Below are 57,316 nucleotides of genomic sequence, written 5' to 3'. Positions count from 1 at the left end.
TCCATGGCCATCGCCACCACGGCGGTATCATCCACATCCGGGTAATGGGGATTGGCGAACTGGAATGCCCAGCCGCCGGGGCGCACGTTAGGGCGACGCGAGATCCAGTCGCCCCGCACGTCCAGAATCTGCAACGGGATGAGCCACTCCAGCCCCTTGCCCGCCATTTCGATGGCGCGCTTATCCCCCGTCTCGAGCAATGCGTGGGCGGACAGCGCGGTATCCCACACGGGCGACAGGCAGGGCTGCACATACGTTTCGTGGTCGGCCGGCGTGACCAGCTTTTCGACCGACTTGCGGGCAATGGCGCGGCTCGGATGATCTTCCGGGTAGCCGAGCACGTCGTACATCATGACCGCATTGGCCATGGCCGGATAAATCGCGCCGAGCCCGTCTTCGCCGTTGAGCCGCTCCTCCACGAACGCCACCGCGCGATCGATCGACTTCTGGCGCAGCCGCTTCGGAAAGAACGGGTCGAGCGCGCGCAGCACGTGATCGACGCCCGAGAAGAACGTGAACCAGAAGCGGCTCTGATGCGGGGCCCGCTTGGGCGGGCCCACCTCTTTCGGGTTGCCGATGAACAGCTCATCGATCTGCACGCCTTTCGGGTTGCGCGCAAGCGGACGCCGGGCCTGGAGCACCAGCAGCGGCACGATCACCGTGCGCGCCCAGTAAGACACCTTCGACAGGTGAAACGGGAACCACTTCGGCAGCAGCATGATTTCGACCGGCATCATCGGCACCGCCTTCCAATCGAGCACGCCGTACAGCGCGAGGAGGATGCGCGTGAAGACGTTCGAATTCTGGGCGCCGCCACGCGACAGAATCGCCTCGCGGGCGCGCACCATGTGCGGCGCGTCGATCGGCTCGCCGATCATCTTCAGCGCGAAGTACGCCTTCACGCTCGCGCTCATGTCGAACTTGCCGTCGTGGAACAGCGGCCAGCCGCCATGTTCGCCCTGGATGCGACGCAGATAGGCGGCGATCTTGCCTTCGAGTTCAGCGTCGACCTTCTCGCCCAGGTGATGGCGCAGCAGCACATATTCGGCCGGGATCGTCGAGTCGGCCTCCAGTTCGAAAAGCCAGTGCCCGTCGTCCTGTTGCAGGTCGAGTAGCGCGGCGATCGAGCGTTCGATGCCCGACTCCAGCGTCTGCGTGGCCATTGCCGTGCTCACCTTCTGCGCGAGCTCGGTATGCAGCTTGAGGTCCACGGCCGTGGCGGTGGCCGTTCGTCGCGCTTCCTTCTCGGAAGCATCGCGTATCGTATCCATGGCGTTCTTGCCTGTTCAAAGGCGTATCGACGGCGCGCCGGGCGCGCCGGTTAAACATTCACACTTGCGTTGGCAGCCGTTTCCGTAAACGGTTCGGGCGAGAGACGTTACCGACGTTTGCGCTTCGCTAGTGCTTCATTTGCGCTTCATTTTGGCCGTGTCGACCGATGGCTCACGCCGGCCGAAGCAGATCGGCGGCGCGGTTGCCGCTGCGCAGCGCCCCTTCGATGGTGGCGGGCAGCCCGGTGGCCGTCCAGTCTCCGGCTAGCACGAGGTTGCGCCAGCGCGTGCGCGCGCCGGGACGGCGCTTGTCCTGCGCCGGCGTTGCCGCGAACGTGGCGCGCTTCTCACGCACCAGTTGCCACACCGGCATCGGCGTCGACGGCACCTTGCACGCGCGCGCCACCTCCTCCCAGATGCGAAGCGCAAGCGACTCCCGCGATTCGTCGAGCAGATGGTCCGCCCCGCTGATCGTGACCGACAGACGACCGTCGAAAGCGAATATCCAGTCACTCACGCCGTTCACCACGCCGATCATCGGCGGGCAGCCGGGCGGCGGCGCGATCTGATAGTGCGCATTGACGATGGCGCGATATTCGTCGGGTGTCGTCAGGTCCGGCACCAGTCCGGCTGCGACATTCGGCGGCACGGCCAGCACGACGGCATCGTCCTCGGCGAGCGCCTGCGGCCCGTCGCCGAAATCGATCACGTCGACACGGCTACCGTCCTCGGCAAAACCCAGCGCACGCACCCGGTGCTGCATCATCACGCGAGCGCCGTTCGCTTCCAGGAACGCGAGCGCCGGCGTGACGAACGACACATCGAGACCTTCGCTGGCAATAAGCGGATGGCAAGCCTTGCCGCCCGCGGCGAGCGTCTCGCGAATGACGGCGGCGGCCATCTGCGCCGAACCCTCGGCGGGGTCGGCATTGAGCACGGCCAGGAACAGCGGGTGAATCAGCCGCTTGTACAGCGCTGGCGGACAACGCATGGCGTCGGTCATCGTCGCGTCGGGCCCGGCGCGCAGCAATGGCGCCAGCGACAGATAGTCGGACCACTTCGTGCCGGGCACGCGCGCGTGCCTGTCGAAAATCCACCACGGCAGGCGTCCTTCCGAGAGGCGCACAGTCCAGCGTTCATCACTGTCGAGATCCACGAAGGCGAACTCCGCGCGGCCCGGGCCGGTCAGCGTGTGCGCCGATCCGATCGTGCGCGTGAACTCATGCATCGTGGCGTTGCCGGAGAGCACCAGATGGTTGCCGTTGTCGATGATGGCGTTCAGTTGACGATCGAAATACGAACGGCAACGCCCGCCCGCCTGTGGCGCCGCTTCGTGCAGCACGACCGACTCGCCCCGGGCGGCAAGCCTGACCGCGGCAGCCAGGCCCGCAAGACCGGCGCCGATGACGTGAACCGTGCCCGCCATCAGAGGATCATCTGCCGCAGCAGCATCAGGATCAGACGCCAGCGCGGTACACGCACGCGCTCGCGGGGCACGGCGAAGCCGCGCGCAATCAATTTATCGAGGATGGCGCCGTATGCCTTGGCCATGACGGCGGGCGCGACGACCACGCGGCGCGGGTGACGCGCCATGATCGCGCGCGCCTTGGCGTAATGCGCATGGGCCTCGGCGACCAGCGGCGCACAGGCGCGATCGAGGTTGGCGGCGACCACCGACGCCGGCGTCGGGTCGACGACCCCGGCGTCCGCCAGCGTTTCGCGCGGCAGATAGACGCGACCGATGCCGGCATCTTCGTCGATGTCGCGCAGAATGTTCGTCAACTGGAGCGCGCGGCCGAGGTGGTGCGACAAGTCGATACCGTCCTGCTCGGGCATGCCGAAAACCTTGACGGACAGCCGGCCCACGGCACTTGCCACGCGATCGCAATACAGATCGAGCGTGGGCAGATCAGGCGCGACGATCGGGCCGCACGCGTCCATTTCCATGCCGTCGATGACCGCGAGAAAGTCGTCGTGCTTCAGGCCGAACTGCTTGACCACACGGGCAAGGTTGGCGAGCGACGGCGTCGGGCGTCCGTCGTAAAGATCGGCCAGATCGCGTCGCCAGCTTGCCAGGCGCGCCATGCGGCTCGCCGGGGAATCGTCGCCATCGTCGGCAATGTCGTCCACGGCGCGGCAAAACGCGTAGATCTCGAACATGCCTTCGCGCTGCGCGGGCGGCAGGATGCGCATGGCGGCGTAAAAGCTGCTGCCGGAGGCCACGCGGGCATTGCTCTGCTCAGGCGAAATTTCGATCGGTTCGGCGACGCTCACGAGGCTCCTCGTCGTGCAGGGGAACAGGGTGACACCACGAAAAAAACTCTGGGGGATTCTTGCAAGGAAGGAAGTATACCGGGGATTGGCGTGACTTTCCCGCCAGAATTCGGAACGATAGCATAGAATCTCGGGGGTTCCGGATTGTCCCGGTTTCTGCTATCGCAGCCCTTCCCGCACCGGGCGCACCGCCCGGCCGGCGAACGGCAATGCCCCTTTTGCCGCCCCAGTCGATGACTTCCGACGCCAAGATCGAGCACTACGAGAACTTCCCGGTCGCCAGCCTCCTGTTGCCGCCCGAAATGCGCGCACCGGTGGGCGTGATCTACAACTTCGCCCGCACGGCCGACGACATCGCCGACGAAGGCGACGCCACCAATGCCGAGCGTCACGCCGGCCTCGCCGCCTATCAGGCAGAACTCGACAAGATCGCCGCAGGTCTGCCCACGTCGCCCGACAAGCCGCTGTTCGCGGCGCTCGCGCGCGTGATCGTGCAACACCGGCTCAGCGTCCAGCCCTTTTCGGACCTGCTCAGCGCGTTCGACCAGGACATCGAGACCAAACGCTACGCCACGTTCGCCGACCTGCGCGACTACACGCGGCGCTCGGCCGATCCGGTCGGACGCATCATGCTCGCGCTGTTCAAGCTCGACACGCCCGAGAACATCGCCTGTTCCGACGACATCTGCTCCGCGCTGCAACTCATCAATTTCTGGCAGGACGTGGAAGTCGACTGGCGCAAGGCGCGCGTCTACCTGCCGCAGGAGGACATGGCCCGCTTTGGCGTGAGCGATGCCGACATCGGGGCGCGGACCTTCGACGACCGTTGGCGCGCACTCATGCGCTACGAGGTCGATTTCGCGCGTCGCATGATGTTGCGCGGCGCCCCGCTTGCCAACCGCGTGCCGGGCCGCTTCGGCCTCGAGTTGTGCTGCGTGGTGCATGGCGGCCTGCGCATTCTCGACATGATCGAGGCGGCCGATTACGACGTCTTCCGTCACCGTCCGCAATTGGGCAAGGCCGACGGCTTGCGAGTGTTCCTGCGCGGCCTGTGCATGAAGATGCGCGGCAGGCCGCCCCGGGATCGCGCGGCGTAACGACCCACCCACCGGCGTGGCACCACCGATTGCGTCGCCTTTGGCGCTTCTCGGCGAACCACGATTCCCTTACCGTGATGGCAAGGCGCGTTCCGCCCGAACGCCCTGGCCGCCACCCGAGGGAGTCCGCGCGTGAATCTGCCTGCCAGCCTGCAACGCCTTGCATCGAAGCGCGCCCCGTTGCGCTCGCATGCCGGCGCGCTCTTCGCCATCGTGATCGTGGCCTGGGGCGTGAACTGGCCGGTCAGCAAGGCCTTGCTCGCGCATGTATCACCGTGGTGGAGCGCGGCGTTGCGCTCAGCCGTCGGCATGACCACCCTCTTCGTGATTTGCGCGCTCACGCGGCGTCTCGTGCTGCCGCGACGGGGTGATCTGCCGGTGATCCTGAGCGTGGGGTTGTTGCACATGACGGTGTTCTCCCTGCTCGTCGCGCTCAGCCTCCAATACGTGAGCGCCGGGCGCTCGGCCGTGCTTGCCTACACCACTCCGCTCTGGGTGATGCCTGCCGCGCGCCTCTGGCTCGGCGAGGCGCTCACGCCGCGGCGGCTGGCGGGGCTGGCCTGCGGCCTGATCGGATTGGGCGTGATGTTCAATCCACTCGCGTTCGACTGGCACGATCGCCAGGCGATCCTGGGTAATGGGCTGGTGCTGGTGGCGGCTTTCGTGTGGGCCGTGGCCATTGTCCACATGCGTGCCCATCGTTGGGTCAATGGCCCGTTCGAGCTCAGTCCCTGGCAGTTACTGCTCGCGACTGTCGTAATGACGGCGATTGCCTGCATTGCCGACGGCGCGCCGCGCGTGCTCGGATGGGCGCGCTTTACGGGGTTGATGGCATATGGCGGTGTGGTGGGCGGCGGCATTGCCTATTGGCTCGCGGGCGTGGTCACGCGGCGCCTGCCGGCCGGCGTTACCTCGCTGGGCTTGCTCGGCGTGCCGGTCGTGGGCACGCTCGCATCGGCGCTCATCCTGCGCGAGTCTCTGGGATGGGATGTCTGGCTCGCCCTCGCACTGATCGTTGGCGGCATCGCGCTCGGCACCGTCCCGGGCGGGCAGCCAACCGCTGCGACGCCATGCCGCACCAACCGCGCGCCCTGAGCCGCGTCACGCTTGACCCATCGCAACATTCGTTCGCCGCGCCGATGACAGACTGCCATCTCGCGGATGCGGACCCTCGCACCGCGCGCGCAATCCTCGACGAACGGAACTGACATGAACGAGCAATGGTTGACGCTGGCTGGCCGCCGGCTGGTGCCGGTGGTGCAAGGCGGCATGGGAATCGGTATCTCGGCGCACCGGCTGGCGGGCACGGTGGCGCGGCACAACGCCATGGGCACGATCGCGAGCATCGATCTGCGCCATCATCATCCGGACCTGCTCGCCCGCGTCGAAGGCACACGCGACAAAGCCGCGATAGAGGCGGTCAACCTGATCGCGCTCGATCGGGAAATCCGTGCAGCCAAGGCCATTGCCGACGGCAACGGGCTCGTGGCGGTCAACGTCATGAAAGCGGTAAGCGCGCACGCCGCGCTCGTGCGTCAGGCGTGCGAGAGCGGCGCGGACGCCATCGTCATGGGCGCCGGCCTGCCGCTCGACCTGCCCGAGCTCACGGCGTCGCACCCTCACGTCGCGCTCATCCCGATTCTGTCCGATTCGCGCGGCGTGAGCCTCGTGTTGCGCAAGTGGATGAAGAAGGGGCGCCTGCCCGACGCCATCGTGATCGAGCATCCCGCACGTGCAGGCGGCCACCTCGGGGCGTCGCGCATCGAGGATCTCGGCGACGCCCGGTTCTCGTTCGAGCGCGTGCTCGGCGAGTGCCGCGAGATCTATGCCACGCTGGGCATCGAGTGGCATCGCGTGCCGCTGATCCTTGCCGGCGGCATCCACCGCCATGAACAGGTCCGGCACTGGCTCGCCCAGGGCGCGGCCGGCGTGCAGTTGGGCACGGCATTCGCCGTGACCGAGGAATCGGATGCGCATCCGGCATTCAAGGCGGTGCTCGCAAGTGCCCGGCCGCAGGACATTGCCGAATTCACCAGCGTGGCCGGACTCCCTGCGCGCGCCGTGCTCACGCCATGGCTCAGAAAATATCTGTCGCGCGAAACCGCGTTGCAGGCCAAGGCGAAAGTGCGCCAGTGCCTTGAGGGATTCGATTGCCTTCAGGCATGCGGCCTTCGTGACGGCGTGGCACGCATCGGGCAGTTCTGCATCGATCTGAAGCTGGCGCAGGCCGTGCGGGGCGACGTGGCGCGCGGGCTGTTCTTCCGCGGCCGCGACCCGCTGCCGTTCGGCGAACGCATTCGCCCCGTGGCCGACCTCATGCGCTATCTGCTCACCGGCGAGCGGCCGGACGATATCGACGCCGCGCGCGCGGCGGCGTTGGCCTGACGCTTTCCGGTACCGTCTCCCCGGGCGCTCATCTCGCCACCGGCCCACTCGTCGCAGCGGGCGGGCCCGCCGCGTCGCCGGCCGCGCTCGCGGCATTGGCGGCGCCCGAGCCGCCGTCGACCGCCCCGCGCGCCGCACCACGCGCCGCACCACGCGCAGCAATTCGCCGGTCGAAAAACGCGGCAAGCGCCGGGTCGTTCACCTTGAGATCGAACTGAAGATCATCCACCGCGGAGAAATAGCCGTCGCAAAGGTCCGCCTTCGCGGACTCGGTCGGCTGGTCGTCGATGCTGCGCGAGTACACCACGAACTGGCGCTCCACGAGCATCGGCAACTGCGTGCGCAGCAACTCGTCGAAGTGCTCGCGCGCCTGGGAATCCGTGTAGGTCGCCTGCAATTCGGCACGTACGCGTCGACCTTCGGCCAGATAGTCGCGATGCCGCGCCTGCCATGCGCGCAGTGCCGAATTGCCATGGGCACGTGTCGAAGCGCCATACAACCCGCACTTCTGCACCAGTCGCGCCAACACTTCGCCCACGCCCTCGGGCGACGCGATCGCGGCGCCCATCAGCTCCGCGTCGTTCTTGTACTGCGGCGGCTGGGCCAGCGCGGCCGTCGTGTCGAGCACCATCCAGAGGCACGCCGCGCCTGCGAATGCGCAGGCTGGCAGGCGTCGCAAAATCTTGCCACGTAGTTTCATTGCCGGATCGTCGCAATGGCGGGCTCGAACGGCCTCGCTCTCGGAGATATCGCATCGGCCACGACGTCGATGCGTGCATCTTATCCGATGTCATCGGGCAGAGGGCCGCACCGCAATGCCGCCCCGGCCAATCCAGCCCTCAGGCGGACGACAGCGCAAGCCCGCGAGGCTCTGGACGCGCAGGCACGGCGACCGGCGTGCCCGTCGGCGCAACCGTGGCGTCAGGACCGAGTCTGGCCACCATATAGCGCACGAAGTCTTCCAGCTTCGACGACACGTAACGTCCTGCCCGATGCACGAGCTGCATCGGCTCGCTCAGTCGGGCATCCGCTTCCAGCACTCGCACGAGCCGCCCACCATCGACCTCCGGCGCTAGCAGATACTCGGGCAGGAGGGCAATGCCCATCCCGCACACGGCCGCCTGCAGTTGCGCCATCGGGTTGTGTGCAATGAGCCGCGCGTCGCGCCCGGCCTCGGCGACGTGCCACCGGCCCAGGACCTCGTCGTACCGGAAGCCCAGACAGTCGTGCCCCACCAGATCCGCCGGCCCACGAGGCACGCCGCGCCGCGCGAGATAAGCGGGCGACGCGCACGCCACGTGCGACACGCCACGCAGCGGATGGGCAACCAGCCCCGGTTCGGTATTCCCTCCCGCCTGGAAGGCCGCGTGAATGCCCTCCTCCTCGAGATCGACCGCGCGATCCTTGAGCGCGAGATCGAGCGCCACGTCCGGATGTGTCTGCAAATATTCCGCGAAGATCGGCATGAGCAGATGCGCGCCCACGGTGGTGGGCGCGCTCACGCGAATCTGCCCGACGTGACGCGACAACGCGCCCGACACCGACGCGCGGCGCCCCCCAACTGTGCCCACGTCTGCGAGCGCCTCGGCGTCGGCCACGCGTGCAAGCACCTCGGTGCATTCGACGAAATAGCGCTCACCCAGCGCCGACGGCGCGTGACGCCGTCCGACGCGCCGCAACAATGGCTGTCCGAGCCGCGCTTCGAGCGCCTGCACGTGGCGCGCGGCCGTGACCGTCGTCATGCCGCACGCCGCCGCGCCCGCCGAGAGGCTGCCGGCGCGCACGACCTGCACGAATACTTCCATGCATTTGAGGCGATCCATGATCAGTCGCGCAGCTTGGCCCGCTCGATGGACATGTGCGTGGGCATCATGTTCGTGTTGGCGTTATGCATCACCCAGAGCGAGCCCGCCACGATGATCGCGATCAGCCCCGCGGTACACAGAAAGATAGCCGAATTCTGCCGCTGACTCCGCTTCGCACCGATATGCAGGAAGTACACCAGTTGCACGACCAGCTGCGCCACGCACAGCAGGACGATCGACGTCAGTCCCAGGCCGGCGGGCACCACGCCCAGCATGACCACGCCGAACGACGCGAACGTAAGCAGCAACGACAGGAAGAACCCCACCACGTAGTCGCGCAGGTGACTTTGCGAGGCATAGGCGCCGTGGTCATGGACTTGAGCGCTCGTCATACGAACTCCCGCAGGTAGACAAAGGTGAAGACGCAGATCCAGACCAGGTCCAGGAAGTGCCAGAACAGGCTCAGACATTGCAGCCGGCGTCGCACCACCGGATCGAAGCCGAAGCGGCCGATCTGATGAATCATCACCACCAGCCAAAGCAGGCCGCAAGTCACATGCAGACCGTGCGTGCCCACCAGGGTGAAGAATGCCGAAAGGAACGCACTGCGCCCGGGGCCCGCGCCTTCGTGGAGCAATGCCGTGAACTCGTGGACTTCCATCGAGACGAACGCCGCGCCCAGCGCGAACGTGATCCACAACCAGCGCTGCACGACCGCCTCGTTGCCCGGGCGCATCGACAACGAGGCCAGCCCGAACGTGAAACTCGAGAGCAGCAGCAGCACGGTTTCCCCGAGCACGAACGGCAGCTCGAAGAGCTCGCGCCCGGTTGGCCCGCCGGCGGTGCTCTGCGCCAGCACGCCGAACGTGGCGAACAGCACGCAGAAGATGAGACAGTCGCTCATCAGGTAGATCCAGAAGCCGAGCGTCGTGGTGGCGCCGCTGTCGTGGTGCGCGTGATCGGCGTGGTCGTTGGCCGGCGCCTTCGCGCCGCGACCGGAATTGGAGTGAAGGGTTGCCGAGGACATCAGGCCGCCTTTTGCAGGGATTGACGCGCGGGAAGCGCAGCACGCAGGCCGGCGAAGCGGGCGCTTTCGATACGCTCCACTTCCGCCGCCGGCACGTAGTAATCGACGTCACGGTCGTAGGCGCGCCACAGGAAAATGGCGATCGAGGCGACGAGGCTTGCGCCCGCCAGCCACCAGATGTGCCACACGAGCGCGAAGCACATCACGCCGCTGGCGACTGACACGAGGAATCCCGTTCCGGTGTTGCGCGGCATGTGGATGTCGTCGTACCGCGCCGGCTCGCGCCATGCCAGGCCCCGCGCCTTGTCGTCCCAATGCTGCTCGAGCGAGTCGATGTGCGGCACGTGAGCAAAGTTGTAGAACGGCGCGGGCGACGACGTGGCCCATTCGAGGCTGCGCGCGTCCCACGGATCGCCGGTCAGGTCGCGATTGGCGTTGCGATCGCGAATACTCACGACCAATTGCACGCCGAACGCCAGAATGCCGAGCCCGATGAGCGCCGCGCCGATCATCGCGACGACGAGATACGGCTGCCAGTCGGGTTGCACGTAGTGGTTCATGCGGCGCGTCATGCCCTTGAAACCGAGCACGTAGAGCGGCATGAAGGCCAGGTAGAAGCCGACCAGCCAGCACGCGAACGAGATCTTGCCCCAGCGCTCGTTGAGCGTGAAGCCGAAGACCTTGGGGAACCAGAACGTGATGCCTGCGAGGCACCCGAACACCACGCCGCCAATGATCACGTTATGGAAGTGCGCCACGAGGAACAGCGAGTTGTGCAGCACGAAGTCGGCGCCCGGCACGGCCAGCAGCACGCCCGTCATGCCGCCGATGGCGAACGTCACCATGAAGCCGATGGTCCAGAGGGTGGCGGAGTGATAGCGGATACGCCCCTGGTACATCGTGAACAGCCAGTTGAACAGCTTCACGCCGGTCGGAATCGAAATGATCGTGGTCATGATGCCGAAAAAGGCGTTGACGTTCGCCCCCGAGCCCATCGTGAAGAAATGGTGCAACCACACGAAGAACGACAGGATACCGATCGACGAGGTGGCGTAGACCATCGATTTGTAGCCGAACAGCGGCTTGCGCGAGAACGTGGCGATGATCTCGGAGAACGCGCCGAACGCGGGCAGGATCAGGATGTAGACCTCCGGGTGCCCCCAGATCCAGATCAGGTTCACGTACATCATGGCGTTACCGCCCAGTTCGTTCGTGAAGAAGTGCATGCCCAGATAGCGATCGGCGGTGAGCAGCGCGAGCGTGGCGGTCAGCACGGGGAATACGGCGACGATCAGGATGTTGGTGATCAGCGCGGTCCACGTGAACACCGGCATCTTCATGAGATTCATGCCGGGTGCGCGCATGCGCAAGATCGTCACGATGAAGTTGATGCCCGTGAGCGTGGTGCCAAGCCCCGATATCTGCAGCGACCAGATGTAGTAATCCACCCCGACGGTCGGGCTGTACCCGAGTTCGGACAGCGGCGGATAGGCGACCCAGCCGGTGGCGGCGAAATCGCCCACGAACATCGACATCATCACCAGCACGGCGCCCATCGCCGAAAGCCAGAACGAGAGCGAGTTCACGAACGGAAATGCCACGTCGCGCGCGCCGATCTGCAGCGGCACGATCACGTTCATCAGGCCGAGCACCAGCGGTGTGGCCACGAAGAAGATCATGATCACGCCGTGAGCAGTGAAGATCTGGTCGTAGTGATGCGGCGGCAGGTAGCCCGCCTCGCCGCCCGCGGCGATGGCCTGCTGCGCGCGCATCATGATCGCGTCGGCAAAGCCCCGCAACAGCATCACGAGCGCGAGCACGATGTACATCACGCCAATGCGCTTGTGGTCCACGGACGTGATCCACTCCGTCCAGAGATAGCCCCACTTCCGATAATACGTAATGGCGCCGAGCAGCGCCGCGCCGCCCAGCAGCACCACGGCGAGCGTGCCCATGATGATGGGTTCGTGCAGTGGGATGGCGTCGAGATCGAGTTTTCCGAACATGAATTACTCCGTGAGCGCACGCGGTGCGGCAGGCACCGACGGGGTGCCGGCCGCGCGCTCGGCACGCTGCGCGAGCAAGGCGCGGCGGTCCAGTTGGCCGTCCGCGCGGCAATTCGCGGCGGCGATGATGTCGTCGATGGCATTGCCCGAGACCCGCAACCCCTGCGAGCCCCCTTCCATCGGTCCCATGTACTTGCCCACGATCGCGTCGAACAAGCCCGGCATGACGTTGGCATAGACAGCCACCGGCGCGCCGGTGCCCGGTTGTTCGAGCTTCACGTAGGCCGGTGCGTCGAGTGTGTCGGGCACGGCCTGCGCCGCCTTCACCCAGCGATCGAAATCGGCGCGCGACGTCACATGCGCCTTGAAGTGCATGTCGGAGAAACCCGGGCCACTGTATGCCGAGGACATGCCTGCATAGGTGCCGGTCTCGTTGGCGATCAGGTGCAGCTTCGTCTGCATGCCCGACATCGCGTAGACCATGCTGCCCAGTTGCGGAATGAAGAACGCGTTCATCAGCGACTCGGCCGTGAGCTTGAACTCGACGGGCGTATCGACCGGCAGCACCAGCTTGTTGACGGTGGCCACGCGATAGTCCGGGTAGATGAACAGCCACTTCCAGTTCAGCGCCACGACTTCGACGCGCACCGGTGGCGTGCCCGAAGCCACCGGCTCGATGGGACGATAGGGGTCGAGCTTGTGGGTCGTCTCCCAGATCATGACGGCGAGCGACACGACGATGATCACGGGAATGGTCCATACGACCACTTCGATCTTTGTCGAATGCGCCCAGCGCGGCGAATACGTGGCAGCCGTGTTCGTCTCGCGGTATCGCCAGAAGAACACCAGCGTGAGCACGATCACCGGGATCACCACGAGCAGCATGACGCCCAATGCAATCAGGATCAGATGCTTCTCCTGCTCGCCAACGCTGCCCTTCGGGTCGAGCAATTCGAGCGTGCAACCGCTCATGGGCACTGTTGCCATCAGCGCCGCGGCGCGGGCGCACAACGTGTGCCAGCGCGTGCCGCGCGATGTGTCCGCCCTGCGCCGCATCGGCGGGGAGACGTTATGCATGGACATTTACAGCCTCGATGTATGTATAAGGAATTTGCGTTTCGAATGCTACGCATACACATATTCCATACATCGCGACATAATGACGCACTCGCGAACCGGTGCTTCCCGCGCTTCTCATCGTCTGCAAGGCGGCGACGGAAACAAAAAAACGCCCGAGGTATCTCGTCCCTCGGGCGTTTTACACGTAATGACCGGTCAGGCGTGCGCTCGCCTGTGGCCTGCCGACATCAGAAGCGCCAGGTCGCAGACACCGATCCGGCAACATCCGCATTGCCGGCCTTGTAGAAGTTGCTCGACACCGCGGCGCCGAACACGATGCGCTTGGCCATGCGGTACGACACACCGGCCTGCAAGCCGAGGCTGTCGCGACCGACGACTTCGCTGCGTGTCGTGAACGACGCCCCCGGATAGCCGGCGAAGCTGGCGCTCTGCGTCACCGCGCCGCTCGTCAGTTCGTGGTTCCAGGTCGCTTGCAGGTTGGCCGTGAGCGCATTGCCGGAGATCATCGGCAGATCGAAGCGCAACTCACCGCCCAGACGAGTGCGCAGCGAGTTGAACGTCTTGCCGTCGAGGTGCAGGCGCGCGCCGTCGGCATTGTCTTCGGTCAGGCTCGGGCGATACAACGCGGTGTAATCGAGCGCCGCCAGGGGACCGGCACTCACCGTGCTACCCAGCTGCCAGCGCCATCCGCCGCCGACCGTCGCCGACGCGGTGGCACCGGTCCACGTGCCGCGCGGCGACGCGCGATAACCGTTCACGGCGATAGAGCGATCCATGCGGCCGTCCTCGACCCCCACGCGCGCCAACGCGAACGCATGCGGGCCCGCGTTCGGGTCCGGCGCGAAGCGCGCCTGTACACCGAGATCGAACGCCGTGGTCTTGCCCGAGCCCGGCGTCTGGCCGTCCAGGCGGGTCGACTGGCCGCTGATCGCCCCATGCACACCAAACGTCCAGTCTCGCCCCTCGCCCGCCACGCGTTCGGCGCCGAACACCACGCCGTAGGTATTGCCGCTGGCCCCGGCCATGTCACCGTTGCGACCGCGCCAGTAACCGCTGCCGAACGGCATGGCGAATCCACGCCAGTTGCCCGTGAGCGCGCCCTCGCCTGCGCCCTTGGTACCGTCCGCGCCGACAGCGGCGGCCACCATGTCGGTGATCTGGCGCTCGCGCAGCAATGCGCCGGTGAACATCGCACCGTAGGCCGCTGGTGTGAGTTGCGGCAATGCCCTGGCGATATCGCTGCCGTTCGCCGCCGAGAAGTCGAGCGCCGTGACGAGCGGTTGCAAGTCGGCCCCCACGCTGCCCGCGATCTGGTCCAGTGCCGCTCCCACCCGACGGCTGTTGCCGTCCGCGCCATATTGGGAGTAGGCGTTCGCGGCCCGCGCGAGCTGAACACGGTAGGTGTTGTTGCCCAGCGACGACGCGGTGGCAAGCAGCGTCGGCGACGACAGCAGCGTGGTGACGCTGGCGAAAGCGCCGTTGACGCTCGACGCGCCCAGCCACTGGTTCGAGGTGACGGTGAAACCGTTCGCGTACCAGCTGCGCTGCGGCGCAATCGCGAGCGTGCCGTCCAGTGTCGCAGTGCCCGACACGATCAGCTTGCTGAACGTGCCGTCTCCCGACAGCGAGGACACGAGGCGGCCGGTACTCGTTTGCGTGTAGTCGCCCGCGATGCTGATGAAGCCGCCCGCGAGCAGCGGCGCGACGGTGCCCGCGTTGACGAAACCGGCCGTGGGATCGAGCGTGTAACGGCTGTTACCGGTCAGCGTGGCGCCGCTGGAGACGGTAACGTCATGCACCGTGTGATCGCCATTGATCTGCGTGGTGCCGCCGATCAGGGCGAGCGACAGGTTGCCGCCGACGATATTGCCGTCGTAGCGCAGGTTGAACGTGGGGTCGGCCTGTGTCGTTGCGACACCGTTCGCATCGGGGGTCAGACCGAAGCTCAGTCGCGTCAGGCGCAACGCGCCACTCGCGTCACGCTGGGCGTACTTCGAGATGATGTCGCCGTAGAGCGCTGCGCCGCGCATGATGTTGATCTGCCCCACATAGCCGTTCTCCGACATATACAGCGACGCATAGCTCCCCGCGAGGCGGCCGGTAATGTCGGCGCGCGTGACGAGCGGGCCGTCGAGCTCGTCGAGCAGATCCAGCGGTTGTCGTTGCGGGCCGTACTTCACGAAGATGTACGAGCCGCGATAGTCGCCGCTGTAACCGTCGTCGCCGTAATCGCCCAGCGCGTTGTGTCCGAAGTCGAAGCTCGCGGCGATGCCGTTCGCGCCCAGCGCCTGAACGTCGCCGCGCTGCACGAAGGTATGATTCTTGCCGTACGTGAACATCACGCCACGGCCATTGCTGCCGTCCGCGTAGATGCGCGTACCGGGAAGCACCGTCACGTTGTTGCCCACACCGTCCACGCGAATGCCCGCGCCGCCCGCGCCGATCGTGAGCAGGTCGGCGCGTTGAGACACGGTATTGCCGCTGCCGTAGATGTGTAGCCCCAGGCCTTGCGTCGCCGTGTTGTAGGTGTTCGGCACGTAGTCCGTGCCGTCCGCGTTGCGGCCGAAGTACGGGTTGTCGTTCACGACGCTCAGGCCATCGTTGTAGATCGACCTGCCGAAGAAATTGCGTCGGTCGATGTTGTAGCCGATGTCTTGCAGCATCGCCAGCTCCGCCTCCATGAACCCCGTGTAATTGCGGTAGGTCTGATGGCTCATCAGGCTGTTCTTGAGCTCGATGTGCGAGAGAATCGGCGAATCATAGGTCGTCTGCTCGAACATCGCCTTCACCGGGATATGACCGTTCATGGCGCCCGCGAGGACCTCCTGCACATGCTCGCCGGTGAAATAGCCGTTGTCCTTGCGAATGTCGAACACGGACGGGTCGTACATGCTCGCGTTTTCCGGCGAGATGATCACCTGGCCCGGCCTGGCCGGATTCCCGTTGTCGTCATACAGATGCGCGGACCAGTCGTCGAGCACGGTGGCGAACTGGGCGTAAGGCAAGCCGTTCGCCGTATAAGTCCCGACGAACATGTTGGTCCCCACCCCCAGTGCGTGCGCGACTTCGTGTGCCATGACGGCCGTCATGTCGGCTTTCTCGGTCAATGGAATTTGCGAAGCGGCATACGGCGCCGTCGAGAAGTCCATCTTGCCCAGTGTGATCTCGCCATGTGCCCCGAAGTAGGTCGGGCCGCCCAGATTGCTGTTCTGCAATGCCGCCTGCACGAGCGTCGGGTTCTGGTTGCCGACCGCGCGCTGATCCGTCGCTGCGTACACATACGGACTTTGCGCGTGCGCTCCCCCGTCGGTACTCATGCCGACATTGATGATCGCCGGCGACCGCCCAGGCGGCACCTTGATGATCTCCGCCCAATAGTCCAGCGCCGCTCGCACCTGGTCGGTCTGCAGCGGCGAAAGCGTGCCCGTCGATCTCACTGGCGTCACACCGTCGTTGCCCAAGGTGTAGGGGTCGTCCGTCGGCGAGAACAGTCGCGCCTGTATGAACGGCGTGCCGTTTCGGTCGTTGATGTCGATCGTCGTCACCGCCATCGCGGACGACATCATGGTGCAGAGCGCCGCAAATGCAACGCTCGTCATGCGAATGGTCCTCATTCAGTACTCCGTATCCATTGATGGCTTCTGTAAGGCTTTGTAATGTGAAGCGAATGGTACGGAGCGCCCCCGAACGCGTCACTGCGATTTATACGGGGTTTTGCGAAGAATGCCCGTAACCCACCGTGGAATAAGGACTTTTTCGTGGCCGACGGTCTCGATTCGGGCGCTTTCTTCCCGGCTTGTATTAATCACAGTTTCGCCGCCGGGGGGCGACGACGATACTTCACTCAACGGCTGGCACGACACCACGGCAGCCCGAAACCGAAACCACGACGCATCGACACAAGGAGAAACACCATGCCCGCACTCATCGCTTACGGCTTCGCCTCGGTCCTCGGCCTCGTCGGCGTTATCGCCCCGATTTTCGGCTGACCCCTGCCCCCCGCCCAACGCCCCACGGAGACCCCCCATGACCCATCTCATCGACCTCATCGACAGCCTGCTCGGCAACGACGTGTGCGTGGAAGCCGGCATGCAATGCGCCGTTCACGTCGGACACGTCTTCGGCTTCTGATGCGCTCGCCGGAATGCCGCCCACGGCGCATCGCCGGAAGACGGCGGAAAGCCTTCGGAAGGGACCGCCTGCGCGGTCCCTTTTTCCTTGCGCCGCCCGCCTGCGGCGCCGCCTCTCGTGCCGGCCTGCGCGGGGACTGACGGCGGAAATTTCGCCGTCCGGTGATTTTTTAGTAGGATTTCACCATTCCACATAAAAAACCGGGGCCAGCGGGATGTCATCTCCCACCAAAGTTTTCTGTATCGAAGACGACCACGACTCAGCCGATCTGATCCGGGAAGATCTGACCGATCGGGGCTATACCGTCAAGGTGGCGCACGACTTCTCGAGCGCGCTGGCAACGCTCGCGTCATTCATGCCCGACGTGATCCTGTGCGATGTGAACGTGCCGGGTATGACCGGCTTCGAGTTCCTCGAAAGCGCGCGCGGCATCATCCAGGGCGAGCGCAAGATTCCGTTCATCTTCCTCACGGGCAACGCCGACAAGGCGTCGATCATGCGCGGGCATAGCACCGGCGCCGACGAGTACATGCTCAAGCCAGTCGATTTCGACGTGCTCGACACCGTCATCCGCAAATACACGGACCACGACGAGCCGGAAGACGGCGCGCCCCTGCCGTTCGGCCTGACCAAGCGCGAAGTGGAAGTGCTGCAGTGGTCTGCACGCGGCAAGACCTCGGCCGAGATTTCCATCATTCTGGATCTCGGCAAGCGCACCGTGGATTTCCACATCGACAATGCCCGCGAAAAGCTCAACGTCGCCACGCGCACCGAGGCCGTGGTGCGGGCCGCCCTGCTCAACATCATTCAGCTTTGATCGCGCGCCGTCGCGCTGGAACGTTTTCGCATGGCTAAAGCTTCGTCTTCCCCCCGCAAGCCGCTCCCCATCCGGGGCCGCATGTACCTCCTGCTTGCCCTCTGCCTCGCGGCCATGATCGCCGTGGGCGTGATGGTGCACCGCGAAGTCGACGCCTCGCAGCAGCGCGCGATCGCCGCCGAGCGCACGCAGATCGAGCACCTGAGCGTGCTCGAGGAGCTCAACGACTACATCTCCGACTTCCGCACGGTCGAATCCGAAGCGCTCGCCCCGATGTCGCCCAAGGCGCTCGCCGACATCCGCGCCGCGGCCGACGAATTCGACATCAAGATCCAGGCCGCGTCGCAGCGCTACCAGAAGGTGCTGGTGCACGACGAGTTCCGACTCGCATTCGGCAAGTTTCAGTCTCAGTGGGCACAGTACCGCCGCGCGTCGAACCAGGTGTTTCAACTCGCGCAGGCCGGTAAGCTGGGCGAAGCCGCAAAGCTCTATCGCGGCGAGTCGAACAATAAGTACACGCAGGCGAACAGCACGTTCGGCGCACTGGTGTTTCGCAGCACGGAAGCGCTGATCAAAGACGTCGAGGCGAAAAACGCGGCTGCCCGCCATCGCCTGCTGCAAATCGACGCGCTGATCGCCGCCATGATCGTCGTCACGATGTTATGTCTGATCTACGTCGACGCCGTCATTCTCAAGCCGCTCACCCGGCTGATCCGCATGTCGGGCAACGCCGTGACCGGCAAGGCCAAGTTGCGTCTGCCGTGGTTGCAACGTGGGGATGAAATCGGCACGTTGTCGCGCTCGCTGGCCAAATTCCAGGAAAGCACATCGTCGCTCGTTCGCAACCAGAAGCTCGCCACGGCGAAGAACACCATCCTGCAGCGCGCCCTGGCCAATGAGGAACGGCTAAACAACTTCCAGAAAACGTTCCGGTCCATGGCCACGCACGAATTCCGCACGTTGCTCAGCGTGATCGACGGACATGCGCAGCGGTTGTTGAATCCGCGCAACGAAGAGACCGATTCGCGGCCGCGCTATACCAAGATTCGGGAGGCCGTCGCCAAGCTCAACCATCTGATCCAGAACTGGCTCGACGCCGCGCAAAGCGCCTCGCTCGAAGACCCGAAGTTCGGCAAGCGCGCGGAGCTCTCGCTCGTGGCCCTGCTCGAGGAGGTGCGTGGCGTTGGCACCGACATGTTCCCGACCGCCACCATCACGGTGCAGGCCGCGCCGGAGCTCGACAGCCGCATGATGGGCGACAGCAACGTGCTGTTCCATGCGTTCATCAATCTGGTGAGCAACGCCACCAAGTACACGATGGCGACGCCGGTCATCGACATCGGCATAAGCGACGCGGGCGAGGCGTTGCGCGTGGTGCTGCGCGACAACGGCACGGGCATTCCGGAGGACGAGCTCAAGGCAATCTTTCAGATGTCGTTCCGCTCGCGCAGCAACGCGGTGCTCGAAGACGGCTCGGGCGTGGGGCTCGCCGTGGTCTATGCGGCCATCGAATTCCACAAGGGCACCATCGATGTCGCCAGCCAGGTCGGCGTGGGTACCACGTTTACCGTGACGCTGCCCAAGTCGCCGCAATGGTCGCAGACCTCGGAATCCGGCGAAGCCGCCGCCTGAGATTCGCGCTGGGCGTCACCAACGAGAAAAGGCCGGCATTGCCGGCCTTTTTGTCGTTTTCGCCATCGGGTCACGCCGGCGGGCTGGCGTCCGCCGAATTGCCCGCGCCGCCGAGCGCCTTGTAAAGCGCCATGCGGTTATTGAGACGATTCAGGCGAACCTGGGCCTCGGCCGCCTGCGAATCACGCAACGACTTTTGCTGCTGCAGCCAGGGCTGAATGTCGATCGCGCCGGCGAGGTAGCGCGAGCGCAGCAGCGACTCGGCCCGCTGCGCCTGTGCCAGCGACAGGACACGCTGCTCGCTTTCCCTGGTCAGTTGGTCGCGCGCTGAGAGCGCATTCTCGACCTCGCTCAGCGCCGTGTACAAACTCTTGCGGAAGTTGACAACATTCTCCTCGTATTGCGTTTGCGACACCTTGATCTGCAACTGCATGGTGTTCCACTGAACGAACGGCAGGGTCAGTCCCGCACCCAGGGCCGCGATCGGGTTGCTCAGCACGCGCTCGAGCGTGCTGCTCGAGGTGCCGAGCGAGCCCGTGAGGGAGAACGTCGGGTAAAAGCCGGTGCGCGTGACGTCGACATTGGCCAGCGATTCGCGCAGACGCCACTCCGCCGCGCGCAGGTCGGGGCGCCGTCCGAGCAGCTCGGCGGGCAAACCGGCCGGCACGTCAGGCAACGCCTGCGTCGGCAGGGTCGGCGGCTCTGCCGACATCTGCTCGGGCGGGCGATCGAACAGGATCGCCAGCGCATTGCGGTTCTCCGCGCGCTGCTGCAATTGCTGCGTGAGCGTCGCCCGCTGGTCGGCGAGCGATTGTTCGGCCTGCGCCACGTCGAGCGCAGAGACCGCGCCGGCGGCGTATCGCGAACGCGCCAGTGCCACCACGCGCTCGGCATAGGCAATATTGCTCTGCGAGTAAGCGATGATCTGGTTCAGATACCCGAGGGTCCAGTAATACTGGGCTGTCTGGCTGATGATGGACAAGCGCGCCGCGTCGCGATCGGCCTGCGTGGCCTCGTACTCCCAGCGGGCAGCATCGCGCTGCGCGGCGAGCTTGCCCCACAGGTCGACTTCGTACTGCGCCGTCGCGTTCAGGCTGCTGCTGCGCGCCATGGTTTGCGTGTCGAGCGTGCGCGACACCCCGCCCTTGCCGTTCAGGCTGACCGAAGGCGTGAGATTGGTGTCAGCCAAACCCGACTGCAACTGCGCCCGGTAAGCGCGAATGCCGGCCGCCGCGAGATCGGTGTTGACGGCCAGCACCTCGGCGATCAGGCGGTCGAGTACGGGGTCACCGAACGCGCGCCAGAATTCGGGCGCGGTCACGGCGGCCGATGCACTCGATGGGCTCGATGGGCTCACGGCGGTCGCGCCGGCGTTCGGACCTGACATGCCCGGCGAGTTCGCCGAGGCAACGGGCGCCGCGGCCCACTGCGCGGGTACCGGCACGACCGGCAGCGGATCGTGGCGCACGCCGGCACAGCCGGCAAGCAGCACTGCGGCGCTGGCGAGCGCGAGCCACGTGCGCGCCGGCTTCTCGAGGCGCCTTGCGGCATTCTTGGGAATCGTTCGGATCATTTGGCCGTACCTCAATCGCGTGCCAGCGCTTCCACGGGGTCCAGCCGTGCGGCGTTGCGCGCCGGCATGAAACCGAATACCACCCCGATGAGCGTCGAGCACAGAAACGCCGTGACGATCGAGCCCATCGAGAACACCATCTTCCATTTCGCGACGAACAGCGCGAAGACGAAGCTCGCGCCGAACGACAACGCAATGCCGATCGCACCGCCCATCAGACACACCATCACCGCCTCGACCAGGAACTGCTGCATGATGTCGCTCTGACGCGCCCCGACGGCCATGCGAATACCGATTTCCCGCGTGCGTTCGGTCACCGACACGATCATGATGTTCATCACGCCGATGCCGCCTACCACCAGCGAAATCACGGCGATCAGCGAGAGCAGCAGCGTGAGCGACTGGCTCGTCTTCTCGACCGTCTTCACGATGCTGTCCATGTTGTAGGTGAAGAAATCCTTGCGCCCGTGGCGCTGCGTCATGAGTGTCTCGAGGCTCTTTTCGGCGGCCTTGCTCGGCTGGCCGTCGCGTACCCGCACGGTGATGCTGTCGACGTTGCGCTGGCCGAACAGGCGTCCTGCGGCGGTAGTGTATGGCACCCAGATGTTCAGGCTTTTCATGTCCCCGAACGCGCTCTTCTTCTCGGCGGTCACGCCGATCACCACGCAAGGCAGGTTGCCCACGAAGATCACTTCGCCCAGCGGATTCGGATTCGCGCCGAAGAGCTTGCGACGCGTGTTCTGATCGATCACGGCGACCTGCGCCTGTCGCCGCACTTCGTCGGCACCGAACGCAATGCCCTGTGCGATGTTCAGCCCGCGCACCTGGAAGTAGTGCTCGCCCACGCCGGTCACCATCGCGCTCGCGTCGATGTTGCGATAGCGCAGCAGCAGGCTGCGCGCCGTCTCCGGCGTGGCGCTGTCGACATAGACCTGCTCGGCCAGGGCCAGCACGTCTTCGGGTACCAGCGTCTGGATCGTCGTGGCGCGGTTGTCTCCCCAGTCCTTGCCGGGATAGATGTTGATCGTGTTCGTGCCGATGCTTCCGATTTCAGCCAGCATGTAGCGTTTGGCTCCCTCGCCGATGGCCACGATCGAAACCACCGACGTAATGCCGATGATGATGCCCAGCATCGTCAGGAACGTGCGCAGACGATGCGAGACCAGCGCGATCCACGCCATGCGAAACGCCTCGGCGAACCGGTCGATGCCGCCTGTCCAGCGACGCGGCGCGGCCACCGGGCCCGGGGCGTCTGCGTGACCGTCCCGCGGCGCCGCCGGGACAGGCCGGCGCGCCGCGGCCGGTTCGCCGGGACCCTCCTCGACCTCGTCGCCCGATCTCTCGTCAGGCGGCTCGATCACGGGAGTGTTCGCCCGGTCGGCCACGATCTCGCCGTCGCGAATCTCGATGATGCGACGGGCATGCGCGGCCACGCTTTCGTCGTGAGTCACGATGATGACCGTGTGCCCCTGCGCGTTGAGCTCCTTCAGAATGCGGATGACTTCCTTGCCGCTGCGGGAATCGAGCGCGCCTGTCGGTTCGTCGGCGAGAATGACTTCACCGCCGTTCATCAACGCGCGCGCGATACTCACGCGCTGCTGTTGACCGCCCGAGAGCTGGCTCGGACGATGATGCATGCGGTCGGCGAGTCCAAGGCGGGCGAGCAGCATCTCCGAACGCGCGCGACGCGACGCATGCGCGGCGCCGGTGTAGACAGCCGGCATCTCCACGTTCGACGCGGCGTCCAGGTGGGGCAGCAGGTGATAGCGCTGGAAGATGAATCCGAAATGCTCCCGCCGCAGCTGCGCGAGCGCGTCGGCGTCGAGATCGCGGGTCTCGCGCCCGGCCACCCGGTAGCTGCCCTCGCTCGGATGATCGAGGCAACCGAGGAGGTTCATCAGAGTGGACTTGCCCGAACCGGACGCCCCCATGATGGCGACGATCTCGCCGGACTCGATGGTGAGGTTGACATCGTGCAGCACGACGACATCGCGCTCCCCTGCCGGAAAGCGGCGGGTAATGCCCGAGAGCGACAGCATCGGGGCCGACCCGGAATCGACGGTGGGCGGGGCGGAGGTGCTCGACATGCGCGGCGTCCCTTCCCTTTACTGTGCCTGGCCGGCGTTGGACGACGTATCGACAGGCGCGGACTCGCCCGCCTCACCGATCACGACGCGCTCGCCGGCCGAGAGGCCTTCGCGCACTTCGACCCGGACGTTGTTGTTCAGGCCGGTCACGATCTGGCGCGTGACGGCCTTGCCGTCGTCGCCGAGCACGCGCACTTCGTAGCGATTCGGCCCGACACGTTTGCCGAGCGCCGCCACCGGCACGTTCAGCGCCTGCCTGGCCGTGCCGAGCAGCACGTTGACCTGCGCGGTCATGGAGATGCGCAGGCGATGGTCGTCGTTGGGCACGTCGAACAGCGCGTTGTAGAACACGGCCGTATTGTTGCGGGTGGCGCCGCCGCCCAGCGTGCTCTGCGTGTCGAGGTAATTCTGCGGTGCGGGCTCGATGGCGCGCAGCTTGCCGTAATAGCGCTTGTCGGGGTCGCCAAGGATCGTGAAGTACGCCGTTTGTCCCGGCTGGATGCGGATCACGTCGGCTTCCGAGACCTGCGCCTTGACGGTGATGGTGCTCACGTCGGCGAGTTTCAGGATCACCGGCGCCTGCTGCTGGGCGACCACGGTCTGGCCTTCCTGGGTAACGATGGCGACGACCTCGCCGTCCATGGGGGCCTCGATGCGCGTGTAGCCGACACTGGCCCGCGCCGATTCGATCTGCACACGGGCCTTGCGGATCTGCGCGTCGAGCCCGAGCAGCGTGGCGCGCTGGGTATCGAGCGCGGCCTGGGCCGCCTCGTAGTCCTGACGCGACGTCGCCTCGTCGGGCAGCATCTGGCGCTGGCGCGCGAAGGCGAGCTCGGCCTGGCGCAGTTGCGCCTGCGCGGTGCGCTTTTGCGCCTGAAGATTTTGCTCGTCCGCCTCGGCCGAGCGCAGGCCGTTCTGTGCGAGCACCGGATCGATCTGCGCGAGCCATTGTCCCTTCTTCACCTTGTCGCCAAGCTTGACCTTGAGCGACTTCAACTGACCGGTGACCTGCGCGCCCACATCGACCTGCTGCACGGCGCCCAGCGTGCCCGTCGCCAGCACCGTATTCTCGAGATCGCTGCGCTCGACCCTGGCGCTGATGTACTGCGGCGGCTTCGGGGTCGCGAGACTGCGCAGCCCGAGCACCACGAGCAGGACGAGCACGACGAGGCTGGCGACGAGGTAGCGTCGGCGGCGAATGAACTGGATCATGGAGCGAAATGAACGATCAAAAAGGCCCGTCGGAAAAAACGCTGCGCGATTGCGCTGCCGCTGACCGGCCGGCCGATCCGCCGGTGTGGCGGACCTGCCCGATCATCGCCGCCCGGCACGCTTCGGAGCACAAAAAGATGAGAGTTTAAGCCGTTTGACGCCTCTACAGACCATCCGTCGGCACGACCGCAGCAAAGAAATCCCGCCGACGACGATCACGAAGACGCTGTGAACCTGAAAGAGCGTGCGCATTACAGAGGCCGGATGCGCAGGAAACTGGCGATCAGGCCCGCGATCGCTTTGGGGAACAAGCCGGGAACGTAGCGCATAGGTGACTCCTTGGCGTTGTGGTGACACGGCGAGCCCGATGGCCCGTGCCTGTGTCGTGTCGTTTCGTTGCAAGCAGTGTCTCATCGGCCCCACCTCCGGGAAACTTGTACAAATCACAGTGCGGGCGCGGCCCGATCGCGGCCGGATCGTGCAGGTGATATATTTCCCCGGCATTCGAAGGGACATTATGAAAACGGAAATCTTCTACGCGCTGTACCTGATCGCCATCGTGACCGAGGCGATGTCGGGCGCGATCATGGGGATGCAGCGCGGCATGGACCGCTTCGGCCTCGCCTTCGTGGGCATGGTGACGGCGCTGGGCGGCGGCACCATCCGCGACGTCCTGTTCGGCCGCCATCCGCTCGTCTGGATCGCCCATCCGGAGTACTTGCTGCTCACGCTGGGGGCCGCCACGCTGGCGTCCATCGTGGCACGTCACATTCACCGGCTGCGCATGACGTTCATCACCGTGGACGCCATCGGACTGGCCGCGTTCACCATTCTCGGCTGCGATATCGGCATGACGGTGAGCACGAGTCCGGTCATCGTCGTGCTGGCCGGCGTGCTCACGGGGATCGGCGGGGGCATGCTGCGCGACCTGCTTTGCGGACAGGTGCCGCTGGTGCTGCGCCGCGAGATGTACGCGAGCGTGGCGTGCATTGCCGGTGCACTGTACGTGGCGATGCTGCATTGGGGGGTGTCGAACGGCGTGGCGACGACCATTGGTTGTCTGGCAGGCTTCGTGATCCGAATGCTGGCGGTGTGGTTCGGCTGGCGTTTCCGGACCTTCGAGAACGAAACGCCAACGGAACCGATGCACTAGCCGCCGGGGGTACGGGGCCGGCATCGCGCTAGCGCGACGCCGGCGTCTCGAAAGCCTCGGCCGACACCGGCCCGCCAAACCCGTACTTCGCTCGCGGACGCAACATGAACGCTTGCGTGCGCTGCTCCATGACATGCGCCACCCAGCCTGCCGAACGGCCGACGATCCACATCGCGGTGGACACGCCGTCGGGCAATTGCAGCGCGCGCGCGAGCGTGACCAACCCCGTTGACAGTCCGGGATGCGCGTTCAACTCGACGCGCATGCGCTCGAGAAACGCCAGCGTCAGTCGGGTGTTCTCGCGCGATGCGGCACCCATCGCGCCTTTTCCCGTTGCCGCCATGAGATCCGCCGCGCATTGCATCATGAGATCGGCACGCGCGTCGCCCCCCGGATACAGCGGATGGTTGAACCCGAACAGGCTCGCGCCGTATTCGCGTACGCGATCGACCCGCGAGTCGAGCGCGTCGTAAGGCTCGCACAGCAGCAGCGTTTCGATCTTCTCGGTGCTGGTGCCCGTCGTGAAGCCGATATGCGAGCCGATAGCCGCCGCCACGCAACCGAACAGATCGGCGTTGGTCGACGCCGCCACGCGCGCCGAAAACGTCGCCGGGGCCAGTTCGTTATCGGCCAGCACCACCAACGCGGCATTCATCGCACGCAGCCGCATCGGCGTGAGCGCAATGCCCGCCGCGCGCAGCATGTGCGTGGCGATGTTCTCGCCCTTGGCGCGCGCCACGTAGCGACGCCCGGGGCCAAGAAAGCCGACGCAACCGGCCATGCAATGCAGCATCATGCGCGCGGCCTGAACGGCGGCGCCGTCGGCAAGCTCGCGCGCACCGCGCTCGTGCATGGCGAGCGCGAACGGCACCATGCCCAGCAGATTGCCGATGTCCGCGCTCGCGACCTCGCCGTCGTACGTCGCGAGAAAGCGCAGAACGTCGGGCGGCGTGTCCTGCATTGGCCACTCGGCGATGCTGTCCTGCCAGATCCCGGTCATGAGCAGATGCACCACCGACTCGAACGACGCGCCCCCCGCCGCCAGGTCGATCGCCAGGCGATTGCGATAGCGGGGCCCGTGCGGCGTGATCTGCGTGATCGCGGAATGCAGCACCGGGTCGCCGAAACGCATCGTGGATTCCGCCACCGCGCCAGTCGGCGCCCGCCCGCGTTTGCGCGTCGCCAGTCGCTCCACGTCGCGTCGCAGGTATAGGCTCTTGCGTCCGTCCTCATGCGGCCTCGCGCGGATCAAGCCCCGGCTCACATAGGCGTAAAGCGTGGCGGGCTTGATGTCGAGCATGCTCAGGACTTCCTCGCGCGACATCAGGTCGGTCGGTTGCGTCATCGTCTGTCTCGTCGGTCACTTGCACGTCAAGCGTTGCAGCGGGCGTTGATTCGTGCGGATTTTGCGCCGTTCGGCTGAATTCGCGACACATGATGCCATAGGTATATTGACTTTAAAAATCAATATTGATAAACAAAAAACCGCCCAGTAAAGTCGACTCCGGATTTCACGACAAAGACACTGCGGCGCCAGGATGCTGGCTTCCGACAGGTCGCCCCTTCGGAGACACGGCATGGCCCACGACATCGCGCAGACGCCGCCGGAACGCATCGACGTTCGCGAGACGCTGCAATCCGCGCCACTGGGCGCGTTTCACTATCGGCTAGGCACGCTGCTGGCGCTGATCCTCCTGTTCGACGGCTTCGATCTCTATAACGCCGCCTACATCGTGCACGACGTCACCTCGCTCTGGCACCTCTCGCCCAGTCAGATCGGCGTGCTGCTGTCCTGCGGGCTGGCCGGCTTCGCCGCGGGCTCGGCCGTCTCGGGGCCATTCAGCGATCGGATCGGGCGGCGCCGGGTACTGCTCACCGGCATCTGGCTCTCGGGCCTGATGAGTCTGGCGATCGCCGTCTTCGCGCACGACCTCACGTCATTCATCGGCCTGCGTTTCGTGATGGGTATCTCGCTGGGGCTGTTGATGCCGGTGGCCGTCACGTACATCAACGAAATCGCGCCCAAGCGCAGCGCGAACGTCTTCACCATCGTGTTCTTCACCTGTGGATGGATCGGCGGCGCCACGGCCTCGGGCTTCGTCGCCGCCTGGCTGATCCCGCAGCACGGCTGGCAAAGCATGTACTTCGTCGGTGGCCTGTCGGTCGTGCTCGCGCTCGCCTTGCAGTTCGCGTTGCCCGAGTCGGTCTCTTTTCTCGCCAGTCGCGGGCGTCAGGACGCGGTACGCGCGCAACTCGCGCGTCTGTGGCCCGCGCGCGCGCCGGAATTCGAAAAGGCGACGTTCACCTCACCGGATGCCGGCGTCAGGGCGGGCTCCGTGGCAGCGTTGTTCTCGACCGGCTTCCGCCGTCAGACGATCTGCTTTTGGGCCATGGGTGCCTTGTCGTTGTTCTCGTCCTACGGACTGTCCGGGTGGTTGCCGACGATCATGCTCAAGCGCGGCGAGAACCTGTCGACGAGCTTCGCCTATGGTTCGCTGCTGGTCTTCGCGTCCGCGTTCGGCAGTCTGATCTGCGGGGTGGTCGCCGACCGGATCGGCAACCGCCGACTGGCAATGTCGCTCGCGTGGCTGTGCGGTGCGGGCGCCATTGCCTTGCTCGCGTTCGCCTCTGGCGGCTCGGTGACGTTCGTGGGCATCGTGGTGGCCGGCATGTTCGTCATCGGCACGCAGACCGTGCTCAACAACCTGGTTGCCGTGAGCTATCCCACGGAGATTCGCAGCACCGCGGTCGGGCTTTACCTCGGTATCGCCCGCGTGGGCGCCATGTGCGGCCCGGCCATCGCCGGCGTGCTGCAACAACTCACCGGCGGGGCCGGCACGATGTTCTTCGTGCTCGGCGCCGCGCTCGTCACAGCCGCGATACTGGTGTTTCTCGTGGCGCGTCCAGAGCGCCTGCCCGAGGCCCCCGCCTTCGGTCATTGAGGCCCGCCCAGCGTTCCTCCGGAAAGCTCGGCGTGTCACGCGCCCCCATCCAACGACATCGGCCGTCGCCGCGACAGTGCACCGACGCCCGCGCAAGGGAACGCATCATGTCCACGCTGCCCCTCTCTCTCGCCGTCAACGACTACGACCATGTGCGCGACCTGCTCACCGGCCGGGTCGCGGCCGAAGGCATCGACCTCATTGCCTCGGTGCTGCCGGTCGAGGAGATCTTCTATCGCACCACGCACTATCAGGAGTGGGACCTCTCCGAGATGTCGCTTGCGAAGTACGCCTCGCTGCGCTCGCAGGGTGACGATCGCCTGATCGGCCTTCCGGTATTTCCGTCGCGCGTGTTCCGGTTGTCATCGCTTTACGTGCGCGATCGTGGCGCTATCGCATCGCCCGCCGATCTTCGCGGGCGTCGCATCGGCGTGCCCGAATGGGCGCAAACGGCGTCGGTCTACTCGCGGGGCTGGCTTGCGCACGATCAGGGCGTGGCGCTGGCCGACGTCGAGTGGGTGCAGGCCGGCGTGAACCAGGCGGGGCGGCGCGAGAAAGTCGCCGTTCGCGTACCGGATGGCGTGCGCTACCGGCCCGCGCCCGGCAAATCGCTCACCGGGATGCTGCTCGACGGCGAGATCGACGCCATCCTCAGCGCCCGACCACCCGCGCCGCCGCCCGGTCGCGAAACCGAGATCGTGCGGTTGCTCTCCGACGTCGAGTCCGCCGAGCGCGACTATTTCGCACGCTCGGGCATCTTTCCGATCATGCATCTGATCGTGATGCGGCGCGAGCGCTTCGCCGCGCATCCGTGGATCGCGGGGAATCTTCTTCGGGCGTTCACGCAGGCGAAGGACGCCAGCATCGCCCGCCTCGAGGACATCACATGCTCGCATTTCCCGCTGCCCTGGATGCCGCAGCGCGCGGCCCAGGCACGCGCCATGTTCGGCGGCGATCCATGGCCTTACGGCGTTGCTCCCAACCGGGTAACGCTCGACGCCTTCCTGCGCTTCGCCTGCGAGCAGGGGGTGTGCCATCGGCCGATGCAGGCCGACGAACTGTTTCCGCCGGAGGTCGGTGCCGACGTCAGGGTTTGACGTCTGCCGTCGCCAACGCCGAGCCCGTGCTCGTTTCATTGCATTTCCACTTCAATCGCCAACACCATGTCGCAAGTTCGTTCCCCCTATCAGCCGGCCGTCACGGAACATGACGCGCATTCGATGTCGCAACTGCGCGACGATCTGGCCGCCGCGAACCATATCCTCGCGCACCACGAGGTGCTCGACGGCTTCGGCCACGTAAGCGTTCGTGATCCTCGCAATGCCGAGCGCTTTCTCATCGCGCAGTCGATGGCGCCCGAGCTGGTGTCGCCAGACGACATCCTCACGCTCGACTTCGATTGTCAGCCGGTCGACGGCGACACCCGCAAGCGCTATCTGGAAACATGGATTCACAGCGAGATCTACCGGGCGCGCCCGGACGTCATGGCGATCGTGCACAGCCATTCGCCGTCGGTGATTCCGTTTGCGGCATCGTCGGTGCGGTTGCGCCCGGTGTATCACATGGCCGGGTTTCTCGGCAGCGGTGCGCCGGTGTTCGACATCCGGCACTGCTTCGGCTGCACTGACATGCTGGTGCGCACCGGTGAACAGGGCAAGGCGCTGGCGGCGTCGCTCGGCGACTCGGACGTGGCCCTCATGCGCGGGCACGGCTTCGTGGCCACGGCGCCGTCGTTGCCCGCCGCGGTATACCGTGCCATTTACACCGAACTCAATGCCGGCATGCAGTCCAAAGCCATCGCGCTCGGCGGCGAAGTCACCTATCTGGATGCGGAGGAAGGCAAGCGTTCGAACGCGACGAATCTGGGTGTCATCGAGCGCCCCTGGACACTGTGGAAGCGGCAGGTCGCCGCGTTGCGCGGCGAGTGACGGTCAGCGGCACACCCGGGTGGCGACAAGCCATCGCCCTCGTCCGGCGCCATCATCGCCCCAGGCTCGCCCCGCATTGCACCTGCCCAGAGACGGGGTCCTTGCGGCAGGCGGTCTGCCCCTGGGCGTCGAAGTAGATCGAGCCCTGCTGGTTCGTCGGCGCGCCCGGGTAGCGCCCCTGAGGCGCACGTTGCGGGTCGGTCAGGCCGCGCATCTGCATGTCCCCCGCAGCGGCGGCTTCGCGCTGGCGCATCGCCTGTTGCTCGCTCTGAGCCATGCCTTGATTGAACTGAGCGCTCACGCCGCCCGTGGCGGGTTGCCGGGCCGCTGGCGGTGCGATGGATGTGCCCGAAGGACCGCCCGGCGCGGCCTGGTTGGACTGACGAATGCTGTTGAGATCGCCGCTCTGCAAGTAGGACTGCGCGCAGGCGCCGCCCGCCGTCGAAATACCGACCGCGCTCATGCACGCGATCAGCAAACGTTTCGCTGACATGTATCGAATCCCCGTAAACGACCTGCCGGATGCGCACCGGTGCCCGAATGGAGCGTCGTGACGTCGCCGGCGATGCAAGTCGGTTTGAATGTCGACAGAGTGTAACGTGATTCGGCGTTGGTCTCCGCCGCCGCACATGCCGAGCGCGCGCGGGCCGGGCGAGAGCACCAACCGCGATGGACACCGCTCGATCGCGAGTGAATATTGGCAGCCGATGCCTGCATCGAGATCGATGCGCTGGCAGAATGCCGAAAGCACGCCGAGATCATGTTCGAATCGGTGGGCTGATGCGAAGCCAAGCGCCACCCGGGCCCTCGATCGCCGGGCCCGGTGGTCCCCACGACGCCATACAGGAAAGCACGCCATCGACATGACCCCCGACTCCGCTCTCGTTTGCGCCTTCGCCCCCACTGGCGTGCTGCGCGCCTGCATCAACCTGGGCAATCCCATCCTCGCGGGACTCGACGCGCAGTCGCGGCCCTGCGGCATTTCGGTGGATCTGGCGACGGCGCTCGCGCAGCGCCTCGGCGTGCCGCTCGCCTTGCAAACCGTCGACGCGGCGGGGAAATCGGTCGACGCGGTGGCCTCCGAGGCGGCCGACATCGGCTTCTTCGCGGTCGATCCGAAGCGGGCGGCCGCGATTGCCTTTACCGCACCTTACCTGCTGATCGAGGGCTATTACCTCGTGCCCGACGCGTCAGGGGTGAAGTCCAATGCGGACGTCGACCGTCCCGGCACCCGCGTGGTCGTCGGCAAAGGCAGTGCCTACGACCTGTTCCTCACGCGCGAGCTGAAGCATGCGGAGATCGTGCGAGCGCCGACGTCGCCGGCGGTGGTGCCCACCTTTCTCAGCGGCGGGTATGACGTTGCCGCTGGGGTGAAGCAGCAGATCGAGGCCGACATCGCGGGCACGCCCGGATATCGCCTGCTGGGCGAGCGATTCATGGTGATTCGTCAGGCGATGGGGCTGCCTGTCGGACGCGGCGAGGCCGCCAACGCGTTCCTCGCCGCATTCGTCGAAGGGATGAAGACGTCAGGCTTCGTGGCCGAGGCGCTGCGCCGGCACGGCATAGCCGGCGTGTCGGTCGCGCCCTGAGCGAAGCGGTATCGACACGCCGGGCGAGCCTGCCGTCACCAAGGGGTCGGCGCCGGCACCGCACACGGGCCCTCGACACCGACGCTGGTGAAATCCGCGGGCCCCACCACTTCCAGATACTCCATATCGGGCGAATAATCGAAGAGGAAATGGCGAATGCCGGGACGCTGGTGAACGCAGTCTCCGGCTTCCACCAGCGTTTCCTTGTCCTCGTACATGAACCTCGCCCAGCCCTTGAGCATGTACACGATATGGAAATCGGCGCCGTGGACATGCCATCCGGTGCCGGTCTCCGGCGCGCTGTTGGCGCGTACCAGGTGCGCGATGACCCTGCCGCCGGTGGCATCGGCGATGCCGAGATCGCGATAGACGAAGAAATCGCGCAGACCGCCACTGACGAACGCCGTATCTCCCGGCTTGACGTGCGAGAACCTGGTTTCGTTGCTGTTCATGATGTGGGTTACGCCTCGATAGAAACTACAGGATGGGAAACCACGACTACTGCGCCGTCCAGCCGCCGTCGGCGGCCCACGTCGCGCCGCGGACCTCCGCCGCCATCGGCGAGCAAAGCATCAATGCGATGCTCCCGAGCGTCTCCGGCGTCACGAATTGACCGGACGGCTGTTTTTCCCCGAGCAAACGCGCGCGCGCGTCGTCCGCCGAGAGTCCTTCGCGCAGGGCAAGATCGTCGATCTGTTTCTGTACCAGCGGCGTGAGCACGAAACCTGGACAGATCGCATTGCACGTCACGCCGGTCGTCGCCGTTTCCAGCGCGGTGACCTTCGTGAGTCCGACCAGACCGTGCTTGGCGGCCACATAGGCCGACTTTCCGGCGGAACCCACCAGTCCGTGCACCGACGCGATGTTGACGATCCGCCCCCAGTTCCTCGCGCGCATACCCGCAAGGGCATGCCGCGTCGTGTGAAACGCCGACGTCAGGTTGATCGCGATAATGTCGTCCCACTGCTGCGCCGGAAACGACTCGATGGGCGACACATACTGGATGCCCGCATTGTTGACGAGGATGTCCACGCCGCCGAAACGCTCGCGCGCGGCGGCGAACATGTGCTCGATCTCGTCCGCGCGGCGCATGTCCGCGGGGTGATGAATCACTTGCGCACCGGTCGATTCGACCGCGCGGCGCGCGGCTTCGACATCGCCAAAGCCGTTGAGCACGATGTTCGCGCCGGCACGTGCGAGCGCCTGGGCAATGCCCAATCCAATGCCGCTCGTCGAACCGGTAATCAGTGCCGTCTTGCCGTTCAGGCGCATTGCAGCGTCCATCTCAGGTGTTGTACGAGCCGAAGTGGAGGAAATGGCGGTCATGTTCACACCAGCCCCGTCGCGTAATAGAGCGCGATCACGAAGAACACCGCCATCGTCTTGATCACCGTCACGGCGAAGATGTCGCGATACGATTCGCGGTGCGTGAGACCGGTCACGGCGAGCAACGTGATGACCGCGCCGTTGTGCGGCAGTGTGTCCATGCCGCCGCTGGCCATGGCGACCACGCGGTGCAGCACCTCGAGCGGAATGTGCGACGCCTGCGCCGCCTTGATGAACGTGTCGGACATGGCCGCAAGCGCGATGCTCATCCCGCCCGACGCGGAGCCCGTGATGCCCGCGAGCGTAGAGACGGAAACTGCGGCGTTCACGAGCGGGTTGGGAATACCCTTGAGTGCGTCGGCCACTACCAGGAACCCGGGGAGCGCCGCGATGACGCCGCCGAATCCATACTCGGATGCCGTGTTGAGCGTCGCGAGCAATGCACCGGCGACAGCGACCTTCGTGCCGTTGGCGAAACGGTCGCGCACCTTGCGGAACGCGGTGAGCAGCACGAGCAGGATGCCGGTCAGCAGCGCCCCCTCAACCGCCCAGATTGCCACCACGCCGTTAATGGAGATCGACACCGGCGCATGAAGCCCCGGGAGGATGTCAGGCGTGACATCGAATTGGCTTCCGTACCAATGCGGGATCGCCTTCGTGAGAGCGTAGTTCACCACGCCGACGAGGATCAGCGGCGTAATGGCGAGCACGGGGTTCGGCAGATCGGCCGAGTTCACGCGCTCGGGTTCATTGAGCAGCGAGCTGCCATAGCCCTCGCCGTTGGCCGCGGCGGCGCGGCGGCGCCATTCGAGATAAGTCAGTCCCACCGCGACGATGAAGACCGCGCCGGCGATTCCGAGCACGGGTGCGGCCCACGCCGTCGTCTTGAAGAACGTCGTCGGAATGATGTTCTGAATCTGCGGCGTGCCCGGCAGCGAATCCATCGTGAAACTGAACGCACCGAGCGCAATGGCGCCAGGCATGAGCCGCTTCGGAATGTTGCTCTGCCGGTAGAGCTCCGCCGCGAACGGGTAGACGGCGAATACGACCACGAACAGAGAAACCCCTCCGTAGGTGAGCAGCGCACACACGGCCACGATGACCGCATTGGCCCGCGTGCGGCCGATGTACTTGATCGCGGCGGCCACGATGGACTCGGAGAAGCCGGACAGCTCGATGACCTTGCCAAACACGGCGCCAAGCAGGAACACGGGCAGATAAAGCTTGACGAAGCCGACCAGCTTGTCCATGAAAATCCCGGAAAACACGGGGGCAACCGCTTCCGGCTGGGTCAGGAGAACCGCCCCGAGTGCTGCGATGGGGGCAAACAGAATCACGCTATAGCCGCGGTACGCGACAAACATCAGAAACGCCAGTGCGGCGAGCACGATGAGAAACGACATCTTGTCTCCAGTTTGTTTGCCTGCACGGGGTTGTGCAGGTTGAAGTTCTTACGTTCGACTGCCAGCCACGCAAAAAGCATGCCGCATCGCATTAACGTCATGATTACAAAGGACATCGACCTCCCTGCCGAAGCGCCAAATGAAAAAACGAAGGCCGCTGACGGGCCATGCGGCGCCCTGACGTCTCCATTTGGAGACATTTCCGGGACATCCCACTACGCGGCAACAAGTCGATCGAGGTAAAAGAACAAGAATCAAGATGATTCAGGCGTTTTCACCAATCGAGCAAATGTCTCAATTCGTGGAATAATCGTCTCCAAATGTGGACTTTCCGGATTTCAGCATAATGAACGACGATGCGCGCAACGCGCCGGGTCTCGAAAGACAGCACGACCTGCTCTCCGATTACGAGTTCGTTCGCAAGCAGGCCATGCAATCGCTGTTCGAAACGCTGGATCATTCCAGCGAGGGCACCGTCGTGGTGGACGGCGATGCGCGAATCGTATGGATCAACCGGGGCTACGCGGCGCGGTTCGGATTCAGCAATCCGGATGCCGTGATCGGACTCGACTGCGAGGACGTCATCCCAAACAGTCTGATGCGCGAGGTGGTGTCCACCGGACGGCCGATTCTGCTCGACATTCTCGAGACCGGACACGAGCCGCTGGTGGTCACGCGGCTCCCCATCCGCGACGCCCATGGCAAAACGGTCGGCGCCGTGGGGTTCGCGCTGTTCGACGAACTCAAGGCGCTCACGCCCATGTTCAGCAAGTACTCGCGCTTGCAGACGGAACTGCTCGCAACGCGCCAGTCGCTCGCGCAAGCCAGGCGGGCCAAATACAGTTTTGGGAGTTTCGTGGGCACCAGCGCGGCAAGCCTGGAGACGAAGCGCCTCGGACGCCGTGCCGCGCAGCTCGACTCGCCGGTGCTGCTGCTCGGCGAGACCGGTACGGGCAAGGAATTGCTCGCGCACGCCATCCATGGTGCTTCCGCGCGGGCCGACAAACCCCTTGTCACGGTCAACGTGGCAGCCATTCCCGACGCCTTGCTCGAAGTCGAATTCTTCGGCGCGGCAGCGGGCGCCTATACCGGCGCCGACCGGAAAGGCCGCACCGGCAAGTTCGAGCTGGCCCAGGGGGGAACGCTCTTTCTCGATGAAATCGGCGATATGCCGCTACCGCTGCAGGGCAAGCTGTTGCGTGTGCTTCAGGAACGGGAGTTCGAGCCGATCGGATCGAACCGGATGGTGCATACGGACGTGCGCATCATCGCCGCCACCTCCGCCGATCTTCCGAATCTCGTGGCGCAAGGGCGCTTTCGCGCCGACTTGTACTACCGGTTGAATGTCCTGACGATTCGCGTGCCGCCACTGCGCGAACGGCCGTCGGATATCGAGGCCATGGCGTACGCGATTCTCGACAAGCTGAGCGCCTACCGCGACGCCGGTCATCTGGAACTGGACGAAGGCGCCATCGACTGCCTTCGCGCCTACCGCTGGCCCGGCAACGTCCGGGAGTTGCACAACACGCTCGAGCGCGTTGCCCTGCTCTCGGAAAGCGAGCGCATCGACGCTCGCTCGCTTTCCCGCTTCATCGGCGAGGGCATGGGCGACGGCGAGGCTAACCACCCGACCGGTGGCGCCGGCACTGCCGCTTTCGCCGTCCCGTCCGATAACAAAACCGCCGACGACGCGAATGCCCAGCGCTATGACGACGCCATGCGGGCGTTCGAGCGTCAATTGCTGACACAAGCGCTGCGCGCCGCCGGGGGCCGGGTTGCCGACGCCGCCGCGCGGCTCGATATCGGACGTGCCACCCTTTACAAGAAGATGGCCGCTCTGGGCATCACGGCGCGCGAGTAACGCGCATGGGATCGACAGGCCGCGCAAACGCAATACCGCCCAATTTTTTCTCGTCAGTTGCCGCGTAGCCGGGCGATCGGCCATAATCGACCATTGCCTGTCAGAAGTCACAGGGCAACTACGCTGGTTCGGGGCACAACTTATAACAAGCGAATTGCGACGCAAATGGCAGCCGTAATCACGAAATACGTCAGGGACGGGATCACGTATTACGAAATTCGGGGGGCTCTGCCCGACGGGAAACGCTACCGCGACCGGGTGGGTTTCAGCGAGGGTGAAATGAGATTCCGGGCACTCGTTGCGAGGCGCATCGTATTGATGCGCAACGATTACCTCTCCGAAATCAAACGCGTCGGCGACGAAATCAAAAATGCCAGGCCAACGCCCGGCTGGATGAGCCAACTGATTTTCTAGCGAACGCTACCCACACCATCGCTGCGCCCAGACTCGTGCCGGCCGGTTGAGCGGGCGGTTCCCCGTGGATGTTGCGCGACCGGCACGCCAACCGTGCAAGCGGCACTCGGCGCGCGAGGGGCGACGCGCGCCCCGCCCCGATCACTCCAGCTTGAAGCTGAGCTTCGCGGTGATCCGAAAATTGACGATCTTTCCGTTGTCCACTTCGGCCGAAAGATCCTTGATGTAGATCGATTTGACGTCGCGAAGCGATTTCTGCGCCTCCTTGACCGCATTCCCGGCGGCGTCCTCCCAGCTTTTCGGCGATTCCGAGAGAACTTCGATAACCTTGACGACTTTGGACATGGTTGCCTCCTGTCTGAATTCGCGGACGGGCGTCGCCGAGCGAAATCGGGCCGCCCTCGACAAGCGTGGCATGCCGCAGCCAGTCGACGTTGACCGACGTCAAACGAATTCCGTTGCGCTCACGATGCATCGCGCTGACGCGGGCAGGCGCGGGCGCTCCCCTCATCCGGTTGGGGGAGCGGTCTGACGTAGATCAAAGGCACTCGCCATGAACGACGGATATGGCGGGCCTGCGGCTAAGTTGAAATTTCGACAGACCGACATGGAGCGAACGCGATGACGCCCGCCCGGATATCCGAAAAACGAACACCCGTCGAGGTTGAGATCAACGGCAACCATTATGTGGGGCACTACCGCGTGGTGAATGGCTCGGTCATCGCCTACGTGGGGGACGAGTGCGTTTTTGCGTCGTACGACATGAATACGCCCGAGGCGGTCGCACGGTGGCTCATCTCCGACATATGCCGCAAGCAGCAAAAGAGGGAAAAAAGGCCCCGATCACGGTGACACGCGACGTCGCGCCGCCCCGCAAGGCGCCGCCAGCGGAAGCGCCGGCATTCGCGACGGCCTCGCAGGCCGCGTCCGCGTGTCGATCGTCGACGTTCTCCGAGCTGGCCTCAACGTTGGTACGGTGCGGCGGCGTTCAGGCGACACGCATCGTGGCGGCCGGCGCCGCGGAAGACTTGCACCAGTTTCGCGTGACGATGCGCCGCTTGCGCGCGCTTTGGTGGACCTATCGTCCGTTGCTGGATCGCCGGCAATACGCGCGGCATCGCGCGCTGTTCAAGGGCCTCGGGGACGTCGCCGGCCAGGTGCGAAACTACGACGTCCTGTCTTCACTGCTCGCGTGCGTCGCACACGACGCACCGCTGTCGGAAAACATTGCCCGCGAGCGCGCGCTCGCATTGGCTCACGCGAAAACGACGATGGCGCGACGCGAAGTCATGCGGGATCTGGCCAATACCAGCGCGCAAGCGGTGCAGTCCCTGCGCCCCTTGCCAAAGTGCGCGCAGAGCGAAGACGCGTTCGTCTCGCTGCGCATCGCCGTTGCAAGAAAAAACATGAAACGGAAGGCGAAAAGCGCGGGACACGCGCCAGGACGCAGCCGGCTGGAGCAACTCCATGAGCTTCGAAAGCGCGGGAAGACCGTGAGGTATCTGCTCGAATTGTTCGAACATGGCAACGCCGCCGACAAACGGCATCTCAAACAACTCGGTCGGTTGCAGGAATCGCTCGGCAAGCTTAATGACGTCGTGGCCAGCGAAGCCCTGCTGCGCAGTCGCCCCGGACTGCTCGGCGGCCGGATGGATGCCGCAAAGTTGCGCAAGCGATTGCGATCCCTGAGAAAGCGCCATCTTCGCGCCGCGATGGCGTTGATTCGCGCATAGACAACGATGGCCAGGGCCATCGCGTGACCTCGCTCGGTCTCCCTCGACGCCCGGCACGGACGTGGCGGCGAGTGTGTGGCGGAGCGGCGCGGTGCCGCGCCGCGTCCGACGTCGCACGCTCGGATCGAGCAGTGCTGTCGCGTCACACCGGAACGCCGCTGCGCTCGCTGTTCATCACGTTGCCTTTCGGACCGCGCCGGTAAAGCCGCAGCGCGGCAAGCAGGCCGCACAATGCCGCGAAACTCATCCAGTATCCCGGCGCCGCCTTGTCGTGCGTGATCTGGATCAGGTACGTGGAGATGGCGGGCGTAAAGCCACCGAACACCGCGGTCGCCAGGCTGAACGCGAGCGAGAATCCGGCCACGCGCACCTGCACGGGCATCACCTCCGTGAGGGCAGCGACCATCGCCCCGTTATACATCCCGAAGAAGAACGAGAACCACAGCAGCACGCTCAGCATGCGGGCAAAGCTCGGCGCCTGCGCCAGCCAGTCGAGCGCCGGATAGGCGGTACAGATCGCCAGAAGGGAAATGCCGATCAGCACAGGCTTGCGCCCGATCCGATCCGAGATCGCGCCGCCGATGGGCAGCCACATGAAATTCGATGCCGCGGCGAGCAAGGTCACCAGCAGGCTGTCAGACGTCGAGAGCTTGAGAACGGACTTGCCGAACGTCGGGGTATAGACGGTGATGAGATAAAACGTCGTGGTCGTCATCGCCGTGAGCATCATGCCGCCCAGGACGGTGCGCCAATGCGCGAAAAGCATCGCCACGATGTCGCGCAACGGGGGGCGATGGCCTCGTGCCTCGAAGGCGGCCGTCTCCTGCAGCGAGCGGCGCAGAACAAACAGCAGCGGCACGATGGCGCATCCGACGAAGAACGGAACCCGCCAGCCCCACGCCGCGATCTGTTGCCCGGTAAGCCATTGATTCAAGCCGTAGCCGATCGCCGCGGCCATCACGATGGCGACTTGCTGGCTCGCGGACTGCCAGCTCGTGTAGAACCCCTTGCGGCCCGGCGTCGCCATCTCGGCGAGATAAACGGACACGCCGCCGAGTTCGGCCCCCGCCGAGAAGCCCTGCAAAAGCCGGCCCAACAGCACCAGTGCCGGCGCCAGCAAACCGATGCGCTCGTACCCGGGAACGCACGCAATGAGTATGGTGCCGCTTGCCATGATCGACAGCGTCACGATCAAGCCCTGGCGTCGCCCCACCTTGTCGATATAGGCGCCGAGGAAGATGGCGCCCAGTGGCCGCATGAGAAATCCCGCGCCGAACACGGCGAAGGTGAGCATGAGCGATGCGTATTCGCTGGTCGCCGGAAAGAATATCTTCGAGATCGACGTGGCGTAAAAGCCGAACAGGAAGAAATCGAACTGCTCGATGAAGTTGCCGCTCGTCACGCGCAGCACAGCGGCCGCCCGGTTCGCGCGCCGACCGCCGGCGCTCGCCGCAATGGATTCGGTGGGGTTCATGGTTGTCTCCAGGTTATTGTGTGGGCACCGGCGCTGCGTGAGCGCCGGGCCATCGCTATTCCGAGCCCAGGCTCAGGGTGTTGCGCTCCCGCCTCTCGATGGACGACTTGAGCAATGCCGCACTGCGAAAGATTCCGTGGGCGAACTTCCCGTATGGCAGCGTTGCGAACAGCGCCATGACGATGCCCAGGTGAAGCGCGAGCAACGTCGGCATCGCGGCGGTTGTCCGGCACGCGAGCAATCCGAGGCCCGACGCGCTGGTCAACAGCAGGAGCGCGATGAAGCCGCGATCCATCGGGCGCTGGCGTGTGTCGGTGCGCGCGGGATCGCGCCGGACGTTCAGCCACAGCAGTCCCGTCGGCCCCACGATGAGCCCGGCGCCACCGAGCACGCCCAGCACCACGGGAACGCTCAGGACCGGATACGGGGCCTCGAGGCCAAATGCATAGTGATAGAGCGTTGCCACGACGGTCGCGCCAAAGCAAAGCATGAAGCCGTAAAAGGTCAGGTGATGGAAACGGCGCCGCGCGAGCGTGAAGGCGTCGTCCGCTTCGTTGCAGCCCTCGCCGTGGCCGCCGTCGAGATACTTGAGCGTCAGCGCGTGACGGGCGGCCTCGCTCACCGCGGGCACGCTTGCCGTCCCCGGCGCAACGTCGCGCCAGAACCGCCGAACGCCAATGCCCAATGCGAGCGCGGCGAACAGGAACACCGCCCCGAACATCACGGCGAGCAGGTTGTGCGGAAAGATCGCATAGAAGTCCGCAGGCGCGCCGCTCGGCGCAAGGCCGCCGCGCAGTCCCAGGCCCAGCAGCAGGAACAGCGAGATGCCGGCCGCCAGCGCGATGGACAACGTCACCCCATTGCGCCGGTACAACGCGCCGAACGCTGCGGGAAACGCGTACTCGGAATAGGTCTCGAGGCGCACTTGAGCCATCGCCTTGGGCACGTTGACGCCGAATTCATGAGGTGGCGCGTACTGGCAAGCGTGATAGCAGGCTCCGCAGTTGTGGCAGAGATTGGCCAGATAGTGCACATCTGACTTGCCGAATTCGAGGCGGCGCGTCATTGCGGGGAATACGGCGCAAAAACCCTCGCAATAGCGGCAGGCGTTGCAGATCTGCATCTGACGCGCGACTTCCGCCTCGCCTGAGTTGAGCGCGACGATGGGAATCACGCGCGTGGTCTTGCCCCGTTCGCCCACGCCATCGGGCTGCGACACGAGCGGCGTCGGCGAGGGGCCTTGCCCGGAGGGGATAGCTTCAGACTTCTGCACTGCGAAACTCCGTGGTCTTGAGGGCGGCGCGGGCGGCCTGCGTTCCGGCGATTCGCCCGAAAGCCGTTCCGATCGACATGCCGACGCCTGCCGTATAGCCCTTGCCGAGTACGTTGCCAGCCATCATTTCGCCGGCAACGAACAGGTTGTCGCTCGGCGCGCCGCCGAAATGCACCTGCGCGCGGTCGTTGGTCTTCAGGCCGAGGTAGGTAAAGGTGATACCGGGGCGCAACGCGTAGCCGTAGAACGGCGGCGTATCGATCCGGCGCGCCCAGTGTGTCTTGGGCGGCGTGAGGCCTTCCGTATGGCAGTCGTCGAGAGCGGTGTGATCGAACGTGCCGACCCGGCAGGCCTGGTTGTAGCGTGCGATGGTGTCCAGGAACGGCCCCTCGGGGAGCTGAAGCTTGCGCGCCAGCGCTTCGAGCGAGTCGGCGCGCTCGCCCGGGAAGACCGGCGGCATGAAGCGTCCGATCGCCTTGGCGTCGATGATGGAGTAGCCGATCTGCCCCGGCTGGAGCGCGACGAGCCGGCCCCAGATCGCATAGCGCTTGGGCCAGAAGTCTTCGCCCTCGTCGTAGAAGCGCTCACTATTGCGGTTCACCACGACACCCAGCGACACGCAATCGATGCGTGTGCAGATGCCACCGTCGTACAGCGGCGCACGCGCATCGATGGCAACGCAGTGCGACTGCGAGGGATCGCCGATCATATCGGCGCCGGTATCCATCAGGTGCTTGAGCAGCACCCCCTTGTTGAAGCGCGTGCCGCGAATCAGAAAGTTATCGGCAGGCCATTCGCCGCGCGCGTTCTGGCCCCAGGCGTCTCGCAGCCACTCGCGATTCGACTCGAATCCACCGGCGGCCAGCACGCAGGCACGCGCGGCAAACCGTTTGTTGCCGCTGCGCGCCGCCACGAATCGGTCGCCGTCGAGCTCCAGCGAATCGACCGGCGTGTCGTAGCGGATGTCCACGCCGAGGGCTTCCGCACTGCGGTAGTAAGCATTGACGAGCGCCTTGCCGCCGCCCATGAAGAATGCGTTGGTGCGCGCGACGTGCAGCGCGCCGGACAGCGGCGGCTGGAAGCGCACGCCATGCTTCTGCATCCACGGACGGCACGACGACGATGCGCGGATCGTCAACCTGGCGAGATGTTCGTCGGTGAGCCCGCCGGTGACCTTCAGCAGATCTTGCCAGAACTCCTCCTCGGGATAGGCATCGACGAGAACGTCCTGCGGGGCATCGTGCATGCAGCGCAGATTGCGCGTGTGCTGCGAGTTCCCGCCGCGCCATTCACGCGGCGCCGACTCGAGGAGCAGAACCGACGCCCCCGCCTCGCGCGCCATGAGCGCGGCGCAAAGCGCGGCGTTGCCTCCTCCGATTACCAATACGTCGACCATTTGACTTGACTCCTTTCGCCCGCATCATAGGGATGTCAAATCCGGGTCGCCAGACGTCAGGCGTCAAGGGGCCTTCACGTTTCGTGAACGGTCGAGGTACGAAGCCGCGCGCCGGGCCATCGGCCTTCTCGCACGAGTTGACGGGCCACGTCGGCTAGCACGACGCGCGCGGCCAGCCCGGCGGGCGACAGCTCATCGTCTGAGACGCTGACGATCATGTTCGGCCGGGTGGCATAGTGCTCGGCGACGGGCACGCTGGCCAGTGGCACCGGTGCGGGCCGTGCGAGCGCCGCCCCGGGTTGGATCGTCGCGCCCATGCCAGCGCAAACCATGTCCATGAGCAGTGCCAGGCCGTCGACCTCGGCGACCACGTTAGGCTCGAAGCGCGCCCGCTTGAACGCCGTGGCGAGCTGCGAGCGAAGGCCGTGCGTGCTGCTGGGAAGAATCAGCGGGAGCTTGCCGAGGCTTTTGAGCCGGACGGCGGCGCCGCTCGGCATGCCGTCGAGGTCGACGGCGCCAATGAGGAACAACGGCTCGTCGAGCAGCGGCATCACGCTCCAGCGTTGCGCGGGAACCTCATGAAAAATCACGGCGAGATCGATCTGGCGGGCCCCGAGCATCGACGAGAGATAACCGGAAAGGCTCTCCACGATGCGCAAACGAACGTCCGGATAGCGCTCGCGCATGGACCTTGCGAAGGCGACGCCCAGCACACTCGCCGTGCTCGGCGCCAGCCCCACGCTGACATGCCCCGACAGGCGTGCGGAGCGCGCGGCGGATGCGGCCGCGTCGGCATGACGCAGGGCAAGCTGCGCCTGGCGCCAGAACGCCAGACCGGCGTCGGTGGGCACAACGCCGTTGGAGGTTCGCTGCAACAGGCGGGTCGACAGTTCGCTCTCGAGGCGGCTGATCTGCTGGCTCAACGCAGAAGTCACGACGCCGAGCTCCAGTGCGGCTCGCCCCATGCTGCCGTGTTCGACCACGCTCACGAAATACCGCAGTTGTCTGAGTTCCATTTCACCATGGGGTGGCTGCGCCCCCTCCGGTCGTTTCGGGTTGAAATCCCCGCAATATTACCGTCGCCCCGACTCACCGGGGCGTTGAGTGTCGCTCGCCTGTCCATGACTCGACGCCACGTCCCCGACATCCGACGCGCCATCAAAAAACGTGCTTTCTCTCCGTACACAAGCACCATTCAACTATGACGGACTTCGAACCAAATTTTTTCATTCGAATATTCACTACCTATTAAAACGGTACGCCATTCGTAACAATCCGCTCGCACAAATCATTAAGAATACTTATGATCTGAAGCAAAGAAACTGAAGTCGCCCGACAATCGGAGGGGACCCTTGCCTGGAAAAACGAAACCGGCGTCCGCAGGCCCGGTCGGCACCAAACATCACGTCCTGGCCACGGTCGTGGCAGCGATGCTGCCCTCCGCCCAGGCGCTGGCGCAATGCGCCCCGTCGCCGGCGTCGGTCAGCCTGTCGTCCGGGAGTTGCACCGATACGGCGTTCACCGCGCGAGAAAGCGCGGGCCCCGCCCCGGTCGTGGACGTTTCCGGCACAGGCGTCTATAGCGGCACGTCCCTCAGTCTGACGGCCACCGGGACAGGCTTGGGCGTACACGCGACCGGCGGTGGAACGGTCACCCTCGACGGCACTGCGGTCGACGGTTCCACAATCGAAACGCAGGGCGCGAGCGCACATGGTCTCGTTGCCGACGGCGGCGGCCGGATCGTCGGAAGCTACACGTCCGTCTACACGAACGGCGTCGGCGCCAACGGCGTAGGCGCCGTCGGCGCGGGCAGCGAGGTCACGCTCATCGACAGTGCCGTGAACACCAGCGGCGACAGCGCGTACGGCGCGTATGCGGCCAATGGCGGATCCCTCGTCTTCACGCGCACCAGCATCACGACGTCAGGCGCGGGCGCCTCGTCTGTCTTCACGGATGCCGGTGGCTCGATCACGCTCAACAACCTGAACACGTTCAGCTATGGCGACAACACCCCGGGCGCAGCCGCGTCGGGCGCCGATAGCCATCTCGGCCTGAACGGCACTTACATCAATGTCCTCGGCAACGGCAGCGCGGGGCTCTTCGCCACCGCTGGCGGCGCAATCGCCATGAGCGGCGGCGCCATTGCGTCGGGGGACTATTACGGCGGCACGATCATCGCCAACGCGCCGGGCATGCTCGCCCGGGGCGCGGGTAGCAGCATCGTGGCCTCCAGCGGAGCGAGTTCCGCCACCTATGGCGCGAACAGCCCGGGCATATGGGCCGATGCCGGAGGGAAGATCGACTTCTCGGGCTATGGCGTTTTCACCTACCAACCCGACTCGCCGGGCGCGCAGGCCAGCAGCGCCGGTGCCATCACGCTGACGAACACCATCGTCCGTACGTCGGGGCCTTCGAGCGCGGGCTTGCTGGTTGGCGACGGCGCCACGGTGCTCGCGACGGGCACAGAGATCACCACCGGATATCGCGTCGGCGGCAGCGCGCCACCGGTCCTCCAGTTCCCCGACGCACAGATCGGCCTGCAAGCGCATGGGGTGGATGTCCTGGGTCAAGGCAGTCAGTGGCTGGGAGAAAACAACGCCGTGACCACAAACGGCGACGGCGCCGTTGGCGTCTGGAGCGGTCAGGGAGGTGTGGCGCGCGTGACCGGTGGAACCATCACGACCCACGGCGCCGATACCGGCGCGCTCGGCGGCGCCGACGCCGTTCGCGCCACCGACGGCGGCAGCCTCGTCGACCTGACCGGTACCCGGATCAGCACCACGAACGTCAAAGCCGTCGGCCTGCACGCATCGGCCGGAGGGAGCATCTCCGCCATCGGCGCTGCCGTGGCCACGCAGGGGCAAAGCGCCTTCGGTGCCCAGGCACAGGATGCGGGCAGCGTCGTCACGCTCGACCGTGCCACCATTGCCACGGCGGGCGAGGCGGCCAATGCTATCCAGGCCGGCAATGCAGGCCGAGTGCAATTGACGGGTAGTTCGGTCGCGACCACCGGAGGGGCAGCGCATGGACTCGCCGCCATCGACGGCGGCACACTGTTGGCCACGGCAACGAGCGTTGCCGTGAGCGGCAACGGATCGGCGGCGATCTATCTCGCCGGCAGCGCCCCGAGCACGATTTCGATCAGCGGCGGCAGCCTGAGTGCGACCGGCGGCGCCATCGTCCTCGCCCAGGGCGGCACCGGAAGCGTCTCCCTCAGCGGCGTGACTTCAATCGTCCCGGCGACCGTCAACGGCCGAAAACTGCTGGCGATGGTGACCGAAAGCACCAGCGGTGCCCCATCGAACCTGACGCTCGACATCGTCGATACGCCCTCCCTCTCCGGCGATATCGTTGTCGATCCCTCCACCCTCACCTATCGCGTCGGCAACAGCCGCTGGGTTGGCGATCTGGTGCTGAACGGCCCGGGCAATACGGCCAGTGCGAGCTTTGCCACCTCCCAGTGGACCGGAAACCTGTTAGCCGACGCGGGCAATACCGCGAACGTTTCGCTGCAGAACAGTCTCTGGACGGGCCTGGCGCGCAACGCCACCAACGTCGTGATCGATGGCGCCAGCGTATGGAATGTCACGGGAGATTCCAACGCGATTGGCACCGTGACCAATGCGGGCCTGATGCAGTTCGTGGCCCGGACGGGATCGTACAGCACCCTGACGGTCGGCAGCTACGCCGGCGGCGCCGGTAGCCGCGTCGGCTTCAACACGTATCTCGGTGCCGACAATTCGCCGACCAATCTTCTGGTGGTCAACGGCGGACAGGCCAGCGGCACCAGCACACTGCTGGTCAATAACGCCGGGGGCCCCGGCGCACAAACGACGGCGGACGGCATTCGACTGGTGCAGGTGACCGGCGGTGGCGCCTCCGCGACGGGTGCCTTTACGCTCGGCCAGCGGGTTGCCGCGGGGGCGTACGAGTACCAACTCTTTCGCGGTGGCAGTACTGGCGCGAACGACTGGTTCCTGCGCTCGAATCTCATCGAAGCGCCGAGCACGCCGTCGGCGCCGACCACGGAAGTTCCGCTCTATCGTCCCGAGGTCGCGCTTTACATGCCGGTGCCGGCGCTCGCGCGGCAAATGGGGCTCGCCACGCTCGGCACCCTGCATGAACGGGTGGGCGACGAAGAGGATCTGCGCGGCACTTCGCAAGGCCGCGACTACGGCAACCTTGGCTGGGCGCGCGTGTTCGGCGCGCGCGTGAGCAACCGGTGGACGGGCGACGTCGATGCCAAGGCGGCCGGCAATCAGACCGGGGTGCAGGCCGGTGTCGACCTGTTCCGGCGCACGACGGACAGCGGGCACCGCGACCATGTCGGCGTATACGTCGCCTATACCGACTACAGCGCCACATCGGTGCAAGGCTTCGCGCTCGGCACGCAGGATCTGGCCGTCGGGAAGCTCTCGATGAGCGGGCCATCGCTCGGCGCGTACTGGACACATTTCGGCCCGAGCGGCTGGTATACCGACGCCGTCTTTCAGACGAGCTGGTACGACATCAAGGCCCGGTCGAATTACGGTGCCGAGGTATCGCCGCATGCCACCGGGTTCGCCGCCTCGCTCGAGACCGGGTATCCGATGCGGTTTGGCGATGAAGGGCAATGGCAGTGGGAGCCGCAGGCGCAGATCGTCTGGCAAGGCGTGTCGGTGAACCATGCGCGGGACCCTTACTCCAGCGTGGACTGGGATTCGGGGAACGCCGTGACGGGACGGCTGGGCGTTCGCCTGCAACGCGTGACCCGGGATACGCGTGGCACGCTATGGCAACCCTACGCACGGTTGAACCTCTGGCACGCCTTCGCCGGCAGCGATCAGGCGACGTTCGGAACGAACGCCCCCATCACGAGCCGCTTCGGCGACACGGCGCTGGAGATCGGCGCCGGCGTGACGGCGCGCGTCAACGCCAACACGAGCTTTTACGGTCAGGCGAGCTACCGCGTGTCGCTAGACGACAGCCGCTCGCGGCAGTCCGCCGCCCAAGGCATTGTCGGCGTTCGATTCAACTGGTGAGATGCTCACGTGTTTCGCCCCGATCAACGTGACATGGGCTGTCCAACCACGTCCGGAGCGGCAACGTCACCGGGAGAAGCACTTCCGGGGATCAGCCCGACCGAGGCGATCTCCTGCCGGCCCAGCGAGATGATGACGGCCGCAAGCGCCAACGCCACGGCGAAGATGCCGAACGTATAAGACGTGCCCGGGACATAGGACGCCACCAGCCCGACGATCATCGGCCCCATGATGCCGCCCACGCGATTCAGGCCAACAGCCACCCCCATCCCGGTCCCGCGCACTTCGGTCCGGTAGCACATCACCTGGTAGTTGTTCAGCACCGCTTGCGCGCCAAAAATGAAGAAGCCCAGCGCGGCAACGAACGGCGGCGCCCACAGGTTGCCCAACGCAATACCCACCGACACCATCGATACCGAGGCCAGCGAGTAGCCGATGATCATGGCGCGAATTCGGCTGCGAAGCTTGTCGGCCAGCCAGCCCATGCCGATGCCGCCGAACACGGACGCCACCATCACAAGCGTGCCGTAGGCGAACGCCGACGACACGCCGCCGCCGCTCGCGACCACCAGCGAAGGCAACCAGCCCGTCAGCCCGTGGATGCAGAACAGGCTCAGGAAGCCGACCACCCAGTGCACGATCGTGTTGCGACGGTACAGCGGCGAGAGCAACTCGGCAATGGAACCGATCTTCGCGGGCTTGTGCATCGGCGTGAACGCCGCGTCGCGATAAAGGGCGGCCCGCTCGGGACGCAGCCTGCCCAGCAGCGCGCGCACTTCAGTCTCGCGCCCACGCAGCATCAGGTATTGGATCGATTCCGGCAACCACAGCGTCGCGGCAATCACCACAATGAACGACAGCGCGCCCACGTAGTACAGCGACTCCCAACCGTAGCGTGCCGTGAGCGAAAGCCCTGCCACGCCCGCGAAAATCCCCCCGGCCGAAAACCCCAACTGGAAGACCCACGTGGCAAATGTATTGGCATGCCTGGCCGGCGCCCACTCGTTGATGCAGGTGAGCGCCAGCGGCGTCACCATGCCCAGCGCCGTGCCCATGATCAGACGGAAGACGGCGAACGGCAGCGGGCCGTGCACAACGGTCGCGAGCAGCGCGCTCGACGCGGTCAGCATCCATAGGGCCAGCAGCATGATGCGGCGGCGGCCGAAGCGGTCCGACAGCAGTCCCTGGAGCACCGAGCCGATGGACAGCCCGATAATGCCGCTCGACAGCATGAAGCCGATCATGCCCGGCGAAGGCTGCCACGTTTTGCGCACCAGCGGGATCACATAAGCTGCGTTGAACAAGTCGTAGCCATCAAAGAACATGATGGCCGTGAGCAATACGGCGAACTTGAAATGGAACCCGCCGAAGCGGGCCTGCGCGATCTCCTCGCGCACGGTAATAGTGGTCGTCACAGTTGTCTCCTGAGCGGGGCGAAGGTGCGCTTGCCGGTCTGTTGCCGGTTGCGCGGTGGTGTCGTATGACCGACGACGGCGTGCCGCGCGCTCCCCCCGAAGCGCGCGGCGCCGGGACATCAACCCAACGAGCCCATCAGCACGCCGAGTTTTGCTGCCAGCGTCGCGTTGTCCACCGCGACGCCCCACACATAATGGTCGGGGCGCACGATGGCGGCACGGCAACCGTGCCGGGCGAACCAGCCCGCCAGCACCCCTTCACGCTCGATCACGGCGGCGTGACCGCCCGCCGTACGCGCTTGCGCATCGTTTGCCAGCACGATGGCCCGCGCGCCAAGGTCGCGCACCGCCGCCATCACGCCGCCGTCGAGCAACGACGCATCGTCCACGACCACGCGCCAACCCGCCCCAACGACCTCGTCGAGCAAAGCGCTTGCGTCGGTCCCGGTGGCGACCAGCGGCTGCGGAAACAGCGTGCCGTTCACGCTCGCACCGTCTCCGCACAACAGGCCACCTTGCAGCGGCGGCACGATCTCCTGACGCGTGATCGTCTTGACGACACCACCGGCCTCGGCCAGCAAACGCGCATCGCGCGCCGCCGCAGCCGCGTCATCGCGCTCGCAGATCACCCGGCCGATTTCCTTGATCCGCGTCGTGAGCGTCGTGACGTGCGCCTTGCGCTCGACCTCATAGGTATCGAGCAATGCATCGGACGCGCCGCCACGCATCACGCGAACGAGCTTCCACACGAGGTTCACCACGTCGCGCACGCCCTGACACATGCCCTGCCCGATGAATGGCGGTTGCTGATGCGCGGCGTCGCCCGCGATGAACACGCGTCCGCGTCGCCACTCGCTCGCGACCAGCGCATGGAAGCGGTAGCTCGCCGCACGCCACATGCGCCCGTCTTCGGGCGTCAGCCAGCGCGAAAGCAGCTGCCACACATTGGCTTCCTTCTGCATCTCGAGCGGATCCTCGCCCGGCGACAGCATGATCTCCCAGCGGCGATGGTTGCCGGGCCCCACGATGTACGTGCATGGGCGCCGCGGTTCGCAATACTGGATGGCGGTCGTCGGCAGCTTCGCAAGACCGTGCTCGTTGACCAGCACATCGACGACCACCCAGGGCTCGTCGAACACGAGATCCTCGAGCGGAATGTCGAGCTTTGTACGCACGAAGCTGGAAGCGCCGTCAGCCGCGATCAGATACTTCGCCGTCACGCTGCGCTGCGCGCCGGTGTCGTCACGCAAACGTGCACTCACCTGCTCGCCGTCGTCGCTGAAATCGATCAGCTCAGTGCCCAACGCTACCGTGATGCAGTCGTAGGACGCAGCCTGTGCACGCAATTCGCGCTCGACCGGCGGCTGCGTGAAGGTCATCGTCGGCGTGTATCCCAACGGATAGGGTTTGGGTACCGTATCGATGCGCTTGATCAACTGCCCCTGCGTGCCGTAGTACTCCGAGGCGGGAAACACGTCGACATACGGCGCGATCCGCTCGGCCAGCCCCAGATCCTGGAAGATGCGCATGATCTCGTGATCGAGCGCAATCGCACGCGGCTTGTCATAGACCTCGCGCGCGCGATCCACGCACAGCGTGCGCACACCGAGCTTGCCCAGGAGGTTCGCCGCGACGGCCCCGGACGGCCCGAAGCCGGAAATGAGAACGTCGAAAGACTCGCTCATCACGCTCACTTGCCCTCGACTTCGTCTTGCACGACGTTCGACAACACGCCGATGCGCTCGATGTCCACCTCGACCCGGTCGCCGGCCTTCATCCACACGGGAGGCGTACGCGCAAAGCCGACGCCGGCGGGCGTGCCCATCGCGATCACATCGCCGGGCTCCAGCGTCATGCATTCAGACAGCAGTTCGATGGTCTCGGCGACGCCCCAGATCATGTCCGACGTATTGGTCTTTTGCATCACCTGGCCGTTCAGGCGCAGTTCCATCTTCAGGTCGGTCGCGCCGGCCGGCAGATCTTCCGGCGTGACGATCCACGGACCGAACGGCCCCGTGCCGTCGAAATTCTTGCCGATCGTCCACTGCGACGTACGCTTCTGGAAGTCGCGCACCGACACGTCGTTGAAGCAGGCGTAGCCGAAGACGTGCTCGAGGGCATTCTCGCGCTTGATATGGCGGCCGCCCTTGCCGATCACCACGGCAAGTTCGGCTTCGTAGTCGAGCTTCTCCGAGACGTACGGACGCACCACCGGATCCCCCTGCGCGATCAGCGACGTGGCGCCGCGGAAGAAAATCAGCGGATAGACCGGCTTGAGATTGCCGCCCTCTTTTGCGTGATCGTAGAAGTTGTGCCCCAGACAAACGATCTTGCCCGGACGCGGCACGACCGGCGCGAGCGTCACGTCCGACATGCGCACGCGATGGCTGCTGTGCGATTCGACTGCGCGACGAGCCGCGGCGAGGACGTCGATGCCCTGCTCGAGCGCCTCGCGCAAATCGGCCGGCACGCCCTGCGAAGCGGCCAGATCGATCACGTCGTCACCGTCGACGACGCCCAGGCGGTTTTGCGAATCTTGCTTGAAGGTAATGAATTTCACTGTCAGTCTCCGTGTGTGTGGCCAGAACGGCGCGCTTGCCGCAGGTCTCTCGTGAGAACCCGCCGGCGCGTGCCGCCAAGGATCGTCATGCGTTGTTGACGGGTTGAAAGAAAATGGTCTTTTGCGCGGCTTTCAGGCGCGGCGACGGCGACACGCCGATGCCCCACTGATCGATGCGTCCCGGCGGCCACTTCCAGTCGTCGGGGCCCCCGGTGCGATACGTGTCGTCCACTTGCAGCACTTCGGCGGTGTACTCGATGACGAAATCGAAAGGCCCAAGGAAATAGGCGAACACGTTGTTTCCCGGACCGTGTCGGCCAACGCCCCACTGGATCGGATAGCCGGCGTCGTTCATGCGTCCGCCGCCGCGCATCACCGAATCGATGTCCGGCATGACGAAGGCAATGTGATTGAGGCTGTTCTCTTGTGCGTCCGCGAGCGCGATGCTGTGGTGATCGCTGCCGCAGCGCATGAAAGCCATGATGCGCGTGCGGTCGGACAGGCGAAAGCCGAGCGCGCTTTCGAAAAAGCGCTGCGCCTCGGCCACGTTCTCGCTGTTCATCACCACGTGCGTGATCTTCACCGGGCGGTCGGCGCGGGCCTCGGTGTCCTCCCAGCGAATGTCGTCCACGATAAAGCGCAGCACGCGCCCCTGCGGGTCCTGCGCGATCAGCTCGGTGCCGCCGCCGGGTTCCGTCACGGCGCGCGGGCCGGCGACAATCCGTCCGCCGTTGGCGGGAATCGCCTGAACGAGCTGGTCAAGCGAAGCGCGAGACGACGCATTGAAGTCGACGCAGCGCACATCGGGGCGATCGCTGCGGTGCAACGCGAGCACATGATGCGCGGCGCCGGTGCCCCGCAAATAGATGGCGTCTTCGGTGCGGGCAACAACAGCGAGGTTCCACGTCTGGGTGTAGAAGGTTTCGGCGAGCGCGAGATCCGGCACGCCGATCGCAATGCCGCGCAGCGCGCTGACGGGCGACGAATTCATGGTTGACTCCTGGAAGCGATGCCGAGAAAGCGCTCGGCATTTCGATGTACGAGATGCGCGCGCACGTCGGCGTCGGCGCAGGATTGTGCGAGGCGCGCCACCGGCGCGTGCTCGCGAAAGGCGAAGGGATAGTCGGTGCCGAGCATCAGTTGCGTGTGGCCGAACTGGTGAACCAGATGCGCGAGCGTATCGTCGTCGAACACCAGCGTGTCGTAGTAGAGTCGCCGCGACTGCTCGCGCGGGGCCACTTCCATGGTTTCGGCCAGCGGCGCGAACACTTTGTGCGCCTGCTCCAGCCGCGGCAGCAGCGAGGCCAGCGTGCCGCCGCCATGACTGAACGCGATGCGCAGACGCGGTCGACGCACGATCAGGTTGCTGGTCAATACGGATGCGGCGGCAAGGCCGACGTCGGTCGGATATGCCAATGCCTGCAACAAGGGCTTCGGACCGATCAGACGCTCCGTGCCCGCCGGTCGCAGCGCGTGCACGAAGATTGCGGCGCCCAACGCTTGCGCAGCTTCGAAGAAGGCGTCGAGCCGTGGCGCGCCGACCGGCGCCCCATTGATGTTGCTGCCCAGTTCCACGCCCGCGAAGGCGCCAGTACGCATAAGTCGTTCGAGTTCCGCGATAGCCAGATCGATGTCCTGCATCGGCACCGCACCCAGACCGATGAAGCGCGTCGGGGCGCTCGCCACCATGGCCTCGATCTCGTCGTTGAGGAAGCGGCAAAGATGCGCGCCGTCCTTGGCGGGCAGCCAGTAGCCGAGCAACTCGGGCATCGGCGATAGCGCCTGAACGCCGACGTGCTGCGTATCCATGTCTTCCAGACGTTTGGCCGCATCCCAGCAGCGATCGGAAACCGTGCGATACAGCCCACCGTCGATCATCACATGGCGATGGCATTCATGCGCCGGCGCCATCGACGGCCAGCCGGCGGGCGGCACACCCAGCGCGGCAGGGAAATGCTCCGGCACGACGTGGCAGTGGACGTCGATACCCGGCTTGCCCGGGCATCCGCAGGCACGCATCGCGCGGGCTTTCGGCGTGTCACTCATGACGCAAGCCTGCGGCGGCTACGCCGGCCATGCAGATGGACTCGTCTTCGTCGCCGGTGCCTCCCGACGCACCCACGGCACCGATGATCATCCCTTCGGCATCGCGAATCGGTACGGCGCCCGTTTGCGGAACGAACTTGCCGCCGTGGGTCACGGCAAGCGACTGGAAGAACACCGGGTTGTCCTGCGCGCGCTGCCACAGCGCTCGGCTTGTCGCGCCCATGCTCACGCACCCCCAGGCCTTGCCCGTCGCGATATCGACACGCGACATCGAAGCACCGTCTTCCCGCTGTGCCGCCTTGAGATGGCCGGCGGCGTCGACCACCACGACCGCCATCGCCTTGTATTGCTTTGCGCGCGCGGCCTCAAGGGCGGCGGCGATGATTCGGTTGGCCTGGGCCAACGTCAGGACGGATGCCATGCTGCAATGTCTCCATATTTCGCCCGTATCGACGGGGCAGTCATCGCGAGAAATTATATATATAAAAAAGTTAATTCACAGTTTTTGTACACAAATTATCGTAAACACCTAGTTTTCTGCAAACGCACAGACGGAAGTTGCTTTCAGATATACTTGCGCCAGACCTCCCGGCGACTCACGCCCATTCGAGAGACTTCATCGTGTCCCGCGCCATGCCCCGCCTTTCCGAGATGACGCCCGCCGCACAGACTGCCGGGCAAGCCGGCTCGACTGTGACGCTGGCCACGAATCTGTACGACCGACTTCGCACCGATCTGCTGCAGGGCAAGCTGGAGCCGGGGCGCAAACTGCAGATCGAATTCCTGTGCGAGCAGTACCAGGCGGGACAGACGCCGGTGCGCGAGGCGCTCAACCGTCTGACATCCGACGGCCTCGTCGAGCGACGCGACCAGCGCGGCTTCGCCGTGGCGGGTATCAGCGCTGCTGATCTGCGGGAGATTACGCGTACGCGTGTGTGGTTGGAGGAGGTCGCCCTGCGCGAGGCCTTCGCGGCCGATGCGCCCGAGTGGGAAGAAGCACTCGTGCTGGCGTATCACCGACTGTCGAAGGCACCGCGCTCGCTGTCGGAGACCGAGTACCAGGAAAATCCGGAGTGGGAGCGCCTGCATCGCGCCTTTCACCGCACGCTGATCGGCGGCTGCCAGTCGCGCTGGCTGTTGGGATTCTGCGAGCAGCTCTCCGACCAACTCTATCGCTATCGCCAGTTGTCGGTGCGACGCATCTACCCGAATCGCCATGAGCGCGAAGAGCACAAAGCCATGCTCGACGCCGTCATCGAGCGCGATGCGCCGCGCGCCATTGCACTGATGAAGTCACATTACGAAACCACGGCAGACATCATCCTGGCCGACGCCAAACTCTTCCCCGACGAGTCATAGCAGAGGAATCGGACGCCCCAACGGCATATCGTCCCTCGCGAGCACACTGCGCCTGCGCGTTTGCGCCGCGGGCATCAACGCGGTGAGTTACCGTTCAGTTCAGTCGTTTCCAGATGGAAATCGGTACGTCGCCGTTCGGCCGCGGCACCACGCGATAGCTCAGTTCGCCGCCCTTGAGTTCGAAGTTGCGCTTCTGTTGCTCCCCCTCCCAATTCGGAAAGGAGGCGTTCTGAATGTGGAACGTCAGCGTGCCCTTTGCTTGATCGACGCTGATCGTACCGGTATGGGTGCTCGACCCCATTACCGCCGCCTGGTATTCCTCCGGCGTTCCCCTGGCCTTGTCTCCCGAGACGAACTTCGGTCGCTCCGCCTTGTAAATCTGCACCGAATAATGCCCCTGCACGTCGATCATCATGAGTCCCCTGGGCGCCGCCCCGTAATCGCGGCCGCGCGAGCCGTCCGGGTGCTGGACATCGGCGGCGACCAGCGTCCACGTGCCAACGAAAGCCGGATCGATGGCCGCCGCATCGGCGGGCGCGGCCGCCATGAGCGCGCATGCCGAAATGGCTGTCACGAGCACGCTGCGTTTGAATCTCGTCTGCAAGTCCATACCGTAAACCTCTTCTAGGAAGCATTCATCAGGATGTTGGGAGCAGCCCTATCGCGGGAGGCACCTGCGTGCGAAGAGTCCCGCCGGATCGTTCTCCCGAGAAAATGGTAGCCAAACAAACCATGCAATGAATGCGATAATTCGGCATCGTGAATTCATAAAAACCGAACGATGCCGTTTCCCAACCTGGATATGGACGCGCTCCGGACGTTCGTCGCGACCCAACAGCTGGGCAGCCTGAACCGGGCAGCCGAGCGTATCGGCCGGTCGCAATCAGCAGTGAGCCAGCAGATGCGCAAGCTCGAAGAGCAGGTCGGTCACCCGCTGTTCCGCAGACAAGGGCGCGGGCTGGTACTGACGGATGCCGGCGACATGATCCTCTCCTATGCGCATCGCATTCTCGATCTCAACGATGAAGCGGTGCTGGCGGTGCGCGGCGCCTCCATCGACGGCGTGGTCCGTTTCGGCCTCCCGGGCGATTTCGCCGAAGCCTGGCTCCCGGCGGCACTCGGACGGTTCAAGAAAGCGCACCCCGGGGTCCGCGTCGAAGTTGCCGTCGAGCGAAACGGCGTATTGCTCGAACGACTAGATCGCGACGAACTCGATCTCGCGCTGGTGATGGACAACGAACACCGTCCGGATGCCGAACTTCTGGCGACATTGCCGATGACGTGGATCGGATCGGCCGACGCCGACGAAGCCTTGCATTCCGGTCGCGCTCTGGATCTCGCCCTTTTCCATCCACCGTGCTTCTTCCGGCGTGCAGGAATCGAGGCGCTGGACCGCGCCAATATCTCCTGGCGGCTGGCCTACACGACAGCCAGCCTCCAAAGTCTTTGGTCGGGAGTCGCGGCGGGACTGGGCATTACCTTGCGAACGGGGGCAGGCATGCCGTCGTCGCTAAGACGGCTAGGTGCGCAAGAGGGACTTCCGCCTTTGCCGTCCGTGAAGCTGTGCCTGCATGGACGTCATCAGGACACGTCACCCGCGCTGGTACAACTCAAGCACGTCGTGACGGCGTGCGTGAACGAGCACTTATCGTTGTAATTTCGCGGGACACGACCGGGCGCGCCTCGCCATCGAGTCGTCTCTTCACGGATTCATCGGTTTTCGTGAAGTGTGACTTGAGTATTTTCGATGTTGTCGGGCATGGGATCGGCCTATAGTCGAGTTCGCGGTCTCCACCGCATCAATCACACCACCACCGGACAATCAGGAGAATATCTTGCGGATTGTCGATGTCCGGGAGCTCACGATGTAATGACCCAGCAGAACCTGCTCAGGTCAGGCGGCTAAAGCAAAAGCCTCGGCCGGGGTCATCATCTTCAGCGCTTGGTGCGGCCGTCGATGGTTGTAGAACTGAATCCAGTCGCCGATGACACGGCTGGCGTGTTGCAGCGTCTCGAAGCGATGGCG

The 57,316-nt window shown here is 65.2% G+C and carries 49 protein-coding genes (1 of these 49 cut by a window edge); 18 read left to right on the top strand and 31 right to left on the bottom strand.

The features are described 5' to 3' along the window. From shc to hpnD, 3 genes are all read right to left on the bottom strand, one after another. On the bottom strand, window positions 1–1,163 hold the 5' portion of the coding sequence (gene shc, locus PMO31116_RS19055; protein WP_150568121.1) for a squalene--hopene cyclase. Its footprint begins 802 nt before the window's first position; 1,163 of the gene's 1,965 nt are visible here — the first part of the coding sequence; its start codon is at window positions 1,161–1,163; its stop codon lies off the left edge, out of view. 280 nt (window positions 1,164–1,443) lie between these two features. Continuing rightward, window positions 1,444–2,697, bottom strand: coding sequence for a hydroxysqualene dehydroxylase HpnE (gene hpnE, locus PMO31116_RS19050; RefSeq protein WP_150568060.1), 1,254 nt, complete (start codon window positions 2,695–2,697; stop codon window positions 1,444–1,446). Further along, window positions 2,697–3,545 carry a presqualene diphosphate synthase HpnD gene (gene hpnD / locus PMO31116_RS19045; RefSeq protein WP_150568059.1) on the bottom strand — a complete coding sequence of 283 codons (849 nt, stop codon included), beginning with the start codon at window positions 3,543–3,545 and terminating at the stop codon, window positions 2,697–2,699. Before hpnD ends, hpnE begins: the two co-directional genes overlap by 1 nt. 209 nt (window positions 3,546–3,754) lie before the next feature. Here hpnD and hpnC point away from each other — a divergent pair, with 209 nt between their 5' ends. The 3 genes from hpnC to PMO31116_RS19030 all read left to right on the top strand — a co-directional run bounded on the left by hpnC (window position 3,755) and on the right by PMO31116_RS19030 (window position 7,027). Further along, a complete protein-coding gene (gene hpnC, locus PMO31116_RS19040; RefSeq protein WP_246185379.1) occupies window positions 3,755–4,642 on the top strand; it encodes a squalene synthase HpnC in 888 nt (295 codons plus the stop codon). A gap of 132 nt (window positions 4,643–4,774) precedes the next feature. Then, window positions 4,775–5,737 carry a DMT family transporter gene (locus PMO31116_RS19035; RefSeq protein ID WP_343038631.1) on the top strand — a complete coding sequence of 321 codons (963 nt, stop codon included), beginning with the start codon at window positions 4,775–4,777 and terminating at the stop codon, window positions 5,735–5,737. A gap of 114 nt (window positions 5,738–5,851) precedes the next feature. Beyond that, on the top strand, window positions 5,852–7,027 hold the full coding sequence (locus PMO31116_RS19030; RefSeq protein ID WP_150568058.1) for an NAD(P)H-dependent flavin oxidoreductase: 1,176 nt from the start codon (window positions 5,852–5,854) through the stop codon (window positions 7,025–7,027). A 28-nt stretch (window positions 7,028–7,055) separates the two neighbouring features. Here PMO31116_RS19030 and PMO31116_RS19025 read toward each other — a convergent pair whose 3' ends face one another. From PMO31116_RS19025 to PMO31116_RS18995, 7 genes are all read right to left on the bottom strand, one after another. Further along, window positions 7,056–7,727 carry a hypothetical protein gene (locus PMO31116_RS19025; protein ID WP_150568057.1) on the bottom strand — a complete coding sequence of 224 codons (672 nt, stop codon included), beginning with the start codon at window positions 7,725–7,727 and terminating at the stop codon, window positions 7,056–7,058. A gap of 139 nt (window positions 7,728–7,866) precedes the next feature. Beyond that, window positions 7,867–8,850, bottom strand: coding sequence for a LysR family transcriptional regulator (locus PMO31116_RS19020; RefSeq protein WP_150568056.1), 984 nt, complete (start codon window positions 8,848–8,850; stop codon window positions 7,867–7,869). A gap of 2 nt (window positions 8,851–8,852) precedes the next feature. Then, window positions 8,853–9,224 carry a cytochrome o ubiquinol oxidase subunit IV gene (cyoD, locus tag PMO31116_RS19015; protein ID WP_150568055.1) on the bottom strand — a complete coding sequence of 124 codons (372 nt, stop codon included), beginning with the start codon at window positions 9,222–9,224 and terminating at the stop codon, window positions 8,853–8,855. Next, window positions 9,221–9,859, bottom strand: coding sequence for a cytochrome o ubiquinol oxidase subunit III (cyoC, locus tag PMO31116_RS19010; protein ID WP_023597023.1), 639 nt, complete (start codon window positions 9,857–9,859; stop codon window positions 9,221–9,223). Before cyoC ends, cyoD begins: the two co-directional genes overlap by 4 nt. Then, a complete protein-coding gene (cyoB, locus tag PMO31116_RS19005; protein WP_023873527.1) occupies window positions 9,859–11,865 on the bottom strand; it encodes a cytochrome o ubiquinol oxidase subunit I in 2,007 nt (668 codons plus the stop codon). Before cyoB ends, cyoC begins: the two co-directional genes overlap by 1 nt. A gap of 3 nt (window positions 11,866–11,868) precedes the next feature. After that, complete coding sequence (cyoA, locus tag PMO31116_RS19000) at window positions 11,869–12,921, bottom strand: ubiquinol oxidase subunit II (RefSeq protein WP_150568118.1); 1,053 nt, start codon at window positions 12,919–12,921, stop codon at window positions 11,869–11,871. Window positions 12,922–13,172: 251 nt separating this feature from the next. Beyond that, window positions 13,173–16,559 carry an autotransporter outer membrane beta-barrel domain-containing protein gene (locus PMO31116_RS18995; protein WP_150568054.1) on the bottom strand — a complete coding sequence of 1,129 codons (3,387 nt, stop codon included), beginning with the start codon at window positions 16,557–16,559 and terminating at the stop codon, window positions 13,173–13,175. A 144-nt stretch (window positions 16,560–16,703) separates the two neighbouring features. On the opposite strand from PMO31116_RS18995, the gene PMO31116_RS18990 reads away from it, so the two are divergent. The 3 genes from PMO31116_RS18990 to PMO31116_RS18980 all read left to right on the top strand — a co-directional run bounded on the left by PMO31116_RS18990 (window position 16,704) and on the right by PMO31116_RS18980 (window position 19,525). Continuing rightward, complete coding sequence (locus tag PMO31116_RS18990; protein ID WP_150568053.1) at window positions 16,704–16,934, top strand: hypothetical protein; 231 nt, start codon at window positions 16,704–16,706, stop codon at window positions 16,932–16,934. A 356-nt stretch (window positions 16,935–17,290) separates the two neighbouring features. Further along, window positions 17,291–17,893 carry a response regulator transcription factor gene (locus PMO31116_RS18985; RefSeq protein WP_023597028.1) on the top strand — a complete coding sequence of 201 codons (603 nt, stop codon included), beginning with the start codon at window positions 17,291–17,293 and terminating at the stop codon, window positions 17,891–17,893. A 30-nt stretch (window positions 17,894–17,923) separates the two neighbouring features. Continuing rightward, window positions 17,924–19,525 (top strand): sensor histidine kinase, encoded by a 1,602-nt coding sequence (locus tag PMO31116_RS18980; protein WP_150568052.1) that lies wholly within the window; start codon window positions 17,924–17,926, stop codon window positions 19,523–19,525. A 70-nt stretch (window positions 19,526–19,595) separates the two neighbouring features. On the opposite strand, the gene PMO31116_RS18975 is transcribed toward PMO31116_RS18980, so the two are convergent. The 3 genes from PMO31116_RS18975 to macA all read right to left on the bottom strand — a co-directional run bounded on the left by PMO31116_RS18975 (window position 19,596) and on the right by macA (window position 24,397). Beyond that, complete coding sequence (locus PMO31116_RS18975) at window positions 19,596–21,098, bottom strand: efflux transporter outer membrane subunit (protein ID WP_150568051.1); 1,503 nt, start codon at window positions 21,096–21,098, stop codon at window positions 19,596–19,598. Between the two features lie 11 nt (window positions 21,099–21,109). Continuing rightward, the gene (locus PMO31116_RS18970) at window positions 21,110–23,137 is read right to left on the bottom strand and encodes a MacB family efflux pump subunit (protein WP_425494813.1); all 2,028 of its coding nucleotides are present in this window, start codon (window positions 23,135–23,137) and stop codon (window positions 21,110–21,112) included. A gap of 66 nt (window positions 23,138–23,203) precedes the next feature. Next, window positions 23,204–24,397, bottom strand: a complete 1,194-nt coding sequence (gene macA, locus PMO31116_RS18965) for a macrolide transporter subunit MacA (protein WP_150568049.1) — start codon at window positions 24,395–24,397, stop codon at window positions 23,204–23,206. An 8-nt stretch (window positions 24,398–24,405) separates the two neighbouring features. On the opposite strand from macA, the gene PMO31116_RS23780 reads away from it, so the two are divergent. Both PMO31116_RS23780 and PMO31116_RS18960 read left to right on the top strand, forming a co-directional pair. Beyond that, complete coding sequence (locus PMO31116_RS23780) at window positions 24,406–24,546, top strand: hypothetical protein (protein WP_174971480.1); 141 nt, start codon at window positions 24,406–24,408, stop codon at window positions 24,544–24,546. 368 nt (window positions 24,547–24,914) lie between these two features. Beyond that, window positions 24,915–25,550 (top strand): trimeric intracellular cation channel family protein, encoded by a 636-nt coding sequence (locus tag PMO31116_RS18960; RefSeq protein WP_150568048.1) that lies wholly within the window; start codon window positions 24,915–24,917, stop codon window positions 25,548–25,550. A gap of 28 nt (window positions 25,551–25,578) precedes the next feature. Here PMO31116_RS18960 and PMO31116_RS18955 read toward each other — a convergent pair whose 3' ends face one another. Then, window positions 25,579–26,895 carry a citrate synthase gene (locus PMO31116_RS18955; protein WP_246185378.1) on the bottom strand — a complete coding sequence of 439 codons (1,317 nt, stop codon included), beginning with the start codon at window positions 26,893–26,895 and terminating at the stop codon, window positions 25,579–25,581. Between the two features lie 232 nt (window positions 26,896–27,127). On the opposite strand from PMO31116_RS18955, the gene PMO31116_RS18950 reads away from it, so the two are divergent. From PMO31116_RS18950 to PMO31116_RS18940, 3 genes are all read left to right on the top strand, one after another. Beyond that, the gene (locus PMO31116_RS18950) at window positions 27,128–28,492 is read left to right on the top strand and encodes an MFS transporter (protein ID WP_150568047.1); all 1,365 of its coding nucleotides are present in this window, start codon (window positions 27,128–27,130) and stop codon (window positions 28,490–28,492) included. A 107-nt stretch (window positions 28,493–28,599) separates the two neighbouring features. Then, window positions 28,600–29,589: a substrate-binding domain-containing protein gene (locus tag PMO31116_RS18945; protein ID WP_150568046.1), complete on the top strand. Its 990-nt coding sequence runs from the start codon at window positions 28,600–28,602 to the stop codon at window positions 29,587–29,589. Between the two features lie 123 nt (window positions 29,590–29,712). Next, the gene (locus PMO31116_RS18940) at window positions 29,713–30,420 is read left to right on the top strand and encodes a class II aldolase/adducin family protein (RefSeq protein WP_150568116.1); all 708 of its coding nucleotides are present in this window, start codon (window positions 29,713–29,715) and stop codon (window positions 30,418–30,420) included. A 52-nt stretch (window positions 30,421–30,472) separates the two neighbouring features. Here the strand turns inward: PMO31116_RS18940 and PMO31116_RS18935 are convergent, their stop codons facing one another. Continuing rightward, window positions 30,473–30,913 carry a hypothetical protein gene (locus PMO31116_RS18935; protein ID WP_150568045.1) on the bottom strand — a complete coding sequence of 147 codons (441 nt, stop codon included), beginning with the start codon at window positions 30,911–30,913 and terminating at the stop codon, window positions 30,473–30,475. A gap of 370 nt (window positions 30,914–31,283) precedes the next feature. Between PMO31116_RS18935 and PMO31116_RS18930 the strand changes: the two genes are divergently transcribed. Then, the gene (locus PMO31116_RS18930; protein WP_150568044.1) at window positions 31,284–32,009 is read left to right on the top strand and encodes an ABC transporter substrate-binding protein; all 726 of its coding nucleotides are present in this window, start codon (window positions 31,284–31,286) and stop codon (window positions 32,007–32,009) included. A gap of 35 nt (window positions 32,010–32,044) precedes the next feature. Here PMO31116_RS18930 and PMO31116_RS18925 read toward each other — a convergent pair whose 3' ends face one another. The 3 genes from PMO31116_RS18925 to PMO31116_RS18915 are packed head-to-tail and all read right to left on the bottom strand — an operon-like array spanning window position 32,045 to window position 34,738. Then, window positions 32,045–32,461 (bottom strand): cupin domain-containing protein, encoded by a 417-nt coding sequence (locus PMO31116_RS18925; protein ID WP_174971477.1) that lies wholly within the window; start codon window positions 32,459–32,461, stop codon window positions 32,045–32,047. A 46-nt stretch (window positions 32,462–32,507) separates the two neighbouring features. Then, window positions 32,508–33,293 (bottom strand): 3-hydroxybutyrate dehydrogenase, encoded by a 786-nt coding sequence (locus PMO31116_RS18920; RefSeq protein ID WP_150568042.1) that lies wholly within the window; start codon window positions 33,291–33,293, stop codon window positions 32,508–32,510. A gap of 44 nt (window positions 33,294–33,337) precedes the next feature. Next, window positions 33,338–34,738 carry a GntP family permease gene (locus tag PMO31116_RS18915; protein WP_150568041.1) on the bottom strand — a complete coding sequence of 467 codons (1,401 nt, stop codon included), beginning with the start codon at window positions 34,736–34,738 and terminating at the stop codon, window positions 33,338–33,340. Window positions 34,739–35,168: 430 nt separating this feature from the next. On the opposite strand from PMO31116_RS18915, the gene PMO31116_RS18910 reads away from it, so the two are divergent. After that, the gene (locus PMO31116_RS18910; protein WP_223272203.1) at window positions 35,169–36,599 is read left to right on the top strand and encodes a sigma-54 interaction domain-containing protein; all 1,431 of its coding nucleotides are present in this window, start codon (window positions 35,169–35,171) and stop codon (window positions 36,597–36,599) included. 165 nt (window positions 36,600–36,764) lie between these two features. Further along, a complete protein-coding gene (locus PMO31116_RS18905) occupies window positions 36,765–37,013 on the top strand; it encodes a hypothetical protein (protein WP_023597049.1) in 249 nt (82 codons plus the stop codon). A 141-nt stretch (window positions 37,014–37,154) separates the two neighbouring features. Here PMO31116_RS18905 and PMO31116_RS18900 read toward each other — a convergent pair whose 3' ends face one another. After that, complete coding sequence (locus PMO31116_RS18900) at window positions 37,155–37,358, bottom strand: dodecin family protein (protein ID WP_023597050.1); 204 nt, start codon at window positions 37,356–37,358, stop codon at window positions 37,155–37,157. A gap of 461 nt (window positions 37,359–37,819) precedes the next feature. On the opposite strand from PMO31116_RS18900, the gene PMO31116_RS18895 reads away from it, so the two are divergent. After that, window positions 37,820–38,746, top strand: a complete 927-nt coding sequence (locus PMO31116_RS18895; RefSeq protein WP_150568040.1) for a CHAD domain-containing protein — start codon at window positions 37,820–37,822, stop codon at window positions 38,744–38,746. A gap of 142 nt (window positions 38,747–38,888) precedes the next feature. Here PMO31116_RS18895 and tcuC read toward each other — a convergent pair whose 3' ends face one another. From tcuC to PMO31116_RS18875, 4 genes are all read right to left on the bottom strand, one after another. After that, complete coding sequence (gene tcuC / locus PMO31116_RS18890) at window positions 38,889–40,220, bottom strand: MFS transporter (RefSeq protein WP_038620389.1); 1,332 nt, start codon at window positions 40,218–40,220, stop codon at window positions 38,889–38,891. Between the two features lie 55 nt (window positions 40,221–40,275). Beyond that, window positions 40,276–41,421, bottom strand: coding sequence for a tricarballylate utilization 4Fe-4S protein TcuB (gene tcuB, locus PMO31116_RS18885; RefSeq protein WP_281350163.1), 1,146 nt, complete (start codon window positions 41,419–41,421; stop codon window positions 40,276–40,278). Window positions 41,422–41,479: 58 nt separating this feature from the next. Then, window positions 41,480–42,889 (bottom strand): FAD-dependent tricarballylate dehydrogenase TcuA, encoded by a 1,410-nt coding sequence (gene tcuA / locus PMO31116_RS18880; RefSeq protein ID WP_150568039.1) that lies wholly within the window; start codon window positions 42,887–42,889, stop codon window positions 41,480–41,482. A gap of 74 nt (window positions 42,890–42,963) precedes the next feature. Continuing rightward, the gene (locus tag PMO31116_RS18875; protein WP_150568038.1) at window positions 42,964–43,905 is read right to left on the bottom strand and encodes a LysR family transcriptional regulator; all 942 of its coding nucleotides are present in this window, start codon (window positions 43,903–43,905) and stop codon (window positions 42,964–42,966) included. Window positions 43,906–44,241: 336 nt separating this feature from the next. On the opposite strand from PMO31116_RS18875, the gene PMO31116_RS18870 reads away from it, so the two are divergent. Beyond that, a complete protein-coding gene (locus PMO31116_RS18870) occupies window positions 44,242–47,910 on the top strand; it encodes an autotransporter outer membrane beta-barrel domain-containing protein (RefSeq protein WP_150568037.1) in 3,669 nt (1,222 codons plus the stop codon). A gap of 23 nt (window positions 47,911–47,933) precedes the next feature. Here the strand turns inward: PMO31116_RS18870 and PMO31116_RS18865 are convergent, their stop codons facing one another. The 6 genes from PMO31116_RS18865 to PMO31116_RS18840 form a co-directional block, all read right to left on the bottom strand. Next, window positions 47,934–49,325: an MFS transporter gene (locus PMO31116_RS18865; RefSeq protein WP_150568036.1), complete on the bottom strand. Its 1,392-nt coding sequence runs from the start codon at window positions 49,323–49,325 to the stop codon at window positions 47,934–47,936. Window positions 49,326–49,444: 119 nt separating this feature from the next. Then, window positions 49,445–51,010: a bifunctional 3-(3-hydroxy-phenyl)propionate/3-hydroxycinnamic acid hydroxylase gene (locus PMO31116_RS18860; protein WP_150568035.1), complete on the bottom strand. Its 1,566-nt coding sequence runs from the start codon at window positions 51,008–51,010 to the stop codon at window positions 49,445–49,447. A gap of 5 nt (window positions 51,011–51,015) precedes the next feature. Next, window positions 51,016–51,885 (bottom strand): fumarylacetoacetate hydrolase family protein, encoded by an 870-nt coding sequence (locus PMO31116_RS18855; RefSeq protein ID WP_150568034.1) that lies wholly within the window; start codon window positions 51,883–51,885, stop codon window positions 51,016–51,018. Window positions 51,886–51,970: 85 nt separating this feature from the next. Further along, entirely contained in the window at window positions 51,971–52,876 is a 906-nt protein-coding gene (locus PMO31116_RS18850) for a VOC family protein (RefSeq protein WP_150568033.1), read from the bottom strand. After that, window positions 52,873–53,931 carry an amidohydrolase family protein gene (locus PMO31116_RS18845; protein ID WP_246185377.1) on the bottom strand — a complete coding sequence of 353 codons (1,059 nt, stop codon included), beginning with the start codon at window positions 53,929–53,931 and terminating at the stop codon, window positions 52,873–52,875. The genes PMO31116_RS18850 and PMO31116_RS18845 overlap by 4 nt, the downstream gene beginning before the upstream one ends. After that, window positions 53,924–54,352 carry a GlcG/HbpS family heme-binding protein gene (locus tag PMO31116_RS18840; protein WP_150568032.1) on the bottom strand — a complete coding sequence of 143 codons (429 nt, stop codon included), beginning with the start codon at window positions 54,350–54,352 and terminating at the stop codon, window positions 53,924–53,926. Before PMO31116_RS18840 ends, PMO31116_RS18845 begins: the two co-directional genes overlap by 8 nt. A 212-nt stretch (window positions 54,353–54,564) precedes the next feature. Between PMO31116_RS18840 and PMO31116_RS18835 the strand changes: the two genes are divergently transcribed. After that, window positions 54,565–55,290, top strand: a complete 726-nt coding sequence (locus tag PMO31116_RS18835; RefSeq protein ID WP_246185376.1) for a GntR family transcriptional regulator — start codon at window positions 54,565–54,567, stop codon at window positions 55,288–55,290. 94 nt (window positions 55,291–55,384) lie between these two features. On the opposite strand, the gene PMO31116_RS18830 is transcribed toward PMO31116_RS18835, so the two are convergent. After that, complete coding sequence (locus PMO31116_RS18830) at window positions 55,385–55,900, bottom strand: lipocalin-like domain-containing protein (RefSeq protein ID WP_150568031.1); 516 nt, start codon at window positions 55,898–55,900, stop codon at window positions 55,385–55,387. Between the two features lie 171 nt (window positions 55,901–56,071). Between PMO31116_RS18830 and PMO31116_RS18825 the strand changes: the two genes are divergently transcribed. After that, a complete protein-coding gene (locus PMO31116_RS18825) occupies window positions 56,072–56,947 on the top strand; it encodes a LysR substrate-binding domain-containing protein (RefSeq protein ID WP_150568030.1) in 876 nt (291 codons plus the stop codon). 237 nt (window positions 56,948–57,184) lie between these two features. Here PMO31116_RS18825 and PMO31116_RS18820 read toward each other — a convergent pair. Beyond that, a partial coding sequence (locus tag PMO31116_RS18820; RefSeq protein WP_150568029.1) for an integrase core domain-containing protein occupies window positions 57,185–57,316 on the bottom strand: 132 nt, incomplete at its 5' end.

The organism is Pandoraea morbifera (genome assembly GCF_902459575.1).
Classification (GTDB): Bacteria; Pseudomonadota; Gammaproteobacteria; order Burkholderiales; family Burkholderiaceae; genus Pandoraea; species Pandoraea morbifera.
The sequence above is the reverse complement of the archived record's forward strand: the minus strand, read 5'-3'. Positions and strand labels throughout refer to the sequence as shown.

Excerpts from the sequence above, each read along its gene's own strand:
- hpnE (WP_150568060.1), bottom strand. The coding sequence starts at position 2,697 with ATGGCGGGCACGGTTCACGTCATCGGCGCCGGTCTTGCGGGCCTGGCT.
- cyoB (WP_023873527.1), bottom strand. The coding sequence starts at position 11,865 with ATGTTCGGAAAACTCGATCTCGACGCCATCCCACTGCACGAACCCATC.
- hpnC (WP_246185379.1), top strand. The coding sequence starts at position 3,755 with ATGCCCCTTTTGCCGCCCCAGTCGATGACTTCCGACGCCAAGATCGAG.
- PMO31116_RS18835 (WP_246185376.1), top strand. The coding sequence starts at position 54,565 with ATGCCCCGCCTTTCCGAGATGACGCCCGCCGCACAGACTGCCGGGCAA.
- PMO31116_RS18905 (WP_023597049.1), top strand. The coding sequence starts at position 36,765 with ATGGCAGCCGTAATCACGAAATACGTCAGGGACGGGATCACGTATTAC.
- PMO31116_RS18910 (WP_223272203.1), top strand. The coding sequence starts at position 35,169 with ATGCAATCGCTGTTCGAAACGCTGGATCATTCCAGCGAGGGCACCGTC.
- PMO31116_RS19030 (WP_150568058.1), top strand. The coding sequence starts at position 5,852 with ATGAACGAGCAATGGTTGACGCTGGCTGGCCGCCGGCTGGTGCCGGTG.
- PMO31116_RS18930 (WP_150568044.1), top strand. The coding sequence starts at position 31,284 with ATGACCCCCGACTCCGCTCTCGTTTGCGCCTTCGCCCCCACTGGCGTG.
- cyoD (WP_150568055.1), bottom strand. The coding sequence starts at position 9,224 with ATGACGAGCGCTCAAGTCCATGACCACGGCGCCTATGCCTCGCAAAGT.
- PMO31116_RS18920 (WP_150568042.1), bottom strand. The coding sequence starts at position 33,293 with ATGGACGCTGCAATGCGCCTGAACGGCAAGACGGCACTGATTACCGGT.
- tcuC (WP_038620389.1), bottom strand. The coding sequence starts at position 40,220 with ATGAACCCCACCGAATCCATTGCGGCGAGCGCCGGCGGTCGGCGCGCG.
- PMO31116_RS18980 (WP_150568052.1), top strand. The coding sequence starts at position 17,924 with ATGGCTAAAGCTTCGTCTTCCCCCCGCAAGCCGCTCCCCATCCGGGGC.
- PMO31116_RS18845 (WP_246185377.1), bottom strand. The coding sequence starts at position 53,931 with ATGAGTGACACGCCGAAAGCCCGCGCGATGCGTGCCTGCGGATGCCCG.
- PMO31116_RS18875 (WP_150568038.1), bottom strand. The coding sequence starts at position 43,905 with ATGGAACTCAGACAACTGCGGTATTTCGTGAGCGTGGTCGAACACGGC.
- PMO31116_RS18850 (WP_150568033.1), bottom strand. The coding sequence starts at position 52,876 with ATGAATTCGTCGCCCGTCAGCGCGCTGCGCGGCATTGCGATCGGCGTG.
- PMO31116_RS18840 (WP_150568032.1), bottom strand. The coding sequence starts at position 54,352 with ATGGCATCCGTCCTGACGTTGGCCCAGGCCAACCGAATCATCGCCGCC.
- PMO31116_RS23780 (WP_174971480.1), top strand. The coding sequence starts at position 24,406 with ATGAACGATCAAAAAGGCCCGTCGGAAAAAACGCTGCGCGATTGCGCT.
- PMO31116_RS18900 (WP_023597050.1), bottom strand. The coding sequence starts at position 37,358 with ATGTCCAAAGTCGTCAAGGTTATCGAAGTTCTCTCGGAATCGCCGAAA.
- PMO31116_RS18945 (WP_150568046.1), top strand. The coding sequence starts at position 28,600 with ATGTCCACGCTGCCCCTCTCTCTCGCCGTCAACGACTACGACCATGTG.
- PMO31116_RS19020 (WP_150568056.1), bottom strand. The coding sequence starts at position 8,850 with ATGGATCGCCTCAAATGCATGGAAGTATTCGTGCAGGTCGTGCGCGCC.
- cyoA (WP_150568118.1), bottom strand. The coding sequence starts at position 12,921 with ATGCGGCGCAGGGCGGACACATCGCGCGGCACGCGCTGGCACACGTTG.
- PMO31116_RS18915 (WP_150568041.1), bottom strand. The coding sequence starts at position 34,738 with ATGTCGTTTCTCATCGTGCTCGCCGCACTGGCGTTTCTGATGTTTGTC.
- PMO31116_RS18925 (WP_174971477.1), bottom strand. The coding sequence starts at position 32,461 with ATGAACAGCAACGAAACCAGGTTCTCGCACGTCAAGCCGGGAGATACG.
- PMO31116_RS18825 (WP_150568030.1), top strand. The coding sequence starts at position 56,072 with ATGCCGTTTCCCAACCTGGATATGGACGCGCTCCGGACGTTCGTCGCG.
- PMO31116_RS18830 (WP_150568031.1), bottom strand. The coding sequence starts at position 55,900 with ATGGACTTGCAGACGAGATTCAAACGCAGCGTGCTCGTGACAGCCATT.
- cyoC (WP_023597023.1), bottom strand. The coding sequence starts at position 9,859 with ATGTCCTCGGCAACCCTTCACTCCAATTCCGGTCGCGGCGCGAAGGCG.
- tcuA (WP_150568039.1), bottom strand. The coding sequence starts at position 42,889 with ATGGTCGACGTATTGGTAATCGGAGGAGGCAACGCCGCGCTTTGCGCC.
- PMO31116_RS18970 (WP_425494813.1), bottom strand. The coding sequence starts at position 23,137 with ATGCTGTCGCTCTCGGGCATTACCCGCCGCTTTCCGGCAGGGGAGCGC.
- PMO31116_RS18955 (WP_246185378.1), bottom strand. The coding sequence starts at position 26,895 with ATGACGCAACCGACCGACCTGATGTCGCGCGAGGAAGTCCTGAGCATG.
- PMO31116_RS18960 (WP_150568048.1), top strand. The coding sequence starts at position 24,915 with ATGAAAACGGAAATCTTCTACGCGCTGTACCTGATCGCCATCGTGACC.
- PMO31116_RS18985 (WP_023597028.1), top strand. The coding sequence starts at position 17,291 with ATGTCATCTCCCACCAAAGTTTTCTGTATCGAAGACGACCACGACTCA.
- PMO31116_RS18950 (WP_150568047.1), top strand. The coding sequence starts at position 27,128 with ATGGCCCACGACATCGCGCAGACGCCGCCGGAACGCATCGACGTTCGC.
- PMO31116_RS18940 (WP_150568116.1), top strand. The coding sequence starts at position 29,713 with ATGTCGCAACTGCGCGACGATCTGGCCGCCGCGAACCATATCCTCGCG.
- PMO31116_RS18895 (WP_150568040.1), top strand. The coding sequence starts at position 37,820 with ATGCCGCAAGCAGCAAAAGAGGGAAAAAAGGCCCCGATCACGGTGACA.
- PMO31116_RS18975 (WP_150568051.1), bottom strand. The coding sequence starts at position 21,098 with ATGATCCGAACGATTCCCAAGAATGCCGCAAGGCGCCTCGAGAAGCCG.
- PMO31116_RS18860 (WP_150568035.1), bottom strand. The coding sequence starts at position 51,010 with ATGAGCGAGTCTTTCGACGTTCTCATTTCCGGCTTCGGGCCGTCCGGG.
- PMO31116_RS19025 (WP_150568057.1), bottom strand. The coding sequence starts at position 7,727 with ATGAAACTACGTGGCAAGATTTTGCGACGCCTGCCAGCCTGCGCATTC.
- PMO31116_RS18935 (WP_150568045.1), bottom strand. The coding sequence starts at position 30,913 with ATGTCAGCGAAACGTTTGCTGATCGCGTGCATGAGCGCGGTCGGTATT.
- PMO31116_RS18995 (WP_150568054.1), bottom strand. The coding sequence starts at position 16,559 with ATGAGGACCATTCGCATGACGAGCGTTGCATTTGCGGCGCTCTGCACC.
- macA (WP_150568049.1), bottom strand. The coding sequence starts at position 24,397 with ATGATCCAGTTCATTCGCCGCCGACGCTACCTCGTCGCCAGCCTCGTC.